The organism is Rhodobacter sp. JA431 (assembly GCF_900217725.1).
GTDB lineage: Bacteria > Pseudomonadota > Alphaproteobacteria > Rhodobacterales > Rhodobacteraceae > Rhodobacter > Rhodobacter aestuarii.
The window spans coordinates 158,792-214,814 of the sequence record NZ_OBMP01000005.1 but is presented as its reverse complement, the minus strand read 5'-3'; the positions used below and the strand labels follow the sequence as shown (position 1 = coordinate 214,814).

The window sequence follows — 56,023 nt, the reverse complement described above, 5'->3', positions numbered from 1 at the left end:
TTTATGGTCTCGGGCGGCGCGCCAAGCGCCTCCAGCACATCTTCCGCACCGCGAATAAGCGTGGCGCCATCGCGGATGAGCATATTGCAGCCAGAGGCGCGTGCATCCATCGGGTGGCCCGGCACCGCCATCACCTCGCGCCCGTAATCAAGCGCCATGCGCGCGGTGAGCAGGCTGCCAGAGCGGGCGGCCGCCTCCACCACCAAAGTGGCGCGGGAAAGCGCGGCAATGATCCGGTTGCGTTGTGGGAAGTGGCGCGCTTGTGGCTCCACCCCCGGCGGCAGTTCGGAAAGCCGCAGGCCCATTTTGGCGATTTTCTCGGCCAAGCCTTTGTTTTCTTGCGGATAGATCACATCAATGCCGCCTGCGGTTACGGCGATGGTGCCGGTGGGCAGGGCGGCTTCATGCGCGGCGGCGTCAATGCCCCGCGCAAGGCCCGAAACGACCGTGAACCCCTCTTTGCCCAATTCTTCGGCAAGCTTGCGCGCCATCCGAAGACCAAGCGATGAGGCGTTACGGGCCCCGACAAGCGCAATCCGGGGGCGGTTGAGTAAAACCGGGTCACCCAGAGCCCATAGGAGCGGGGGCGCGTCAGGGAATTGCAGCAGATCTTCGGGGTAATGTGCGGTGCCTGGCAGCAAAAGGCGCGCGCCTGCGCGATGCCCTGCCGCCCATTCCGCCTCGGCCACGGAACGCGGGCAGGCGCTATAGCCGGTGGCGCCAGCGGCCCGCGCCACATCGGGCAGGGCGTCCAACGCCGCCTGTGCGGAGCCATGTTCTGTCAGCAATCTGTGGAAAGTCGTGGCCCCGACACGACGGGAGCGAGCGAGGCGGAGAAACGAGAGCTCGTCTTCTTCCGTGGTGGGTGGGGTGAAGGGGGTGGGGTAAGAAAACAAACTTGTTTTCATCCGTCCCTCCGCCTCGTCGCACCTTCAATTTGCCCCGTTAATCTTAACAAAATATTACCGGGAAACCCTTTCTCCCCTGAGTTGAGAAAAAATTTCAAAAAAATCGCAAAAAATGAGCTTGGATTACAGACCGTCCCTCCGGCCTTTCTGATTCTGGCGTTTGGGGCGTCGAATCAAGCGGCCGATCCGCCGACCGTCAGGCCCGAAATCAGGAGCGTCGGTTGGCCCACGCCCACCGGCACCCATTGCCCGGCCTTGCCGCAATTGCCGACACCGGGATCAAGCGCCATGTCATTGCCAATCGCGCGGATGCCCTTCATCGCGGCCGGGCCGTCGCCCACCAGCGTTGCGCCCTTGACCGGGGCGCCGATGACACCGTTTTTCACCCGATAGGCCTCGGTGCAGTTGAAGACGAATTTGCCGTTGGTGATATCCACCTGTCCGCCGCCAAAGCCCACCGCATAGATGCCATCTTTCAGATCGGCGAGAATCGCCGCCGGGTCGGTGGTGCCTCCTAGCATATAGGTGTTGGTCATGCGCGGCATCGGCGGATGGGCATGGCCCTCGCGCCGCCCGTTACCGGTGGGGGAAACGCCCATCAGGCGCGCATTTTGCCGGTCCTGCATATAGCCCACCAGCACACCATCTTCGATCAGCACATTGCGCGCCGAAGGGGTGCCTTCGTCATCAATGGAAATTGAGCCGCGCCGGTCGGGGATCGTGCCATCATCCACCACGGTCACGCCTTTCGCGGCGACCTGTGTGCCCATCAACCCGGCGAAGGCAGAGGTTTTCTTGCGGTTGAAATCGCCCTCAAGCCCGTGGCCCACGGCTTCATGCAGCATCACACCGGGCCAGCCGGGGCCAAGCACCACATCAAAGGCCCCCGCGGGGGCGGGTTCGGCGACAAGGTTCACCAGCGCAATCCGCAGCGCCTCGCGCGCCGCGCCTTGCCAATGATGCGGTTCCAAGAGCCCCGCGAGGCCAAACCGCCCGCCGCCCCCGTGGCTGCCGCTTTCGCGCCGCCCGTTTTCTTCGACGATGACCGAAACATTGAGCCGCGCCATTGGGCGAATATCGCTCACCAGCCCGCCTTCGGGGCGCAGAATGAACACCTCTTGCAGGCTTGCGGCCATGCTGGCGGTGACCTGCACCACGCGCTTGTCCAGATCGCGGGTGAAAGCATCAATTTCGCGCAGGAGGTCAATTTTTGTGGCAAAGGGCGCATCCGCCATCGGATCGGCGCTGCCATAAAGCGCGCGATTGGTGCGCGAAGGCGGCGGAGCCATCACGCCCCCGCCATCACCCACGGCCAGACGCGCGGTTTCTGCGGCGCGTTTTAGCGCGGCTTCCGAAATCTCGGTCGAATGGGCAAAGCCCGACACTTCGCCCTTCACGGCGCGCAGTCCAAACCCTTCCGAGGCATCATAAGAGGCGTTCTTGACCCGGCCATCGTCAAAGACCAGCGCTTCTGAACGGCGCCGCTCAAGGAACAATTCACCATCTTCGGCGCCTTCCGTGGCCTCGCGCAGCACGCCCAAAGCTTTGGCCTCGTCGATATGGCTCTCGAAAGGGGCGAACTGGTCTTGGCTCATCGCGGGCTCCTGTGGTGTCATGGTTCAGAAATAGGGGCGAGGGGCCCGAAAGGGAAGCCAATCACGCGAATGCGCGCGGATCGGTCGGATTGTGGCCATTTGCCTTGCATCCTTGGGCGTGACACTCCCGACGATCTCGCGTATCACGCGGCAACGCAAGAAAAGGGCGAACGATGCGCTATATCTCCACCCGGGGTCAGGCCCCGGTTCTGAGCTTTGCCGAGGCGATGTTGACCGGGCTTGCCCGCGATGGCGGCCTTTATGTGCCTGAATGGGTGCCGGCGATGAGCCCCGGAGAAATCGCAGACCTTGCGGGGCGCAGCTATGAAGAGGTGGCGTTCCGGGTGATGTCGCCCTTCGTTGGCGCCGCTTTCACCGAGGCCGAATTGCGCGGCGCGATTGAGCGTGCCTATGCGGGCTTTGGCCATGCCGCCCGCGCGCCCTTGGTGCAATTGGCGCCGGGCCATCACTTGCTGGAACTGTTCCACGGGCCGACGCTTGCGTTCAAAGATTTTGCCATGCAGATCATTGGTCAGCTGTTCCAATTGGCTTTGGCCAAAGAAGGCAAACGCATCACCATCGTTGGTGCGACTTCGGGCGATACTGGCTCGGCGGCGATTGAGGCCTTTAAGGGCCTTGAGAATGTCGATGTCTTCATTCTGTTCCCACATGGCCGGGTGTCGGAAGTGCAGCGCCGCCAGATGACGACGCCTGCGGAGGAAAACGTCCATGCTTTGGCGCTGGATGGCACCTTTGACGATTGCCAAAACCGCCTCAAAGACATGTTCAACGATTTCGCTTTCCGCGACGAGGTCGGCCTTGCAGGCGTGAACTCGATCAACTGGGCGCGGGTTTTGGCGCAGGTTGTCTATTACTTCACCGCCGCTGTCAGCCTTGGCGCGCCGGAGCGTAAGATCAGCTTCACCGTGCCGACGGGCAACTTTGGCGACATTTTCGCGGGCTATATTGCCAAGGAAATGGGCCTGCCGATCGACAAGCTGGTGATCGCCACGAACCAAAACGACATCCTGCACCGTTGCCTGACCACGGGTGACTATCGGATGGATGGGGTGAAACCCTCGATCAGCCCGTCGATGGATATTCAAATCTCGTCGAACTTCGAGCGTGCGTTGTTCTTTGCTTATGGCAAGGATGGCGCGGCCGTGGCGCAACTGATGGAAGAACTGAAAACCCAAAGCGGTTTCAGCGTCTCTCAAGGTGCGCTGCAAACCCTGCGCGAGATTTATGCCTCGGGCAGCGTGTCGGAAGCCGAAACCAGCGCGACGATTGCAGAAGAATTGGCCCGTTCGGGCGAACTGTTGTGCCCGCACTCGGCTGTGGGCGTGCGCGTGGGCCATACCCATGTGCATGCGCCGGTGCCGATGGTGACGCTGGCCACCGCGCATCCCGCGAAATTCCCCGATGCGGTCGAAGCGGCCACCGGCATCCGCCCGCCGCTGCCCGCGCGCATGGCCGATTTGTTTGAGCGTGACGAGCGCGTGACCCGCGTGCCGAATGACCTTGCCGCACTTGAGGCGCTGATCCGGCAGGAGCGCCGCGCATGATCAACCTGACGACGCTGCCCAACGGTTTGCGCATCGTCACCGAGCGGATGCCGAGCCTTGCCTCGGCCTCCATTGGTGTTTGGGTGCAAGCGGGCGGTCGGCATGAGCGGCCCGAGCAAAACGGGATCGCGCATTTCCTTGAACATATGGCGTTCAAGGGCACGAAAACCCGCAATGCGCTGCAAATTGCCGAGGCGATTGAGGATGTGGGCGGCTATATGAACGCCTACACTTCGCGCGAAACCACGGCCTATTACGCGCGGGTGTTGGGCGATGATGTGGCGCTGGCGCTGGATGTGATTTCCGACATCGTGCTCAACCCGGTCTTCGATGCGCGGGAGATTGAGGTTGAGCGTCATGTGATCTTGCAAGAGATCGGCCAAGCGCTCGACACGCCCGACGATATCATTTTTGACTGGCTGCAAGAGGCCGCTTACCCCGATCAGGCGATTGGGCGCACCATTTTGGGCCCGGCAGAGAAAGTCTCTAACTTTGGCCGTGCGGATCTGTCTTGCTTCGTGGGCGAGCATTATGGCCCCGACCAAATGATCCTGTCCGCCGCGGGTGCCGTGGACCATGATGCCGTGGTGAAACAGGCGGAGGCTTTGTTCGGTCACCTCTCTGCCATCGGCAAACGCGATGTGCAAAAGGCTGCGTGGTCGGGCCATGAACGGCGCGAGTTGAAAGACCTCGAGCAGGTGCATTTCGCGCTCGCGTTTGAGGGGCCATCCTACCAAGGCGCCGATCTTTACACCGCGCAGGTTTATTCCACCGCGCTGGGCGGGGGCATGTCTTCGCGCCTGTTCCAAAAAATCCGCGAAGAGCGGGGGCTGTGCTATTCGATCTTCGCGCAAGCGAGCGCTTATGACGATACCGGCATGATCACGATCTATGCCGGTACTTCGGGCGAGGAAGTGGCCGATTTGTGCGGGCTCACGGTGGAGGAACTCAAACGCGCCGCCGAGGATATGACCGAGGCGGAGGTCGCTCGCGCCCGTGCGCAAATGAAGGCGGGGCTGTTGATGGGTCTTGAGAGCCCCTCCAGCCGGGCCGAGCGGATGGCGCGCAATATCGCTATTTGGGGCCGCGTGCCGGGGCTTGATGAAGTGTCGAACCGGATTGATGCGGTAAGCGTGGAAGCCGTGCGCGACTATGCGGGCCGGATGATCTCGCAAGACCGGACTGCGCTTGCGCTTTATGGCCCCGCGCAATTGGCGCCCGATCTTGAGGGGCTGCGGCGGAGGCTCGCAGCCTGATGTTCATGCGTCGTCGGAAGCCATTGGTCGAGACCGAGCGGCTGACGCTGCGCCTGCCAATGCATTCCGACTACCGTGGCTGGGCCACCTTGCGCGCGGAAAGCCGTGATTTTCTTACGCCTTGGGAACCGGCTTGGTCTTCGGATCATCTGGGCCGTAAAGCCTTTGCCAACCGCGTCTATTGGGCCGCGCGGGCAGAGGCTTCGGGGACCGCGCTGCCGTTTTTTCTGATCGAGACCTATTCGGGCACAGTGCTGGGCGCGATCACGCTTGATAACATTCGCCGTGGCCCCGCGCAGGCGGGCACCTTGGGCTATTGGGTGGGGGAACGCTACGCCCGCCAAGGCTACATGCGCGAGGCGATTGCCGCGGTGGTCGACTATGCCTTTGGTCCGCTGGATCTGAGCCGGATTGAGGCCGCTTGCCTGCCCGAAAACGCCGCCTCGCGCGGCGTGCTGGAGAAATCGGGCTTCAAATATGAAGGCGTCGCGCAAAGCTATTTGCAGATCAATGGGCGCTGGCGCAACCATGTGCTTTATTCCAACCTGCGCCTTGACCGGCGCGGGCGCACCGATATTGGCTAGGCGCTGTCGGTCGTAAGCTCAAAAGAAGAGGGCAGGATGCTGAACCCCGCCGATGATGCCTTTGTCCAAAAGCTGGCTGAAGCTGTGCCCGATTTGTGGATGGGCGTGCCCGAGCCGCGCTATCTGGAAGAGCCGCGCGGGCGCTGGAAGGGGCAGGCGGGCGTGCTCGCAAAGCCCGCCAATACCGCGCAAGTCTCTGCCCTGATGGCCTTTTGTCATGCTGCGCGCGTGGGTGTCGTGCCCTATGGTGGCGGCACCGGGCTTGTGGGCGGGCAGGTCTGCTCGGATGGCCCCGCGCCGGTGTTGGTGAGCCTTGAAAAGATGACCGCTTTGCGTGCGATGGATGCGCAAAGCTTGGTGATTGAGGCCGGGGCCACGCTTCAAGCGGTGCAAGACCATGCGGCAAGCGCGGGGCGGCGCTTTCCGCTGACGCTCGCCTCCCAAGGGTCGGCGCAGATCGGCGGGTGTCTCGCCACCAATGCGGGCGGCGTGAATGTGCTGCGCTATGGCAATGCGCGCGCGCTGTGCTTGGGGCTGGAGGTGGTGCTGGCCGATGGCACGATTTGGCACGGGCTGAAGCGGCTTGCGAAAGACAACACAGGCTATGATCTGCGCGATTTGATGATCGGGGCAGAGGGCAGCTTGGGGCTGATCACCGCTGCCAGTTTGCGGCTTTATGAGCCGCCAGCGGTGGAAGGCACCGCTGTCTTTGCCGTGACATCTCCGCAAGCGGCAGTGGAACTATTGGGGTTGGCGCAGGCGCGCTTTGCGGGCTGCGTGAGCGCGTTTGAACTGATCTCTGGCTGGGGGCTTGGCTTCTTACGTGCGGTGGGGCCAGAGGTGCATCTGCCCTTTGCCCAAGACCCAGACTGGTCGGTGCTGATCGACCTTGGCCTGCCTGCGGGGATGGAGGCAGAGGCCGCCTTTGCCGATCTTTATGAGGCGGCGGGGGATCGCGTCACCGATGCCGTTGTCGCGCAATCGGCGGCGCAGGCGGCGCAACTTTGGCAAATGCGTGAGTCGATCCCGCTCGCCAATCGGCGCATTGGGGCGATTTCCAGCCACGACATTGCGGTTCCGGTCGCCGCGATCCCAGACTTTATTGCCGAGGCCACTGTTTTGCTGAACGCGATGGGCGACTTCCGGCTTAATTGCTTTGGCCATGTGGGCGACGGCAATTTGCATTTCAACGTCTTCCCTGCCGAAGGGCGCAGCCGTTCGGACTATGATGCGCCGCCGGTAATGGAAGCGGTGCATAAGCTGGTGGTGGAGCGGTTTGATGGCTCGATCTCGGCCGAGCATGGGATTGGGCGGCTCAAGGTTGGGGAGCTTGCGCGCACCGCGGACCCGGCGAAATTGGCGATGATGCAGGCGGTGAAAACCGCGCTTGATCGGCGCGGAATTTTGAACCCAGGGGTGATTTTGTCTGCGCCACATAAGGCCTGAAATGGGTGCGCCCTGCCGGGGTGGGCAGGGCGCTGCACTTTTGGTTCACGTGTTTGCAAGCAGCAGAACCATCAGGCCCGTTTGGGGTAGCGCGATTCGGGTTACCGGAAGGTTAACCGCATTAACTCTGGCCGGTTTTCTTTTGTAATCGGAGACACTTGCCGTGTTCGAAGAGTGATGTCGCCTATTGTTTGGGCAGGATTTCCCAATGCGTCCCTTTCCAGCCGAACACATATTCTGAGACCGGGTAAGGACGGGCGCGACCGCTTTCTTGCGCGAAGATGGCCAACTCTTGCACTGCCGCCGGATCGCCGCTGGCATCAATCACCACCGCGTCACGACTGGGCACGACCATGATGATCTCGCCTTGGTCTTCGGCCATGCGCCGCCAAAGCTCACTCTCAAGCAAAAGCGAGCTTTCATAATAGCCATCAAGCGCCAGCCCCCACCGCTTGGGGCCAAGCGGCTCGAAGCGCGGGCTAAGGGTGCTCAGATTGGCCAGCGCCTGTTTCTTGGCGGTCTCAAAATCCAACCCTGCCGCCAGCATCCGGTCATCGCGCAGATAGGCGGTGGAGCTTGGCGAATCTTCGACCAGATAGATCGAGAGCCCGGCAAACCACGGCTCAGAAGCCACCGATTTGGCATCGGGGATATGTTCGGCAAAAGTGCTGGGGCGGATGATCGGCATCAGGCTTGCCGGGTCGAGAACGCCCGTATCAAGCTGCAAGATATCGTCGAAAGCGGCGAAATAGGTATCGACCAGCTTTTGCCGCTCCGCATCGCTCGCCGCCTGTTGCATCTCCATGAACAGGTTGTGCGGATCGGCGATCAGCGCAGTGCCCTTCCATGTCAGGTAGAGCTTGTCGTCACGGATCTGCACCTCGGTCGCGTCGCCCGTCGCAAGGGCGGCGTTTTGCAAAACGGCCAGAAGCGTTTCAAGGTCGCGCGGGCGCGCCACATCGGCTGTGGCCGCCCCCGCGGAAAGCAGCAGCGCAAGAAGGAGCGCGGCGCCCCTCATGCCCCTTCGAATTCGCACAGGACGTTCACGTCCATGCCCAAATCGCCCAAAAGCTTGCGCCCGCCGAGTTCGGGCAGGTCCACAATGAAGGAGCAGCCAACAATGTCCCCGCCGAGCCGCTCGATCAGTTGGATCGCCGCGCCGCAGGTGCCGCCGGTGGCCAGAAGGTCGTCAACGATCAACACCTTTTCGCCCGGTTGAATGGCATCGTCATGGATCTCCATGATCGCTTCGCCATATTCGAGCTTATAGGCTTGGCTGAGCGTTTGCCCCGGCAGCTTGCCCTTTTTGCGGATCGGCACGAACCCCTTGGAAAGCTGGTGCGCAATCGCGCCGCCCAAAATGAAGCCGCGCGCCTCAAGCCCGACGATCTTGTCAATCTTTTCGCCCGCCCACGGGTGCAACAGTTGGTCAATCGCCATGCGGAAGCCGCGCGGATCGGCAAAGAGCGTGGTGACATCGCGGAACATGATCCCTTCATGCGGGAAATCGGCGATGGTGCGGATATAGTCTTTGACGGTCTTCATCTCTTAGCCTTTCAGAACCCGGCCCATCACGGGCATCAGACGGGCGATCACTTCAGGGTCGCGTTTCGCAGGCGCGGTCATGATCGCGCCATCCAGCACATGGGTGCAGCCTTTTTCGCAAGCCTCTGCCGGGCCTTTCAACAATGCGGGCAGCGCTGCCACAAGGCTGCGCGCCTTATTGGCATTGGCGGTGGCCGTGGCGATCACTTGGGCCACATCCACCGCATCATGGTCGGGGTGCCAGCAGTCATAATCGGTCACCATGGCGACGCAGGCGTAGCACATCTCGGCTTCGCGGGCGAGTTTCGCCTCGGGCATACCGGTCATGCCGATGATGTCGGCCTTCCAACTGCGGTAGAGTTCGCTTTCGGCTTCGGTGGAAAATTGCGGCCCTTCCATTGCGACATAGGTGCCACCGTCATGCACCTTCACGCCCACCGCGCGGGCGGCCTCGGCGCAATGGGCCGACAGGCGGCTACAGGTCGGATGCGCGACCGAAACATGGCCGACGAGCCCGGTGTCAAAAAAGGTCTTATCGCGTGCGAAGGTGCGGTCGATATATTGGTCGACCACGACAAAATCGCCCGGCGCATAGTCTTCGCGCAGCGAACCTACGGCGGAAACGGCAACAAGATCCGTCACGCCCATCATCTTCATCGCGGCAATATTGGCGCGATAGGGCACGGTCGAGGGCGTGTACCGATGGCCGCGCCCGTGGCGCGGCAAGAACACCATTTTCACACCGTCATAGCTGCCCACCAATAGCTCATCCGAGGGCGCGCCAAAGGTGGTTTCGACCGCCTGCCATGTTGCGCCTTCCAGCCCGTCGATGTCATAGACACCCGAGCCCCCGATCACCCCGATCACCCGTTCTGCAGTCATGGCCTTCCTCTCGCGCTTGCTTATGCGGCAGGGCGAGATTAGGCCGGGGGAGCGGGTGTGGAAAGGGCGTAGGGCCTTTGCTTCCCGCGTCATATTTTCACCCGCTTGGGAGAGCGGCAGGGAGAGCCAATGGAAAATCTGCGCGGCGCAGTGCTGATGGTGGTCGCCATGGCGCTTTTTGCGCTTGAAGACATGTTCGTCAAACGCGCGGCGGGGCATTTGCCCGTGGGTGAAGTGCTGATGCTGTTTGGCGCGGGGGGCATGGCGGTCTTTACGGCGTTGGCTTTAGGGGCGGGGCAGCCGCTGTGGCATCGCGCGGTGGCGAGCCGATTGATGCTGGTGAAGGCAGGGTTCGAGATTGTCGGGCGGCTGGGCTATACACTCGGCATTGCGCTGACGCCGCTTTCCAACGCCTCGGCAATTTTGCAGGCCACGCCTTTGGTCGTGGTGGCGGGGGCTGCGCTTTTCTTCCGTGAACGGGTCGATGCGCGGCGCTGGGGGGCGATTGCAGTGGGCTTTCTGGGCGTGTTGGTGATTTTGCGCCCCGGTTTGGAGGGGTTTGTGCCCGCCGCACTTTGGACCGTGCTGGGGCTCTTGGGCTTTGCTGGGCGCGATCTTTCCACGCGGGCTGCGCCCAAAGTGCTGACAAATTTCCAGCTTGGGGTTTACGGCTTTGCCGCGTTGATCCCGGCGGGGGCGATTATCTTGGCCGTTACCGGTGGAGCCACGACCCCGCGCCCGATGGAGTTGTTGCCGATTGCGGGGGCAGTGGCTTTTGGCGTGGCCGCCTATTGGGCGCTCACGGCGGCGATGCGCACGGGCGAGGTCTCTGTCGTCACCCCGTTCCGCTACACGCGGCTGATTTTTGCGCTGATCTTGGGTGTTTTGGTCTTTGGCGAAGAGCCGGATCTGGCCACGCTTCTGGGCGCGGCGCTGGTGGTGGCTTCAGGTGTTTATACGCTTTTGCACAGCGCGCGGCGCTAAACGCAGGAAGGCACCCGCTTTGATTTGAACCTGTCTTCTCCGCGTGTTAGGCGCGGGCCAAGATAAGACCTGGGGGCGGCATGTATCAGCTCGAGGAAGAGACAGAGGCGGATTGGTGGGAGGTAGAGGCGCTTTATGACCTCTGCTTTGCGCCGGGTCGTACGGCGCTCTCTTCCTACCGACTGCGCGAAGATGTGCTCCCGGTGAGGGCCTTGTGCCTGACGCTGCGTGAAGATGGCGTCTTGGCCGCGGTGATCCGCTATTGGCCGGTTCTGGTGGGCGGGCAAAGGGTGTTGCTGCTCGGCCCCGTGGCGGTGCACCCCACCCGCCAAGGCGAGGGGGTGGGCGGGCTTTTGATGCGCGAAAGCCTGTCTGAGGCGCGCAAGCTTGGCTGGGAGCGGGTGCTTTTGGTGGGCGATGCGCCCTATTACCAGCGCTTTGGTTTTGAGCGGCTTGACGATGTGGAAATGCCACCGCCGACGAACCCGGAACGTGTTTTGGGGCTGGAATTGCAACCCGGCGCTTGGGCGGGGGTGCGCGGCGCGGTTGAGAAATTCACGCCCTGATCTTTCGATGCCCGGTCTGGCTTCCCATATTTGGGAAAACAGGGGGAGCCGATGCAGCCTGAAATCCTTCTACCCGTGACCGATCCGGGTCTGACTTCGCAGTTAGAAGACTTGGCCAAGCGCCACCGCGCCGCCTCTGGCCCGATGATGCAGGTGATCACCTTTGTCGGTGGCACGACGGAAAGCCTGCTGGGGCGCTTGCCGCCACCGGTGCGCGATGGGCTACAATCTGCGACCGAGCGCGGGCTTGATGCCGCGCTAGAGGCCGCAAGCCGCTCGCGTGGCGTGGTGTCTGACCGACCCGACTGGGTCAACAAGGTGCTGACAACGGCTTTGGGCGCGGCAGGGGGCGCGGGCGGGCTGCCAAGCGCCTTGGCGGAATTGCCTTTCACCATCACCATGCTGTTGCGCGCGATCCAAGGGATTGCCGCCGAACATGGTTTTGATCCCGAAAGCGATGAGGTGAAGCTGGAATGCCTGCGCGTCTTTGCCTCTGCGGGTCCGCTTGAGGCCGATGACGGCGCGGATATGGGCTTTTTGACCGCGCGGATGACCATTACCGGGGCGGGGCTGCATGGGTTGGTGGCCAAGGTCGCACCGCGTTTGGCCGCAGCTTTGGGGCAAAAGCTCGCCACGCAAACGGTGCCGGTTTTGGGGGCTGTAGCCGGGGCGGCGGTGAATTACGCGTTCACCAGCTACTACCAAGAAATTGCCCGTGTGCATTTTGGGCTTAAGCGGTTGGCACGCGATAGCGGCGAGGATGAAGGGCTTTTGCGTGAAGAATTGGTGATGCGGCTGAGTGGGGCCGCGCCGCGATAAGGCGGCGCTGGCCCAAAGCTTACGCGCTCAACCAGCCTTCGATCTTCGCGGCTTCGGGCAGACCGCCCGTGTGAACAAGCTTGCCATCAATCGCAATGCCGGGGGTCGACATCACCCCCGCCAGCGCAATGGCTTTGGGATCGGTGACTTTCTCCACATCAACAGCGATGCCCAGTTTCTCGGCGGCCTCTTTCACCATGGTTGCAGTGGTTTCGCAGCGCTTGCAGCCCGGACCATAGACTTTGACGGATTTCATGGAGCGTCCTTTCAGAAAAGCAGGTTGAACAAAAAGCCGACAGCGAGGATGCCGCTGGCCACCACGCCAATGAAAACGGCGATCAGGCGCAGGGTCAGCACCTGCCGCAAGATGATCATTTCGGGCAGGCTGAGCGCGATCACGCTCATCATGAACGCGAGCACGGTGCCAAGCGCAGCGCCCTTGCCCAAAAGCGCTTCGACAATTGGGATCACGCCAGCGGCATTTGTATACATCGGAATGCCCATCACGACTGCGGCAGGCACCGACCACCACGCATCGGCGCCCATGATCCGGGCCATCAGCTCCTGCGGCACATAACCATGGATCACCGCTCCCATGCCGATGCCCAAAATGACCCACAGCCAGACCTTTGCCAGAATGTCCCGCACCGCTGTGATGCCTTGGCGGTAACGGTCCACCAAAGTCAGGGGCGTGTCTGTAACGGTGGCGGGGGTGCTGGCCCCCGAATGCAGATCCCGCACCCAATCTTGCAGCCAACCTTCCAGCCGCAGCTTGCCAATGACCCAGCCCGCCACAACGGCGATGGCGAGCCCGAAGCCAAGATAGGTGAGCGCGACCGGCCAGCCCACAAGACCAAAGAGCAGCACCAAGGCCACCTCGTTCACCATTGGCGCGGCGATCAGGAAGGAAAAGGTGACGCCAAGCGGCACCCCGGCCGACACAAAGCCCAAAAACAGTGGCACCGCCGAGCAAGAGCAAAACGGCGTCAGCACCCCGAGCCCCGCCGCCATGATATTCCCAACACCTTCGCGTCGGCCCGAAAGCGCAGCGCGGGTTTTCTCGGGCGAGAAGAAGCTGCGCACCACCCCCATCGCGAAAACGATCAGGGTGAGCAGGAACAGCACTTTCGGCACGTCATACAGAAAGAAGGCAATCGCCTCGCCTGTATGGCTGTGCCGCTCCACGGGCAGGAGGCTTGTAAGAACCTCAGAGAGTGGCTGCAATTGTTGGTAGATGAGGGCCCAAAGGATCAGGAAGGCGACCACGCCCAGATGCCAGCTCCAGCCATGACGCGGGGTGGAGAGGGGGAGTTCGGTGCTCATGCGGCAACCTCCCGCATGCGTGGCGCGGCCTCGACCACAGCGGCGAGAACACGCGCGATTTCGGGTGGCATCGCGGGGTTCAGGGAATAGCGCACCCATTGCGCATCGCGCCGATCCACCACAAGCCCAGCTTGCTTGAGCACCTGCATATGCCGCGACATCCGGCTTTGCGTTGCCCCAAGCTTGCGCATCAATTCACAGACGCAATGTTCCGAGCCATCAGAGAGCAGTTGCATCGCTTGCAGCCGGGTGGGCTCGGCAAGCGCGGAGAGGGTGATCAGGATCATCGGTGCGTGCCTCCTTATGCGCATTTGCGCATAAGCGGTGGTGCTTGCCTTGATCTGCATCAGTTTGGGCGGGACGGGGCGCGTGAAGCCAAGGTTTTATCGCGCAGGAGCGTGGGGCGAGCCCCTTCGCCCGGCCTATTGTGTCTGCCCTCGGGGGATCAAATCTCTTCTTGCGCGAGTTTTACGGCCAGCATCCGGCGGCGGATTTTTCCAAAGCCGTCGCGCGGCAAGGTCTCGCACAGACGAAAGACCTTGGGGGTCTCTGCCCGGCTGAGATGTTCCGCGCAAAAATCATGTAAGGCATCGACAGAGGGGCACGCGCCGGGTTTTGCAACCAAGACGGCGACGACCTTCTGGCCCCATTCGCGGTCTTCAATCCCGAAGGCCACCGCGTCGGCGATTTGCGGATGGGTCAAAAGTACCGCCTCGATCGTTTCGGGGTGAACTTTGACGCCACCGGTGTTGATCACATCGTCGCGCCGCCCGCTGAGGTAGAGATACCCTTCCGCGTCCAGCCAACCCAGATCGCCGATGCTTTGAAACCCGTCCCCATCGCGGCGCGGTTGGGGCGCGTCGGAGCCAAAGTAATTGCTGCGCCCATCGGGATCGCCAGGCCGCATGAAAATCTCACCCACCTCCCCGGGGGGGAGGATCTCGCCTGCCTCGCCATAGATGCGAATTTCGGTCTCAAATCCGCAACCGACCGAACCGGGATGGCGCAGCCATTCTGCGCCCGAAATCACTGTCTGGCCGGTGTTTTCGCCCGAGCCATACATCTCTGTCACCCGCTCTGGGCCAAGCCGATCAATCCAAGCCTGTTTGAGCCAGCGCGCGCAGGGGGCGCCGGTGTGATAGAGCGCATGCAAGCTTTCGAGCGTTGCACCGCTTTCTTCGAAATGGTCGATCATCCGGACCATCATCGTCGGCACGACCATCGCAAAGCCAATTTCGAAACGGTCAATGGCCTGCAACACCGCCACCGCATCAAAATGCTCCATCAGCACCAAGCGGTTCCCTTCGAAAAGGCCATTTTGCGCCCAAGTGAACGGCGCGTTATGGGACATCGCGGCACAAACGAGTTGGGTTTGCTCACACCGAAAGCCAAGGCTTGGTGCCACGCGCCCCCAACTTTGGCCGGGGATGCGCGCGAAGGGGCGGGTGTCGCACATCATCTTGGGCAGGCCGGTCGAGCCGCCCGAAAGTACGATTTTACCAGGAACCGAAATCTTGTCTTCCACAGGCGTGCGCGGAAGGCCATCGGCCAAGGTGATGAACTCCGCGAGGGTGATATCGCCTTGCCCTGCCTCCCGCCCAATCACGAGTGCTGCGCCACTGCGCGCCTTCATGGCTTGGGCGGTCTCGGGATGAATGCCGGGGTCGAGCACCATCGTGGTGGCGCCCACGCGCCAGATCGCCAGCGCCAAGGCCAGATGCGCGGGGATGTTGGGCAGCGCGAAGCCAACAATAGCCCCTTGCCCCACCCCGCGCGCCGCCAGCGCGCGGGCGAAACGGTCAGTCATTGCGTCAAGCTCCGCCCAGCTTAGGCTCTGCTCCTCGCCGCGAGCGGGCAGGAAGCGCACGGCCTCTGCGGTGCCGCGCTCGGCGGCCAACTGGCGCAGCCGTGCACCGTAACTGATCGGATCTTGGGTCAATGGATGGCTCCGGCGTTCAGTAGCGGCTCAGACTTCCTCAAAGAGGATTTCTTGCGCGCCTTCCCACAGGACCGTTGGCCCGATTTCGGCAAGCTTGTCCAGATTGGAGGTCAGCGTGATAAAGTGGTTGCCCGCCAGTTGCCCCATCTTCGATTTGAAATGCACCCCGCCATAGGCGAGCAGGATTTCCGTCTCTGAGATGCCACCGGGATAAAGCACAAATTGGCCGGGGGCGGGGAAGCTGGTGTGGTTTTCGTAGTCGACGCCGAAATCGGTCTCGCCGAGCGGAATCCAGACACCTTCGCCACTCCAGCGCACATGCACCACTTGGCTTTTGTAGGGCAGTTGGGCGCGGAAAGCGGCGACGGTTTTGGGGGCGGCCTCTTCTTCGAAACGCGCGTCGAATTCGATGCCGGAGATTGTCACTTTGAGTTTGGTCATGGGCTTTGCCTTTGAAGTTTTAGTCGATGAGCCCGAAAAGTCGCGGCAAGAACAGCGACAAATCGGGAATGAAGGTCACCGCAATCAGCATCAGGAACAGCCCCGCCAGCGGTAGGCCGAGACGGCGCGATACCTGCATGACGGAGCGGTTGGCAACGCTGGAAGCGACGAAAAGCGAAACGCCATAGGGCGGCGTCACCGTGCCGATGGCGCAATTGACGATCACCAGCAAAGACAAGTGGATTGGGTCCACCCCCATCTGTGCCGCAATCGGAGAGAGCACCGGCACGATGATCAGAATCGCGGCGATGGTCTCCAGGAACATGCCAACGAACAGGAAGAGCAAGTTGGCGATGATCAGGAACACGAACTTGTTTGTGGAGACGGCGGCGATCCATTCGCCCAGCATTTGCGGCACATTGGCATTGGCGATGAGCCAGGCAAAAACGCTGGCGGTGCCAATGATCAACATCACCGCCGAGGAAAGCGAGACCGTGCGCAGCACAAGTTGCGGCAAGTCAGAGAGTTTGAGTTCGCCATAGACAAACAGACCGACGAGAAGGCCGTAAAAGCCGGAGACGGCGGCCGCTTCGGTCGGCGTGAAGACGCCCCCAAGAATGCCGCCAAGAATGAGGAACGGCATGCCTGCAGCGGGCAGCGCGGCCCATCCGGTGCTCCCGAGGCGGGAAATTGAGAAAGGCTCGGTTTCGCGGTAGACATGGCCGCCCTTGCTGGCGCGCCAATAGGCGACGCCCATCAGCATCAAGATGCACATAAGGCCCGGCAGGACGCCGGAAATGAAGAGCGCTCCGATGGAGACGTTGGAGATCACGGCCAAAACGACCATGGTCAGGCTTGGTGGGATGACCTGCGCAATAGAGCCCGCGCAGGCGATCAGCGCGGCGCCAAATTCCACATCATACCCCTTTCGGCGTAGCTGGGGTTGCATGATGGCGGAAATCGCCGCGGTGTCCGCAGAACCCGAACCCGAGATTGCCGCAAGCCCCGCCGCCGCCACGCAACAGACTTGATACAGGCTCCCAACAACCCAGCCGATCAGCGCCGAGGCGAATTCGACGATCCGCTTGGAGATGCCGCCTGCATCCATGATCACGCCCGCAAAGACGAAAAACGGGATCGCGGCGAGAGTGAAGGAGTTCAGCCCGGCAAAGACGCGCTGGCTGACAATCGCGACCGGCACATCGGTCGTGGTGACCAGCGCGGTCACCGCCGAAACGCCAAGGACGAAGACCACCGGAACGCCCAGCGTCAGCAAAATGATGAAAGCGAAAGCAATAACCAGCATGTCAGATGGCCTCCTCATGCGGGTCAACTTGTTCGCTGGGGAAAGGGTTGTGCCAGCGCTGGATCACGGCAAGCACCATTTCGAGCGCCATATAGGCGGCCCCGGCAGGCAAGCAGAAATACATGTATTTCATTGGGATACGCAAAGTCGGCGAGGTCTGAAACGCGCCCATCTTGATCAGCGGCAGGCTGCCATAGGCAAGCACGGCCAGAAACGCGATGGAGATGCCAGAAATGGCCAAAAGCGCAAGGCGCGCCTGCGCGCGCGGCAACATCGCGGGCACCACATCAATAGCGACATGCTGACTGCGCGAGACCGCGATGCCTGCGCCAAGCAAAACCAGCCAAATCTGCGAAAAGGTCGCGATCTCGGAGGCCTGCGCGATGGAAAAGTTAAAGATGTAGCGACCAGCGACCTGCACGAGGACAGAGGTCATCATCACTGCAAATAGCAAGATGACCACGCCCGATATGACGCGGCGCAGCAGCAGGCAGAGGAGTTCCAGAAGGCGGACCATTCGCAAGCTCGGACAGGGAGGGAGAAGAACCCGGCCACGTGAGGGGGGCGTGGCCGGGCAGATCGGATAGGGTGAGAGATTACTCGACCGCTTTCAGCAGGTCGAAAATCGCCTTTTGGGTATCCGTTTCGAGGTATTTTTGCTGCACGGCGGCGGCGGCCTCGCGGAAGGGAGCGGCATCCGGATGGGTGATCGTCACGCCAACCGCCTCAAGATCGGCAAAACGCGCATTGTCGGAGGCCAGATAGGCGGCACGTTCGGCTTTGCCTGCTTCCAGCCCGGCTTGGTCGAGCGCGACTTTCACGTCATCGGGGAGCGCTTCATAGGCGGCTTTGCCCATTACCACCGGAGCCACCAGTTCCAGCCAGCCAAGCACCGCCCAGTCGGGGGCGACTTCATAGAACTTTTTGGCGTAGAAGTTGGTGTTGGCGGCTTCTGCGCCATCCACCACGCCGGTTTCCAGCGCGCCGTACAGCTCAGCATAGGCGATCGGGGTCGCATTGGCGCCGAAGGCGTTGAACGTATCGACATGCGCCGGGGTTTGCATGGTGCGGATTTTCAGCCCCGCCATATCTTCCAGCCCGTTGATCGGCTTTTTCGTCATGATGTGGCGCGTGCCCGCCGAGAAGACCGCGAGCAGGTGGAAGCCTTTCGCATCCAGCGCGGTTTCGATCTCGGCCAGAACCGCCGGGTCGCTCAGCGCGCGGTCCATCTGCTCGGCCCCGTCGAAGAGGAAGGGCAGCGAGAAGACCGACAGATCCGGCACGAAGTTCGCCAGCGTCGAGTTTGCCGTGACCGCGATATCCACGGTGCCCATCTGGGTGCCTTGGATGCTCTCCATTTCGTCGCCAAGCGTGGCGTTGTCATAGACCTCGATGGTGGCTTTGCCGCCGGTTTGCTCTTCGAGGATCTCGGCCATCTTGCGCATACCAACGCCATAGGGCTCCTCGGCATTGGCGTTGTGGCTGGCTTTGAGCGTGATCTCTTGCGCATAGGCCTGCGGCGCAAAGAGGGCCGCGCCAAGGGCGAGGGGGAGGGCAAATTTGGTGAATTTCATTTAGCGTTCCTGTTGGCTCTGTTGTGGGGAGGAGAGAGATGGCCCGGCGCGGGCCGGTTTCAGGCTTCCACTGGCAGCCCGAGATCCTTGAGAATGGTTTGGAGTTCAGCCGCCTTGGCCGCTGGCAGCGGCAGGCGCGGCGGGCGCGGCGCACCAACGGGGCGGCCGATCATCGCCATCGCGGCTTTCGTCGCTGAGACATAAAGATCACCGGCCAAGGCGTTGATAAGCGGCAGGCTCTTTATATAGAGCGCGCGGCCCTCGTTTGAGCCGTCCACCGTGCGATCAAAGGTCTGGGCCGAAAGCTTCGGCATGATATTGGACATCACCGAGCTATAGCCCTCGGCCCCCGCCAGATAGCTTTCCCACGGGTAGTAACCGGCAAAGACGGTCATCCGGCCTTGGCAGGCCTCCAGCAGCTCGGTGACGCGATGGACGTTCTTTGAGGTGTCCTTGATGTAGGAGATGTTATCGACCTCCGACAACCGGCCCACCAGCGCTGCCGAAAGGTCGACATTGGCGGTGAAGGGGTTGTTGTAGAGCATCACCGGGATCGAAAGCGCCTCGGCCACGCGGGTAAAGTGCACGATGAGTTCCGCATCGGTCGGCGAGGAATAATAGGGCGGCACCAGCATCACGCCATCGGCGCCAAGCGCTTCGGCTTCCCGGCTGATGGCGATCGCCTCGTCGGTCCATTCTGCGGCGGTGCCGATCAACACCGGAACCCGGCCCGCGGCTTGGGTGATCACCGTCTCGGCCACGGCGGCGCGTTCTTCGCGGCTCAGCGAGAGGAATTCGCCTGTGGAGCCCAGCGGAATGAGCCCGTGGACGCCCTCGTCAATCTGCCAATCGACATAGTCGCGCAGGGTAGGAAGGTCGACGCCGCCTTCGGCGTCAAAGGGGGTGATGCAGACTGTGTAGCTGCCGCGGAAGGTCATGGCTGTTGCGCTCATCTCTGATCCAAGTTCGTTGTATTGAGAATTTTTGAGATCAGATTATGAGTCAACTCGAACGGCGCCAGCAGGCAAAGCCCTGCCCAAAGCGAAAGGACCCAGCATATGCCCTTCATCGAAATCATCGACTGCGTATCAGACGAAGAAAAACGGGAGGTTGCGACCCGCAGCATGACCGAAGCGCTCTGCGGCGCTTACGAGATCAAGCCCGAAATCGTGACCTGCTATTATTTTTGCCTACCTGACTATTCCTATGGTCATGCTGGAAAACATGGCAAAAATGCTGAAAAATTCCGCGTATTCGTAAAAGTGCACGCCTTTCCGAGACCACAGGCATTGAAGCAAAAAGCCGCAACCGCCCTTACCGAGGCGCTTGTTGCGGCCTATGGGGCCGCCCCGAAGGACGTGATTGTCTACTTCATCGACCGCGACCCGTCCGACGCGTTCCACGGCGGGACTGCCTCGGCTTGACCCGTTTGCGAAGCCGTGTGTAGAAGTTGATCAGATAACACCAACATGAGCCAAATGGAGATCACATTGGATCACTTCTTCACCGAGGAGCAGCGCATGGTGCGCGAAACCGCGCGGCGGCTCTCTGATGACGTGGTCGCCCCGGCGGCGGCGGCCATCGACCGAGACGACGTTTTTCCCCGCGCGATCTACGAAGCGCTTGCGGAACAGGGGCTTTTCGGGGTCGCGCTTGCGGAAGAAGCGGGTGGTGTGGGGCTTGATGCCGTCGCCGCCTGCATCGTCATGGAAGAGATTGCCCGGGGCTCCGGTTCGGTCGGCAATGCCTTCGCGATTCCGGTCGAGGCGGCGCTCTTTCTTCACCACCACGGCAGCGCGGTGCATCACGCGCTGATTCCCGGCATTTTGGATGGCAGCGTGATTCCCGCCACCGCCGTCACCGAGCCCGATTACGGCTCGGATGTTGCGGCGATGAAAACCACCGCGCGCCGCGACGGCGACGACTATGTCATCAAAGGCACCAAGGCTTGGGTCACCTTTGGCCAGGTGGCCGATGTGATCTTGGTCTTTGCCAAGACCGATCCGGAGGCAGGCCATCGCGGGATTTCGTGCATCATGGTCGAAACCAACCGCCCCGGTGTGATCCGCGGGAAGTCCGAAGATTTGATGGGGATGCACGGCTTGGCCGAATGCATGGTCACCTTTGACGAGGTGCGCGTTCCGGTGACCAACCGCCTTGGGCCGGAACACGGGGCCTTCAAAATGGCGATGGAGAATTTCAACTTCTCGCGGCTGATGATGTCTTCTATGGCGCTCGGCATGGCGCAAGCTGCGATGGAAGATGCGCTTGCCTACGCGCAGGAACGTAAGCAGTTCGGCAAAGCGATCTTTGAGCATCAAGCGGTGCAATTCATGATCGCCGATATGTCGAAGGATATTGCCGCCGCCCGGCTGCTGATCCACCATGCGGCGAAGCTCTATGACATCGGCCAGCCGATCGCGATGGAGGCGGCGCATGCCAAGCTCTTCACCACCGATATGGCGCAGGTGCATATTTCCAATGCGCTGCAAATTCATGGCGGCAACGGCTACTCGCGCGAATATCGCCTTGAGCGGCTTTTCCGTGACGTACGGCTGAGCCAGATCTATGAGGGCACCAACCAAATTCAGCGCATGATCATCGCGCGCCAAGTGCAAAAGGCCTACGGATGAACCTGTTTTTCGAAGACGTAGAGGTTGGTGCGCATTATGTGACCGACTCGCATGAGATCACCTCTGCCGATATTGCGGATTTCTGTCGGCTCACGCGCGACCACCACCCGCTGCACACCGATGAAGCCTATGCCAAAGCGGCGGGGTTCGGCGGTATCATCGCGCATGGGCTTTACGGTCTGTCGCTGATGGAAGGGTTGAAGACCGAGTTGAAGCTCTACGAGGAAACCTCGATCGCCTCGCTGGGGTGGAACAATGTGCGCTTTGTAAAGCCGATCTTGGCGGGTGATACCGTCCGGGTGGAAATGGAGTTTACCGCCAAACGCGCGAGCGCCTCGCGCCCGGCGGGGGTGATCACCGAGGCGGTGCGGCTGATGCGCGGCGATGAGGTGGTGATCGACGCCGAGCATATCTCCTTGATCCGGCAAAAGGGCTAAGGGAAGCGCCGCGCATGACAAATGATGACCTCTCTTTCGAGACCGCTCTCAATTCTACCGAACAGGCCACACGCCAAATTCGCGAAGATATCCTCTCCGGGCGGCTCGCGCCGGGGGAGCGTTTGAAAACGGCAGAACTGGCCAAACGGCTGGGGCTTTCAACCATGCCGCTGCGCGAGGCGCTTCGGAAGCTTGAGGGCGAAGGGTTGGTGGAGATCGAGCCGCATCGCGGCGCGACGGTCCGCCAACTCGACCGCGCCTATATCACCGATCTTTTTGATCTGAATACCGAGTTGCGCATCTTTGCGCTGCGCCGCTGCATAACCACAATGACGTTGGAGCGGCTGCGCGCTTTGGAGGCTTTGGCGACAGAATATGCCGAGAAGCTTGCCGCCGGGGAGGACCTTGCCGCCTTGGATGCGAACCGGCGTTTCAGTGCGCTGCTGGTGGAATATGGTGGCAACCGTGAGGCGCTCCGGGTCTTTCAGCGCGGCTGGGACACGATCTTCGCTTTTCGCCGCAGCTACGGTTACGGGCCGGGGCGCCGCAGCGTTATGGCCGAAGAGATGCAACTGCTGATCCAAGCTTTGTGGCGGCAGGATATGACTGCCGCCGAGGCGATCTTGCGGATGCAGAACGCGGCGATGATGGAAGACCTTGTCCAACGCATCGCGCCCGAGGGCTGATTAGCCCCCGAACGCTTGGCTGGTGCCACGCTCCAGATAGGCGCCAGTGCCGGGGGCACCAATGACGTCCCCTTCGCAAAAGATCGTCTGCCCGCGCAAGATCGTGCGCACGGGCCAGCCCGTCACCTCAAACCCTTCGTAGGGGGTGTAATCGCAATCGTGGTGCATCAGCGCTTGCGAGATCACAACCTCACGGCTCGGGTCCCAAAGCGTGATATCGGCATCCGCCCCGACCGCGATGGAGCCCTTGCGCGGATAAAGGCCGAACAGCTTGGCCGGGTTGGTCGCGGTCAGCGCCACAAAGCGTTCCAGCGAAATCCGCCCTTTCGAAACCCCTTCCGAAAACAGGATTGGCAGCCGGGTCTCAATACCGGGGATGCCATTTGGCACCCAGCGGAAGGAACTGCGCGCGCCCTTCACATTCTTGCCCTTCGGATCGTCGAAGCGGAACGGGCAATGGTCCGAAGAGAAAATATCGAAGGTGCCGTCGCGCAGCCCTTCCCAAATCGCCTTTTGACTATCGAGGTCGCGCGGCGGTGGGGAGCAGACATATTTCGCCCCCTCAAAATCCATATCGAGCCCTTTCAGATCTTCGGCTGTCAGTGCGATATATTGCGGGCAGGTTTCGGCGAAGATGTTCAGGCCATGTTTCTTGGCCCATTGGATTTGCTCCATCGGCTCGCGGCCCGAGACATGGACGATGGTGATCGGCACATTGGTCAATTCGGCGTGGCTGATCGCGCGATGCGTCGCCTCACGCTCCACGCTCTGCGGGCGGCTTTCGGCATGGTAATAGGGCGCGGTCTTGCCTGCCTCTTCTAAGCGGCGTGCCATGTAGCGGATCGCGTCATAGCCCTCGGCATGGACCATCACCATGGCCTTCTCGCGCCGCGCCAGATCGAAGACCTCGATCAGTTGCGCGTCGTTCAGCACCATATCGTCATAGGTCATGAAGACCTTGAACGAGGTGTAGCCCGCCTTGACCAAGGCCGGTAATTCTTGGCCGAGAACCTGCGGCGTCGGGTCGGTGATGATCAGGTGAAAAGAGGTGTCGACGTAGCATTTGCCTTTGGCGGCAGCATGATAGGCTTCCACGGCTTCGCGCAAAGACTGGCCGCGCTGTTGCAGCGCAAAGGGCAAAACGGTCGTATTGCCCCCCGCCGCAGCCGAGCGCGTCCCGCTTTCAAAGCCATCGGCCATGACCACGCCGCCACCTTGCGGCTGCTCAAGATGGACATGGGCGTCAATCCCACCCGGAAGCGCCAAAAGGCCCGTGGCGTCGATATCATCGCGGGCAGGGCCGACATCCTCGGCAATGGCGATGATGCGCCCATCCTTGATGCCGATCTCGGCCTTTGTCCGGTCGGCGGCGGTGACGATGGTGGCATTGCGAATGGCGGTATCAAGCATGACCGACGGGTCTCCGAGAGGGGGAAGATGGCCCGCGCCACCAAAATGGGCGCCGCGGGCCTGCGGGTATAACCGTGAGTGGGTTATTTCGCGGTCAGCGCGTCAAAGAGCGCCTTTTGACCATCGGTGGTCAGTTGGCTTTCATAGAGCGGCTGCGAGGCTTCGATGAAGGGCGCGGTGTCGGGCGTGGTGATCGTCACGCCATGCGCCGCAAAGCTGTCGAGAAGCGGCTGCTCCATATCGACAACATATTGGCGCTGCCAGGTGGCGGCTTCGGCACCGGCTTCCATCAGCGCGGTCTGGATCTCTGCGGGCAGGGCGTCGAACGTGTCTTTTTTCATCGTGATCGGCGCGGTCATGTTGAGCCAGCCAACCAGCGCGAAATCGGGGGCGACTTCGTAGAACTTCATCCCGTCATAGCCGGTCGAGGCACCCTCGGCCCCATCGACCACGCCCGCTTGCAGCGCGCCGTAAAGCTCCGAATAGGACATCGGGGTCGGGTTGGCGCCATAGGCGCGGAAGGCCTCGACATGGATCGGGTTTTGCATGGTGCGGATCTTCATGCCCGCCAGATCTTCCATGCCGTTGATCGGTTTCGAGGTCATCAGGTGGCGGATGCCCGAGGAAAAGATGCCGATCAGTTGGAAGCCAGACTTGTTGGCAGAAGCTTCCATCATGTCCCAATTGGCATCAACTTTCTCGCCAAGGGCCGGGATCGACGGGAAGAGAAACGGCAGATCGAAGACTTTGTAATCTTCGACATAGTTCGACAGCATCGCGTTCGAGGTCATGCCCATGTCGAGCGAACCGAGCATCACGCCTTCCACCGTTTGCTGTTCGTCCCCGAGTTGGCCGCCGGCATAGATTTCAAGCGTAGCCGCGCCATCGGTTTTGGCTTCGAGCAACTCCTTCATCTTCTGCAGGCCCATGTCCTGAACCTCGTTTGCCGCATTGGTATGGGCAACTTTGAAGGTGTAGTCGGCGGCGAGTGCCGGGCCGGTAGCGGTGGCAAAAGCTGCGAGGGTCGCAAGGGTGGTAAGAAGTCTGTTGGACACGTGAGTTTCTCTTTCTTGTGGTTGAGGGAGGGGAGAAAGGGGGAGGTGCGGCTCTTTAGAGAAGCACCGAAGGAAGCCAGAGCGAAATCGCCGGCACGAAGGTGACAAGCATCAGCACCACCAACATGCACAGCAGGGGCAGCCATACTCGGCGCGAGACCTGCTCGATCCGCCGCCCGGCGACTGTGGCAGAGACGTAGAGGCAAATCCCGTAGGGCGGCGTCACGAGGCCGATGGACAGGTTGAGCGCGGTGATGATGCCGAACTGGACCGGGTTGATCCCGTAGCTTTGCGCGATGGGCAGCAGGATCGGCAGCAAGATCAGCACCGCCGAGATGCTTTCCATGAACATGCCGACGACCAGCAGCAAAACGTTCACCAAGAGCAGAAAGACGACCGCGCTGTCTGTGACGCCGGTGAGCCAGTCACGCAGCATCGCCGGGAAGCCTTGGGTGGCGATGATCCATGTAAAGACCGAGGCGGTCGAGACGATGATCAGCACCGTCGCAGAAAGCGAGATGGCGCGCAGGAAAATACGCGGAAGGTCTTTCAGGCGGAGTTCTTTATAAACGAAGATGGTGATGACCAGCGTCGTGAAAAGCGCCACGCAAGCGGCTTCGGTTGCCGTGAAGATACCGCCGACGATACCGCCAACGATGACAACGGGAACAAGAAGGCCCGGCGCAGCATCGACAAAGCTGACCCAGAGGCGGCGCAGGGTGAAGGCTTCATGCTCGCGGTAAGCATCGCCGCCACGCCGCGCAAAGAGCCAGCAACCGAGCATCAGGCCCACCATGACCAAGAGGCCCGGCCCGATCCCACCGAGGAACATGGCACCGATCGACTGGTTCGCGGTGATCGCGATGATGATCATGATGATCGACGGCGGGATGATTGCGGCGAGCGCGCCAGAAGCGGCAATGACAGAGGCGGCAAGGTCAATGTCGTAGCGGCGTTTGCGCATCTCGGGGGTCATCACCGCGCTAATGGCGGCCGTATCGGCAGAGCCAGAGCCCGAAATGGCGGCCAGCCCGGTGCCCGTGACAATAGAGACGAGATAGAGGCTGCCGGTGATCCAGCCGACCAGCGCAGAGGCAAGATTGACGAAGCGCCGCGCAATGCCTCCCGCTTCCATCAAGAGGCCCGCGGCCACGAAGAAGGGGATCGCCATCAGCGTGAAGGAACTGATCCCGCCGTAGATACGCTGTGCCACGATAGAGATCGGGGCATTCGTGGTGAGTTCAATCGCCAAGAGGGCCGCGATGCCAAGGGCCAGAACGATCGGCGTGCCCGAGACAAGAAGAATGAGAAATCCGCCAGCCGCCCAGATCATGCTTCGGCCTCCGCGATCTCTGCGCGCACTCGGCCAGGGTGCAATACGCGGGGCAGGGTCGCCACGGCGAATTCCAGAAGGAAGTAGCTAAAGCCCACAGGCAAGGCCATGTAAGGCACCGCCATCGGGATTTGCAGCGCCGGGGATTTGACGATGAAGCCAATGGCGAGCAGCGACAGCGAGCCCGTAACCACGACGCCGAGGAACCAGATCCCGAGCAGGAAGCCCGCACCATTGCAAAGCCGTTGGATCGGCCGAGATGCCCGGAGGAGCAAAAAATCGACCGCGACATGCTGGTTGAAACGCATGGCGATGCCCGCGCCAAGGAGCGTGAGCCAGACCTGTGCGAAGGTCGCGGTTTCCTCGCTCCAAGCGATGGAATAGTTGAAGAAGTAACGCCCGATGATCTGCGCGAGGATCGCACAGGCCATATAGGCGATGAGCAGAAGCGCGATGACATCGACCACCCGGCGCAATACGACCAGAGCGATTTTCAAAAAGGCCGCCGGGGCAATTAGCCAACGAGGCATGCCAGAGCCCTTCGCTCCGGTTTCATCGGTGGTCTGCCTACTCATCGCGGTCTCTCCATTCTTCCTTTTTCGTGCGATCTGCCTGAGCGGCGCCCGCAACGGTGCTTTTGGGAAAGGTTATCGGCAAAGGCGCGTGTAGGAAGGCGAGGAGCTATAAATTTCTTTATAGGAAGTATTCGATGCGCCGTTTTCGCGAATATTCCCAGAGTGTCCGCTTGCCTTTGAGGGGGCACCGTTCGCATGGCGAACAAGAAGCAGGCATATTTTGGATCAGCGACCAAAATCAGGTCAGAATGTTAACGCCCACATTTGGGAAAATCGACCCCAAACCCGCCTTTCGACGGTGTGTTGGTAAGAATCGCTTCTGGGAATTTTAGGAAAGGCGCCGCTTTACGCGCTGCTCAGACGGTGCCGGAGCGTTGGCTGGCCAGCCTGACTTCGGCAATGCGCTCCACCACGCGCTTGCCAAAAGCATTGATGAAGCGCTGGGTCTGGCGTGACGGGGGGCGCGACTTCGGCGTCGCGGCCAGCAGGTCAAAGCGCAACTCTGGTGCATAGGGGCGCACGACGAGGCCGGGGCGCATCGCCGTGAAGGCCGATAGTTCATCGACCAGCGCGACCCCCCATCCCTCGCTTACGATCCGCGCAGCGGTGTTCATGAAACGGGTTTCGATGTTGGGTCGGTAGTCGTAACCAGCGGCTTGAAAACTGTCAGCCAGTGTCAGCCCGACCCGGTTGGCAACCTGCGGCCCAACCAAGGGGCGATCAACAAGGTCACGCGGCGTGACCACGTCCAGCTTCGCCAGCGGGTCTTGGGCATCGCAAAGACAAACGGTGCGCAATTCATCGACGGTTTCGAATTGCAATCCTTGCCGTTCATAGGCGGAGATCATGAAGGCAACGTCGGCGACGCCGTTTTCAACCACCTGAAGCACACTGTCTAGCGGGCGTGTCTCGACCGAGATTTGCACGCGCGGAAATTCGCGCCCGTAATCGGCAATCAGGCTTGGCAGCACCGCTTCGCTGAGTTCTGCGGTTGTGGCCACGCGCAAACGGCCGATTTTGCCCATCCGCAGGTCTGCCGCGCGCTGGTTCACCGCGTCGCGGAGCAAGAAAAGCGGCTCGGATTCCTCAAGCAGGATAAGCGCCTCTTCGGTCGGGGTGAGCCGGTTGCTCACCCGTTCAAAAAGCGCGAAGCCAAGAAGGGTTTCGACATGACGGATGGTGTTGGAAATCGTCGGTTGCGACATGCCCAGCGTTTCCGCTGCCCCCACGGTGGTCCGATATTGCACCACGGCTCGAAGGATTTCGAGCTGCCTGAGATTCAGCATGTCGCCTTTGTCGTCCCCATTTGCAACGACCGTATCAGCTGCGTGTCAGACGAATTCGCCGGAAATTGCGCACCTTGTCAGTGAACGGCCCAAAGCCTTTGATAGCATTGAATTCGGGCGTTTCATAGGCCTCTGGACCGGTGATCGTGTAGATCGCCACATGGCGCGGACCACCTTCAAGGCATTTCTCGCGCCGCGCATCCAGCCAGCCCGGGCAGGCAAGGATATCGGGCAGATGTTGCTCTTCGTACCATGCGTCGAAGGCGGCCTCGTGTTCGGGGTCGATGTCGACGAAGACGATATGTGTCTGGCTCATTCTGGGGCCTCCAAGCAGGGGCGCAACGCGGCCATCAAGGCGTCGAGTTCTGCGGGCAAAATGCGCGGTGTGGGCGCGCGACAGGCTGGGGATTCAATGCGGCCAAGTTCCGCAAGGCAGGCCTTAAGACGCGCGGCGGCAAGGTGCCCCGGCGCCGCGTAAACCAAACGCGCAAGGCCAAAGAGGTTTTCGTGAATGGCACGGGCCGCCTCAATCCGCCCGGCTCGGACATGGGCATCCAGCGCGGTGATCTGTTTGGGCACAAGCGCCGAGAGGCTGACCGCCGAGCCATCGCTGCCGATCATGAAACAGGGGAAAAGATGCTCGTCACCCGAGGCCATCACCGCCACATCGGGGCGCATTTCGCGCGCAATGCGCCGGGTCACCTCGTAGGATTTGGTTTCCCAGCTGCCCTCTTTGATGCCAACAACCGCTTCGATTTCAAGCAATTGGCGCAAAACATCGGGCGTATAGGCAAGCTTGCCGGAGCCAACCGAGCCTTGGAAAAGATAAATCTCCGCCCCCGTGGCTTCGGCGATCCCGGCATGATGGGCCACAATCGCGCGCGGATCGGCGCCAAGCGCCCAAGAAAAGGGCGCAAAGACCATGATCGCATCCGCCCCCGCCCTCAGCGCGGCTTGCGCATCGGCGGCGGCCGTGGCGGTGGTTTCGGAACTGACGGCGGCCAGAATACGGCGCGGGCCAGCCACAGTGCGGGCGATGCGGACCACCTCGGCCTGCTCGTCGCGCGTCATGTGGATGCCCTCGCCCGCATGGCCGTTGAGCAAGAGCCCCGCTTGACCGGGGTCGGCCAGAACGGTCTCAAAGTGCCGCTCAAGGCTGGCGCGATCAAGCGCGCCAGTCTCGGTCATTGGGCAGATAGTCGCCGCGTAAAGCCCACCGCGCGCAGCAAGGGGCATCAGAGAACCTCCGCAGCGATCAGCGCTTTGCGGACGCCTTCGCGGACCGTTTCGGATTGCGGCAGAAGCGGAAGGCGCGGCGTGGCATTTTTGATCACGCCCATCATCTGCAGCCCGTCTTTCATGCGGGTGTGCATGTCGACCACTGGCGCGGGGCCATAGATCGCCCGGACTACCGGGTAGAGCCGGTCATTCGCGGCGCGCATCTTGGCAAGGTCCATCTCTTCCGAGGCTTGCCAAAGATCGGCCAAAAGCCCGGGCACAAGGCTTGCCAGCCCCGACAGGATGCCGTCGCCGCCAAGCGCCACTTGCGAAAAGAACCAATGAAAGTTCGAGGGCAGGATCGCGGTCTCGGGAGAGGCGGCTTTCACCGCGCGGCGGTTTTCATCATAGGCGAGCAGCGTTGCCGAGCCTTCCTTGATCGCGACAACCTCGGGGATTTTCGCGATTTCGGCCAAGACCTCGGTCGAAAGGCCGAAGCCAGACGCGATCGGGAATTGGAAATGCGACAGCGGCATTTGCAATTCGCGGGCGAGCTTTTCAAAAAGCTTCACCGCCGCAGCCGTATTGGCATTGCCGCCGCCAAGCGCCTCGACCGGGAAGATCACCGCCACATCGGCGCCCGCTTCGCGCACCATCTCGGCTTGGCGCAGCGCATCGGGAATACCCGTGGCAACAACACCAGACAGAAGCGGCTGGCTCGGCGCGATTTGCGCACGGGTGCGTTTGATCACCTCGATCTTTTCGTCATCGGTAAGCGCGGTGGCTTCGCCCGCATGGCCATTGACGAAGACGCAATCGGTGGTTTCGGGCTTGGCGCAATGGTCAAGCACGGCGGCATAGCCGTCCCAGTCGATCGCGCCCGCCTCATCAAAGGGAAGCACAGTGGCAACGGTAATGCCGCGCAGGTCTTTGCCGGTCAGGGTCATGATGTCACTTTCTTTCGCGGGAATTTCAGCGTCGCATCGGCTTTGAGCACTTCAACGCCGTCTTCGTTTTTCGCCGAGGCTTGCCAGTCCACGGTGCGGTTTTCTTCGTCTTTGGCGGAGATCCAAATTTCGAAGGTAATCGTGTCGCCGTAGCGCACCGCCCCGGTGAACCAAAAACTGTCACGGATCGAGACACCAAGCGTGCCAACCAGTTCGGCGGTCAGCACCGAGGTGCAGATGCCCGCGACCAAAATTCCGGGCGCGAGCCGCTCGCCAAAGCGGGTGTCGGCGGCATATTCCTCGTCTACATGCACCGGGCCAAAATCGCCCGTTGCGGCGATATACATGCCGCCATCAACCTCGGTCACCGTTTTGGAGACAGTGACCCGGTCGCCGACATTCAGCGCGTCGATGGGGCGAATATCATACATCGGCACAAACGCGCGCCATGCGCGCCGCGCCCTCGATCACGGTTTCATCGCCAGCCGTCCCGGTGAGGGTGAAGGCGAGGCTCTCACCGACCTCGGTGACGGTTGCGGTCGCGGCCAGCGTTTCTGCCAGAACCATCGGCCGCAAGAAGCGGAAGGAAATCTCGGCGATTCGCCATTCCGGCCCCGCTAGCCGCGCGAGCGCGGTGGTGAAAAGCGCACCTGCGGCGAGTTCAAACACCGCCATATCGGCCAGACCTTGAGCCTTGGCCTTGGTCCTATCGACATAAAGACCGCCAAGATTGCCAGAGATTCCGGTGAAGAAGCCTTGTTCGGCAACGCTGAGCGTTTTGCGGAAGGTGATGGATTGGCCTTGTGTGGGAAGGGTCATGTCTAGCGCTCCGCTCACAGGGTCAGGCCGCGCTTGATCACCGAACGGGCGATCAGCATGCGGTGAATCTCAGAGGTGCCGTCGTAAATCCGCGTCACGCGGGCGTCGCGGTAGATCCGCTCCAGCGGCAGTTCTTTGGTGAAGCCATAGCCGCCAAAGACCTGAATGCCGCGGTCCGCCACCCGGCCCAACATCTCCGAGGCCTGCACCTTGACCATCGAGACCTTGTCGCGCGGGTCCATCCCTCGATCGACTTCCCAAGCGGTGTTGAGCACCATCATCCGCGTGGCAAAGATTTCCATCGCGCTGTCAGCGATCATCTGCTGCACCATCTGAAAATCGCCAATCGGTTGGCCGAATTGCTTGCGCGTGGCGGCGTGCTCGCGCATCAATTCCAACACGCGGCTCGCCATGCCCACGGCGCGCGCACCGATATGGCCGAGCCGGATGCCGCTCACATTGCCCATCATCACCCGGAAGCCGTCGCCGACCGTGCCAAGCACATTGCCTTTGGGCACGCGCACATCGTCGAAGACCATCTCCGCATGCCCGTAACCGCGATGCCCCATCATCGGCTGGCTGCGCAGGACCTTGAAGCCCGGCATATCTTTATCGACGATCAAGAGAGAGATACCGCCGCGCGCGCCTTTTTCGGGGTCGGTCAGCGCCATGACGATGACGTAATCGGCAATATCGCCATCCGAAATGAAGTGTTTGGTGCCATTGAGCACCCATGCGTCGCCATCCAGCCGCGCATTGGTTTTGATCGCCGCCGCATCCGATCCGGCCCCCGGCTCGGTGATCGCCATCGCGCAGATTTTCTCCCCCCGCACGGTCGGGAAGAGGTATTTCTCGCGCAGCTCGCCCTCGAACAACTCTAGCATTGGGTAGACTTGGCCAAAGATGCGCCGGATCAGCGCGTCCGACGTTTGGCCGAGTTGCTCTTCGACCAAGCACATGTCCAGAACGCCCAGCCCGCCGCCGCCGACCTCTTCGGACATGTTGAGCGCATAGAAGCCAAGCGCCTGCGCTTCGGCCTTCACGGCGGCGAGCTTTTCCGGCGGGATCTTTGCCGCCTCTTCGGTCGCCTGCTCAAGCGGTTGGACCTTCTCGCGCACGAAGCGTCCGACCGCTTCGGTGACCATTCTCATTTCGTCTGAAACGGTGAAATCCATTGGGGTTCGGCTCCTGTTGTCTCGGGGATGCGCTCAGTTGCGCATCTTGTCGGTTTGGGCGACCACGCCTTCGGCGATCAGTCGCGCGATCTCCTCCTCCCCGAGGCCCGCATCTGCCAAAATCTCCCGGCTTTGCGCGCCAAGAGCGGGCGGCGTCAGCCGCACCGGTAGCGTTTCCCCGTCGTAGCGCACGGGGCTTGCCAGCATCGTCATCTTCGTCCCGCTGGGCGAGGTGACATCCAGGAAGGCGCCCAGATGCTTGACCTGCGGGTTTTCGCGCAGCGCATCGTAATCTTGCACAACCTCATGCCAGACCCCGGCGGCGGTTAGCTTTTCTACGGCTTCGGCCGTGCTGAGGGCCGCCATGCCGGCGCGCACCCCAGAGGAAATCTCGCCACGCCGGTCGAACCCGTCTTTGGCGGTGAAGTCGAGGAATTCGGGCAGATCAAGCGCGCGCGCCAAATCGGCGGGCGTGGACATGGAAATCATCACATGACCATCGGTCGTGGCATAAACGCCATAGGGGGCCGGGCTGAACCAGTTGGCCATGCCATTCGCGCCGCGCGGACCCGCACGATCGGCCCCGTTCATCCAAGCGGTGATCGACTCGCCTTGCATATCCATCGCCGCTTGCAACATGTTCACGTCAACGCGGCGGCCTTTCCCGGTGCGGGTCCGTTCAAAGAGCGCCGAAACAATGCCAAAAGCGGTTAGCGCGGCTGCGTGGTGGTCAATCGGCACAGAGCCGATGGCGACCGGGCCGCTTTCCATGCTGCCAGTGTGGGCGGCGAGGCCGGACATCGCCTGCAGCAAGATGTCTTGCCCGGGGCGTTTCATATAGGGGCCATCGACGCCGTATCCGGTGGTCGTGGCATAAATGATCGTCGGGTTGACCGCGCGCATCTCGGCTTCCGAAAGGCCCAGCTTATCAAGCGTGCCGGGACGGAAATTTTCCATCACCACATCCGAAACCGCGATCAGCTTCTTCACCGTGGCGATCCCCTCAGGCGATTTCAGGTCAATCGCGATCGAGCGCTTGTTGCGCCCGGTGGTGATGTGATTGACCGAGGTGTCATCGACGAAATGGTTCGCCACGGCCCAATTGCGCTGGAACGCGCCGGTCAGCGGCTCCACCGAAATCACATCGGCGCCAAGGTCGCCCAGATGCTGGGCGGCCGCAGGGCCCGAAAGGAAGTGGTTGAGGCTCAGTACCCGAATTCCGTCAAGCGCGCCCATGTGCCGTCCCGTCTTTGTCAATGAGAAGGTGAGCCTAGGTCAGAGCGGGATTCTTTGGAATATAGCTTACTATGCTATTGTCGGCGCCATGAATTCGTTTTTTAAATAGTTGTGACGTCTTGAAGGCGGTCACATCAGCCGGTGCGAGGAGTCACTGAATTTATAGACGCTGCGCTTGAGTGGGGGGCCCAATGGCGCTTGGTGTTGCGCGGGTTCGGTTGGTGAGATGGCCAAGCGCTCCCAGGTCGCCCTTGAAACAATCCGGGCAGCGGTGAAAAGAGGAAGTGACGCGGAAGTCTTTTCGGACTTCTTGCTTGCATCGCTTGAATTTATTGGAAAAGTGGCAGCCCGTAGGGGAGTCGAACCCCTCTTTTCAGGTTGAAAACCTGACGTCCTAACCGATAGACGAACGGGCCACCGTTGCCGCTTTGTTGCGTTGCCGCGCGGCGTGGAGCGGTGTTTAGGCCAGCCGCGCGTGACTCGCAAGAGGGTTTTTGCAGTTTTTCCAAACTTTCTTTCAGATCGCGCAAGTTTCTGAAAAAATGTTTTGCGGCAATGGGTTGTGCGGGGGCTTAGGCGCGGGCCGCATCGTCAAGGCGCAGTTGCACCTTGTTGCGCCCGCCCCAACTGTTGATTTCAAGCTTTCCGGCAAGGTGAAACCGCCCCGCGCCGCCTGCCGAGAGGATGTCGCCAAGCGCTCCGTCAAAGGCGCCAAAGGCGATGGCGTCGATTTTGGCACCAAGCCCGTCCCCGAAGGAAAACCGCAGATGCGTTTCGCCGATCCGCCGCGCGCCAGAGATCGCCATATCGGCAAAGGCAAAGCGCGGTGCGGGCGCGCCTTGCCCGAACGGGCCAGCGCGGTCGAGGTCTTCCACAAGCGCATTGCTGGCGGCTCCGGGCATCAAAAGCCCGTCGAGCCGCAGATCGGTTGGGCCCCCTGCGCCCGCACCTTGCCGTTCCAAAAGTTCGGCCAAGCGCGCCATCGCGGGGTCCAGCTTTTCCGCCTCAACGGTCAGGCCCGCCGCCATTCGGTGGCCGCCGCCCTTGAGCAAAAGTCCCTCGGCGGCAACGCGCTGCACAGCGGCCCCAAGGTCGACGCCCGCCACGGAACGGGCCGAGCCTTTGCCAATGCCGTTTTCAAGCCCAATCACCACCGCCGGGCGGTTCGTGGCTTCCTTCAGGCGTGCGGCGACAATGCCCACCACGCCGGGATGCCAGCCCTCGCCTGCGGCCCAAACCAAGGGGCCATCAAGGCCACGGCTTTCCGCCTGTGCGAGCGCGGCTTCGCGGACGCGGTTTTCAATATCGCGGCGTTCAGAATTGAGCCGGTCGAGCCGTTCGGCCAGCGCTTCGGCCTCTGCCTGTTGATCGGTGGCCAGAAGCCGTGCGCCAAGGTCTGCGGCGCCGATGCGCCCGCCTGCGTTCACGCGCGGGCCCAAGAGGAAGCCCAGATGATAGGCAGTGGGTGGGCGGTCGATGCGCGCCACATCCGACAGCGCCACAAGCCCGGGGCGTTCGCGCCGCGCCATCACCTTGAGCCCTTGGCGCACCAGCGCCCGGTTCACGCCGATAAGCGGGGCGACATCGGCCACGGTGGCAAGCGCAACAAGATCCAAAAGCGCCATCAGGTCAGGGCCTTTGATACCCTCTGCCCGCAATTGGCGATTTGCTTCCACGAGCATCAAGAACACGACCGAAGCCGCGCAAAGATGCCCCAGATCGCCGCTTTCATCTTGGCGGTTGGGGTTCACGCAGGCCACGGCGGGGGGCAATGTCTCGCCGCCCAAGTGGTGGTCCAAAATTACCACATCGGCGGGTTTGGCGGCCGCCACAGGCTCGTGGCTGAGCGTGCCGCAATCCACGCAGACGATCAGCCCATGATTGCGCCCGAGTTCCTGCATTGCGGGGACGTTCGGGCCATAGCCCTCGTCGATCCGGTCGGGAATATAAAGCGTGGCAGAGGCGTTGAACTGGCGCAGCCATGTAAGCAGGAGCGCGGCAGAGGCGCCGCCATCCACGTCGTAATCGGCAAAGACTGCGATTTTCTCGCGCGCTTTGATTGCGCGCAGGAACCGCGCAGCGGCGGTCTCCATGTCTTTGAGGTTATGCGGATCGGGCAGCAGGTCACGCAATGTCGGTTCAAGGAAGCCTGCGGCCTCGTCTGGCGCGACACCCCGCGCCACCAGCACACGAGCGAGCGGCAAGGGCAGGCGGGTGGTTTGCGCCATCGCCTCGGCCAGCCGGTCCGCCTCAATCGTGGGGCCGACCCAGCGCCGCCCGGTCAACGACATCTCGACATTCAGGAACGCATTCATGGCTTTCGCATAGCGAAAATCGCAAACGCCCGCCAGTGGCGGGCGCAGCGAGATATGAAACTTTGCAGATCCAAGATCAGCGGATCGGGTTACGGTAGATCATGTGGCGCACCGAGCCGGTTTTCGAGCGCATCAGGATCGTTTCCGTTTCCAAGAATTTCGGGTTGCGCTTCACACCGCGCAGGATCGAGCCATTGGTCACCCCGGTGGCCGCAAAAATCACATCGGCGCGGACCATGTCGTCGCGGCCATAGATTTTGTCGAGATCGGTGATGCCCGCCTTGCGCGCCCGGCCGCGTTCGTCATCGTTGCGGAACAAGAGTTTGCCCCACATTTGCCCGCCCATGCATTTGAGCGCGGAGGCAGCAAGCACGCCTTCCGGCGCGCCGCCCGAGCCCATATACATGTCGATGCCGGTCACATCGGGTTCGGCGCAGTGGATGATGCCAGCCACATCGCCATCGGTGATCAGGCGGATCGCAGCACCGGTGGCGCGCACTTCCTCGATCAGGTCTTCGTGGCGCGGACGCTCCAGAATGCAGCAGGTGATGTCGCGATTGGTGCAGCCTTTGGCTTTGGCCAGCGCGTTCACGCGCTCGGTCGGCGTCATATCGAGGCTCACCACGTCTTTGGGGTAACCCGGGCCGATGGCGAGTTTGTCCATGTAAACATCGGGCGCGTGCAGCATGGTGCCGCGCGGAGCCATGGCGATAACGGTGAGCGCGTTGGGCATGTCTTTCGCGGTCAGCGTCGTACCTTCAAGCGGGTCAAGAGCGATGTCCACCGCCGGGCCTTCGCCGGTGCCGACTTCTTCGCCAATGTAAAGCATGGGTGCTTCGTCGCGTTCGCCTTCGCCGATCACCACCACGCCGCGAATGTCGAGCGCGTTGAGCTGCTCGCGCATCGCGTTCACGGCGGCTTGGTCGGCGGCTTTCTCGTCGCCGTGACCGATCAGCTGAGCCGAGGCATGGGCCGCGGCTTCCGAGACGCGGGCGAGGCCAAGGGAAAGCAGACGGTCATTGAAATCGGTGGGGACACTCATGGCGTTTCCTGTGCATGAAGATGGGTTGGGCACAGCTAATCCGTCGCACCACCGGGTGACAACCCTGTGAACGCTAACGCGAAATTCTGTGTCAGATGGCTTCGGCGGGAGGCCGCTGCACGCGCAGGTAGAGTTGCAAGATCATTCCGATCATCGCGCCATTGAGCAGGTGCCACAGGAAATGCGTGCCTTGGGGCAGGCTGGTGCAGATGTCGCGATCCAGCGTGCGGAAGGTGAGCGAGAGTAAAAACGTCCCAACTGCCGCCGCGAGCCACCAGCGCTGCGGATGACGGCGACGAAACATGATGATGCCGAACACCGCCATCGCGATGACCGCAGGCGCATATTGGCCAGAGCCGTTGAGCGGGTCGGGCTTGGTGGGGGCGGCGGGCAGGGTTTCAGGCGGTGTACCTTCGCCCATCGCCAGAAAAATTAGTGTGGCGACGGCAGCCAAAGCGATCGCGGCGACAACCGCGGGAGGCGGCGGCTTTGCGCGGAGTTTTGCCGTGAGCGCAATGATATAGACGGCGACGAAGCTCCAGATCGGCAGCACATCGGCCAGTTCAGACCAGCGGTTGGCAAAGGTGTGAAACAGGAAAGACCCGACCCCAATGAGCGCCGCCATCACAATCAGCACCCAGCCCATAAGGTCGGTGCCCCGCGTTCGTGCGGTGAGCGCGGCAAGGGCCGCGAACAGCGGGAAAGACAGGTTAGAGATCGCGTTCAACGGCTCGGCCCAAAAGCCCGGGCCAAGCCGTTCGCAATAGATATCGACGGGGGTAAACCAGTCCATGCGCTTCTCCCGAGGGTCGGGAAAAGCCTGCCTTAGACCTCTTCGATACGCAAGGCGACGGGCGCACCATCCACCACGCCGGTGCCGGGCAGCGCGGCAATCGCCACATCAATCGCATCGCGGGTGGTTTTATGGGTGACGATCAGCACCGGGGCGGTGGTGTCGGCGTGGCCATATTGCCGCATCCGCGAAATGGAGACGCCCGCATCGCCCAAAGCGGAGGCGATTTTTGCCAGCGCGCCGGGTTTGTCGACCAGTTGCAGGCGCAAATAGAAGGGCGCCGGGGCGGAGACCGCCGCCGGAATCGGATCGGCCAAGCTGGTCGCAGGTTGGCCAAAGGTCGGCAACCGCAGCCCGCGCGCGATATCGAGCACATCGCCCATCACCGCGCTGGCGGTCGGGCCTTCGCCCGCGCCTGCACCACGCAACACGATTTGGCCAACCGAGTCGCCCTCGATCACCACCATATTCGTGCCGCCTTGCAGTTGGCCCAAGGGCGAGGCCGCAGGCACAAGGCAGGGGGTCATGCGCTGTTCCAAGCCGCGCCCGGTCATTTGCGCGACGCCCAGCAGTTTGATCTTATAGCCCATATCGGCGGCGCGGCGGATGTCGTCAATCGAGATGCAGCCGATGCCTTCCAGCACCACATTGTCAAAGCTGACCTTGGTGCCAAAAGCGATCGCGGCGAGGATCGAAAGCTTATGCCCGGCATCAATGCCGCCGACGTCTAGGTTCGGGTCAGCTTCCAGATAGCCCAATTGCCGGGCCTCTTCGAAGACCGTGTCATAGGGCAGGCCCGCGGTTTCCATCCGCGTCAGGATGTAGTTGCAGGTGCCGTTCATCACGCCCATGACACGGCGGATCGCGTTGCCCGCCAAGCCTTCGGTCAGGGATTTGATCACCGGAATGCCACCGGCCACGGCGGCTTCATAACGGATCACGCGGCCTGCGCCTTCGGCCAATTCCGCAAGCTCTTGGCCGTGATGCGCCAAAAGCGCTTTGTTTGCGGTGACCACATCTTTGCCCGCGTTGAGCGCGGCAATGGTCGCGTCTTTGGCCGCGCCGTCATGCCCGCCCATCAATTCCACGAACACATCGACATCGTCACGCGTGGCCAGCGCCACTGGATCGGTTTCCCACGCATAGGCAGAAAGATCCGCATCGCGGTTCTTCGTGCGGTCACGCGCCGAAACGGCCGTGATCGTGACGGGGCGACCGGTGCGCGCGGTCAGCATTTCTGCGTGGCGCTGCACAATCTTCACCACGCCGATGCCGACGGTGCCAAGTCCCGCGATGCCGAGGCGGAGCGGTTGGGCGGGGGCAGACATGGGAACCTCGTGCGATTGACGGACTGTTGCGCTCTGTTAGCCGTTTGCCGTGGCGCTTGCAACGCGCCCGTGCGGTGTGGCCGCGCGTAGAGTTATGGCGTCGCCGTGCGCAGGGCAGCCGCGCGGGCTTTCAGCGCGGCGGCCCGCGCTTCGAGCTCCGGTGCGGGCGAGGGGGAAAGTGGCTCTTCGATCAGCAGCGTTTCTGAGGGCACGAGGGCAGGATAGGGGCTGCTTTGCGGGCTGCCGCAGGCAGCGAGTGCCAGCAAGAGCGCGGTCAGAAACAGCGGGAACGTGGGGGTGTTGCAGGGCATGCGGCATCGCTCTGGTTCGGATCGGCCCACCATAGGCGGGCCGGGCAGGCGGCGCCAGAGTGCTTTGCAGTTGAATTATGAACGGGTGTTCAGTTACCTTGGGCTATGGCACGCAAGACTGGCTCTCATGCAGAAATCACCGGCCCGCGGATTCGTGCGGAGGCCAGCCGCCTGTTTGCGCGCCACGGCTTTGCCGCCGTTTCAATGCGCCAGATTGCGGCAGCCGTGGGCGTGCAGGCCGGGGCGCTTTATCTTTACACCCCCGATAAAGAGGCGCTGCTCTTTGATCTGCTCAAAGGGCACATGGATGAATTGCTTGCCGCTTGGGCGCAAGAACCGCGCGGCACAGACCCGCTTGCGGCACTTGAGCGTTTCGTGCGCTTTCACATCCGCTTCAACCTTGAACGCGCTGAGGCGGTGTTTCTGAGCTATATGGAATTGCGCAACCTCTCAGAGCCGAATTTCTCGGTGATCGAGGGGCTGCGGAAGCGTTATGAAACCGAGCTTGAGGAAATTTTAAAGGCGGGGCAGGCGGCGGGTGCCGTTTCTGTGCCCGATACCAAGCTCGCAACTATGGCGATCATCGCGATGCTGACGGGGGTGAACACCTGGTATCGCGAAGGCGGGCGGCTCAGCCGCGCCACCGTCGAAACGATCTACTGGGATATGGTGCGAAAGGCGGTTGGGGCCTGATCGGCCGGCCCAAACCTATTTCGTGTCGTTCCAGACGGTGCGCGGGCCGCGTGGGCGCGTGACAACAAAATTCGACATCCTGATCCGGCTACTTAGGCCCTGTCGGGTCCAGTTTTGACCGTCGAGCTTCAAGGCCTTGTCACCAATCGAGAAGATCGGGAAGAAGGTATAGGAGGTCTCGAGGACCACCGCTGTGTCGCCTGCGGCCATCATCGGAATCCGGTCGGCCTCGGCATTGATCGAGGATTGGGTATGGATCGCGACCCCGCTCGCGGCGGTGTAGGACTTTTCAAGCGTGAATTGCTTGTTGGTGCCGTCGCAGGCGCGCAGATCGGACGTCGTTGCGCCGCAAGTAATGATCGAGAGCCGCAGCCAAGTGTAGTTTTCATTTGGCGCAAAGCTGATGAAATCGAAGATCTGCTTCAGGCCAGAAACATAGTTCGGCCCAATCGAATCGCGCTCGCGCGAGACCATATCGGCAATCGTGTAGCTTGCGCGCAGCGCCTGCGAGCGCATGCGGAAAGCTTCGTAAAATTGGAAGGCAATCACGAACCAGCCCAGAACGAGCAGCCCGCCAAAGAGCCCCTCAATTGCGACTGAGCCCTCCTCACGTTGCCGGAATTTTCTGAAAAATTTAATCATTTTACGACCCGGGGCGAGGTTCGTTAATGAATACGCTGCGGGCGATCAGCGGGAAGGTCCCGTTCGGGCCGCTGCCCAAGACCATGCCAAGCGGGTTTGCCTTCATCATCGGTTCCATTTCAAGGCAGGCACGCACCAGCATCGGTTGGTTGGTGGCCCCCCGCAGAACCTGCGGGGTTGGATAGTTCGCGATGTCTTTTGGGCAGAGCGCGGGAACTTGTTGCGGGGCGGTCCAAGGGGTGCCGGTCGTGATGATCGGCACCACCTCGACCGAGAGCGTTTCCATGCAATCGGGAATGAAGGCGATATTTTCGCAAATCGAGCGCTTAAGCTGTTCGCGTGTTGGCAGATCGGCGATGCCAAGGCGCAAGATGCGCACGCTCATGTCAACGCCCCGGTCAAACAGGGTTTGTTTGATCGTCGTCACCCCCAATTCAACCCCAGCTGCCATGATCATCAAAAACAGCGGCAGCCAGAAAAGGGTGGGGATCGTCACCGCACCCTCTTCGGAGCGGCGCAACCGGCGCGGCAGATTGATGTGAAGCCCCCTGATTTTCATTTTTCTGCTCAGTTCGTTAGTCGCAGCGAGTTGATGGCCGAAGCAATCGAGGCGAAGGCCTCTGTTAGATCGAGCGCATCAACCTCATAGGCATAGGTTTCTGCCGTCGCGCATTCGCTCAGAACTTCTTTGCCCGCATCCGGAGCGTCCACCGCGACGGTAAAGATCACGATATTGCGGTCTTCGTCCTTCGCCGCTTCACACAGGCTGATAAGCGCGGAGTCTTTGGTCGAAAATTCCGATTGTTCTGCCATCGTGTCATAGATCGCAGTTTTGCTCATGCCATAGGCTGCCCCGGCTGCGCGGCCCCCGAACTGGTCGATGAACCCTTGCAGCGTGTAGCCTTTGCCCCAGATCGTTTGCCATGTGATGTTGTATTTCTGGCTCGGCATTTGCCAAGAATAGAGCCACGCGCCATCACGCATCCGGTAGTAGGGTTTATAGTAGGACGGCACGTAGTAATAGAGGTTGTCCCAATCGGTGCTGTTGGTCGAGAAGGCAGACGAGTTGCGCGTCGAGACAAAGCCCGAGTCCCCGGTGCGATAGGCGGTCTTGGTGGAGTAGGACCGGGTGTTTTGACCGTCCGTCATCAGCACCATGACTTTCATCGCGGTGTCGTCGACATCCTTCGTACCGTCATCGTAATCGAGCGGGCGCCCCGCAAGATCGTTCGATGCCCAGCCTTGCGAGATCATCGAGGCCAGGGCCGGACGCGCTGCCGGGTCCAGAAGTGCAAGCCCCCAGCGGGCGCCGACGTCAATTGCGGTGTCGCCACCGGGGGTCAACCCAGAAATCTTGTCCTTGATCGTTTGCTCATCGTTGCCGTAGGCCAGAACCGTAGCGAAGCTTTCGTTCGGGCAGTTCATGATCCCACTAGAGGTCGTGCGCGCGAGGCTGAAGTTGTTGCCCCAATAGTCGAAGCTATCGCCATACATGGTGCGTTGAAGCGTCGTAGAGGGGGAGATGGCAATCTGGCTCGTCGGCAGTTTGAAAACATCGGCGCAGGTGTTTTGCGTGTGCTCCGTCGACAGGCTGAACACCGAACCAACGCGCGAGCCGAGCGTCACTTGCTGGTTGTAAGGCACCACCGAAATCGACAAGCGCCCGGCGGGTGCGCTGGCCGGTTGCACGGTATCGAACATCTGCTCAACAAAATTCAATGCGGCTGGGCGCAACTGGTCCATGCGCGTCGGGTAGACGCCGTTCCAGCGCGAGTCATCGTCATGATAAATGTTGAAGTTCATCGAGCCAGAAATGTCGAGCACGAGCGAGATTTCGACGTTGCCGATGGACTCTGTCGCTTGGCTGTTGCCAGCGGTGTAAAGCTCATTAATGCCCATCAGCGGGCCAAACAGGGTGGGCATCCGATCCGTCGCGCGGATCGTGACACGGCGCCACTCTTTGAAATTGCCCTCTTCAACCGTGGTGTCCACATCAAGATAGTCGAGCCCGGCCTTCGCCAGATAGTCGTCAATCACAGCCTCAGGCTCGAGGTCTTGGGAGAGGGAGGCTGCTGCAAGCGCCGCGCGGTCCAGCGTGTTTTGGATAATGGCGCGTCGATCCTCGACCCGCACGAAGTCGATGGCGATGCCAGTGCAAACCATCATCAGAATGAAGATTTGCAGAGACAGGATGATGAGTGCGCCATCTTCGTCGCGTATGAACTTCGCAAGCCAGCGCTTTGCGCAGCTTTGTGAGGCATCCGTTCTGTGCCGCTTCTGTTGCATTCCACCACTCCGCATCGGTTTGCCCCCGGGGTGTGAGGGCAACCGGAATATAATTTCCCGTCCCTCTTATCCGGGGGGATAGGGGCGGAAATGAGGCGTCACGAGGGCAGCGGGGCTGTATTGTCTTAGGATTTGCAACGGTTTGAGGCTGCGCAGCAGCTTGGTTTCTATGAAATTAACAGTGTGACACGAAAATTCCGTGGAGCTTATGCATTTGGATATGGGCGTTAAGTCTTTGGGCGTAGCGATTCGCGGAAGGGTGCGGCGTGTCGGCTTGTATTTGGGGCTCTCGACTCCGGCGTGGCGAAGCCCGATATTAGCGCCATGTCGCTGCCCCCCGGATTCCTTGATGACCTGCGCTCGCGCGTGACCTTGTCTGACGTTGTCGGGCGCAAAGTCATGTGGGATCAGCGAAAGTCGAACCGGGCGAAGGGCGATTACTGGGCGCCGTGCCCGTTTCACCATGAAAAAACCGCCTCTTTCCACGTCGATGACCGCAAGGGCTTTTACTATTGTTTCGGCTGTCACGCGAAGGGCGATGCGCTGGGCTTCATCAAGGAAACCGAGAACGTCTCCTTTATGGAAGCGGTAGAGATTTTGGCGCGGGAGGCGGGCATGCCGATGCCCGAGCGCGACCCAAGGGCGGTAGAGCGGGCCGACCGGCGCACCGAACTGGCCAATGTGATGGAAGAGGCGGTGAAATATTTCCGCCTGCAGTTGAACACGCAAGCAGGGGCGGGCGCGCGGGATTATTTGGCGCGGCGCCGCTTTCCTGCAGCGGCACTGGAGCACTTTGAAATTGGCTTCGCGCCCGACAGCCGCCAGGGGCTGTTTCAGGCGCTGACCGGCAAGGGGATTGCGCCCGACCTGATTGTGGATGCCGGGCTTTGCATTCGCCCAGATGATGGCGGCGCGCCTTATGATCGGTTTCGCGGGCGGATCATCTTCCCTATTCGCGACGCGCGCGGGCGGGCGATTTCGCTGGGTGGCCGGGCAATGGACCCCAATGCCCGCGCCAAATACCTCAACGGGCCGGAGACCGAGCTTTTTGATAAGGGGCGCAACCTCTATAACGTCGGCCCCGCACGCCAAGCCTGCGGCAAGGGGCAGCCGCTGATCGTGGCCGAGGGTTATGTCGATGTGATTGCGCTGGTGGAGGCGGGGTTCACCGGGGCCGTGGCGCCTTTGGGCACGGCGATCACCGAAGATCAGTTGCGGTTGATGTGGCGTATTTCTGACGAGCCGATCATCGCGCTGGATGGCGATGCGGCAGGCCTGCGCGCGGGGATGCGGCTTGTGGATGTGGCCTTGCCGATGCTGGAAGCGGGCAAAGGGCTGCGCTTTGCCATTTTGCCCGGCGGGCAAGACCCCGATGATTTGATCCGTGCCGAAGGGCGCGAGGCGATGGAAAAGGTGATCTTGGGCGCGCGCCCGATGGTCGATCTTTTGTGGCGGCGCGAGACTGAGGGGAAGGTGTTTGACAGCCCCGAACGCCGCGCCGCGCTGGATAAAACCCTGCGCACCACCTTACAGCGGATCGTTGACCCATCGCTGCGCAGCCATTACGGCGCCGAAATTAAGCGCCTGCGCGAAGAGTTGTTCGGCCTTGGTCCCGTCGCCAATGCGGGCTGGCAGCCGCGGCCGCGGATGCCATGGAAACCGGGTAAGGGGCCGGTGCTGCCACTGAGTTCAACGCGCTCCACGCTGCTCGCCGCTGCCGCAGGCGATGCGGTGGCCGAGCAATTGCGCGAAACGATGTGCCTTGCGATCTTGATCACCCATCCCGCGCTGGTGGCCGAGTTTGAAAGCCAGATGGAGCGCCTGCATCTGTCAGATGCCGAACTGGATGCGCTTTTGACGCTGATGTTGACCCATGCCCAAGATACGCCCGAGGCGCTGGGTGAAACCCTTGCGCGTGAAGCGCCCGCTGCGCTTGAAAAGCTGCTGAACCACCCCCATGTGAAGACCGCCCCCCCCGTGTTGCGCCGGACCGATACCGACTTTGCTCGCATGTGCTTGGCAGAGGAATTGGCAAAACTAACAGCAGCCCGCGCGGTGAAGGCAGAAACGGAAGAAGCCATCGAAGCGCTCGAAGGTCTGGCAGACGAGGGCGTGACGTGGCGAATCACTCAAGCGACGAAGGCCTATCACCATGCGGAAAAGTCGAAAATCAACGACACATCCGACCTTGGCGAGGATCGCGCGGCGATGTCGCAATTCCTGCAATCCCTCCTAGATAAGCATTCTGGGGGCTAAACGCGTCAAAACCGATTCGCCCTCTGTGATTCGCCGTTCTGATTCGATAAAACGGCGGGAAACGATTCGATTCCGTTGCGCACGGCCCCGCGTAACGAAGTCCAGCCCGATGAAGCCCGAGCAAGGAGCGCCCATGGCCGCCAAGGACATCGACGACAGCAAACCCGATACCGCCGCTGACGAGGAGACCTCCTTCGACATGAGCCAAGCCGCTGTAAAGCGGATGATCGCTGAGGCGAAGGAACGTGGTTACATCACCATCGATCAGCTTAATGCGGTGATGCCGCCCGAACAGGTTTCGGGCGATCAGATCGAAGATGTCATGTCGATGCTTTCGGAAATGGGCATCAACGTCGTCGAAGGCGAAGAGGCTGAGGAACCCGAAGGCGGGCAGGTTGTCGAGACCGGCTCCGGCTCGCGTGAGGTTGCGGTTGCAGGCTCCACCTCGGAAACGCTTGATCGCACCGATGATCCGGTGCGGATGTATCTGCGCGAAATGGGCTCGGTGGAGCTGTTGTCGCGTGAGGGCGAGATCGCTATCGCCAAGCGCATAGAGGCTGGCCGCAACACGATGATTGCGGGGCTGTGCGAAAGCCCGCTGACCTTCCAAGCGATCACCATCTGGCGCGACGAACTTCTGTCGGAAGAAATTCTTCTGCGCGACGTGATCGACCTTGATGCCACCTTTGGCCGCTCGATCGACGGCGAGGATGACGAGGAAATGGAAGGCCCGGTCGAAGGCATGACGATGGAGGGCGGGGACAACACCAATGCCCAACCGCGTCCTGCTTCCGACGAGCCCGAATACGATGCCGATGGCAACCCGATCGCCCGCAATGACGACGATGACGACGATGATGACTCGTCGAACATGTCGCTTGCCGCGATGGAAGCCGCGCTCAAGCCCAAGGTGCTCGAAACGCTTGATCTGATCGCGCGCGACTATGCCAAGCTCGCTGAGATGCAAGATCAGCGGATGTCGGCCACGTTGAATGAAGACGGCACCTTCTCGGTTGCCGAAGAAGCCGCCTATCAAAAGCTGCGCTCTGAGATTGTTCTGCTGGTGAATGAACTGCACCTGCACAACAACCGGATTGAAGCGCTGATCGACCAGCTTTACGGGATCAACCGTAAGATCATGTCGATCGACAGCGGCATGGTGAAACTGGCCGATGCGGCCCGCATTCCGCGGCGCGAATTCATCGACGAATATCGTGGCTATGAACTCGATCCGACGTGGATGGACCGGATGGCTGCGAAATCGGGCCGTGCTTGGGCCACGCTGATGGAAAAAAGCGGCGACAAGCTGGAAGATTTGCGCGGGCAAATGGCGCAGGTTGGGCAATATGTCGGCGTCGATATTTCCGAATTCCGCCGCATCGTGAACCAAGTGCAAAAGGGCGAAAAAGAAGCCCGTCAGGCGAAGAAAGAGATGGTCGAGGCGAACCTCCGGCTCGTGATCTCCATCGCCAAGAAATACACCAACCGTGGTCTGCAGTTCCTCGACCTTATTCAAGAAGGCAACATCGGCCTGATGAAAGCGGTCGATAAATTCGAATATCGCCGCGGTTACAAATTCTCGACCTACGCGACGTGGTGGATCCGTCAGGCGATCACCCGCTCGATCGCCGACCAAGCGCGCACGATCCGTATTCCGGTGCATATGATCGAAACGATCAACAAGCTGGTGCGGACCGGGCGGCAGATGCTGCATGAAATCGGCCGTGAGCCGACGCCGGAAGAACTGGCCGAAAAGCTGCAAATGCCGCTTGAGAAGGTTCGTAAGGTGATGAAAATCGCCAAAGAGCCGATCTCGCTCGAAACGCCGATTGGCGACGAGGAAGACAGCCAACTGGGCGATTTCATCGAGGATAAGAACGCTGTTCTGCCGCTCGATAGCGCGATTCAGGAAAACCTGAAGGAAACGACGACGCGGGTTCTGGCCTCGCTCACACCGCGTGAAGAACGCGTGCTGCGGATGCGCTTTGGCATTGGCATGAACACCGACCACACGCTGGAAGAAGTCGGCCAACAGTTCAGCGTGACCCGTGAACGGATCCGGCAGATCGAGGCGAAAGCGCTACGCAAGCTCAAGCATCCGTCGCGCTCGCGCAAGCTGCGCTCCTTCCTTGATCAGTAAGATTTAAACAGATCGCCGCAAACGCCCCCGCAAGGGGGCGTTTTGCTTTGGCTTATACCATCAGCAAGCGGCGCGCTGAAATCCAACTGGTCGCTGCCATCACTCCGGCAGTGGCAAGGCACAGCGCCAGCCCGCCGATTTGGTAGCTAAGCCCCGAAAGCAGCGTGCCCATCAGCCGCCCCGCCGCATTCGCCATATAGTAAAAGCCCACATCACGGGTGATCCGCTCTGCCGATCCAAAAGCCAAAATCAGATAGGAATGGATCGAGGAATTCAGCGCGAAAACCGCCCCGAAAAGTAAAAGTCCCGCCACGAGCGTTACGGTCAGCCAAGGCGCAGGGGCTCCCGCCAGCGCAACCGCCAAGGCGAGACCAAAGGGGATCGGCACCAACCGCCCGGCCCAAGTGATCGCTTTGCGGGTGATGGCGGCTTCGGGCTGCGCTTTGGCCCCCAAAAGTCGGGGCGCAAAGCCTTGCACTGCGCCATAGCCAATGATCCACAGCGCCATGAAGCCGCCTGTTAGGAAAAAGGCTTCGCGGTTCCCTTCAGCAGTACCATCGGCCAACACCGCGTGGAAATAGACCGGGATGCCGACCACAAACCAAACATCGCGCGCACCAAAGAGGAACATCCGCGCAAGGCTGAGCCGGTTCACGCGCGGGTCTTGCGACCGCCAACCGCCCCAACTTTCGGCTGATTTCATCCGCCCCGGCAGACCTTTGGGCAAAAACAGCACCACGGCAGCCAAGATCAGCGTCAGCACGCCTGCCATGCCCCAAACGGCGGGTTTGAATCCGGCGAGCGCCAAAAGCGCCGCGCCAAGGAAGAAGCCAAGCCCCTTCACCGCGTTCTTAGAACCCGTCAGCGCAGCCACCCAACGGAAAAGCGCGCCATCGGCACTGGGCGCCAGCAGTTTGACGGCGGATTTAGAGGACATTTTGGCCAAGTCTTTCGCCACGCCCGAAACGCCCTGCACCGCCATCACAAAGATCACCGAGGCGGTCAGGCTCCATGCCGGGTCGAGCTGCGCCAGCGCCACAAGTGCCCCGATTTGCAAGCCAAGCCCGCCATAAAGCGTTGCCGCCAAGCCAAAGCGCGCAGCAAGCCAACCCGCACCAAGGTTGGTGACAATGCCCGCGACCTCGTAGAGCAAAAAGAGCCACGCCAGATCGACGGGGCTGAACCCCAGCCCGTTGAAATGCAACAGCACCAGCATCCGCAACGCGCCGTCGGAGAGCATGAAGGCCCAATAGGCGGCGGTCACGGCGGCATAGGCGCGGATCGGGTTTTGGCTCATGGCGTGTCCTGTGGTCAAAGACTGTGCGCAACCATGCGGACAATATCTGCCAAGCGGCAGGCATAGCCCCATTCATTATCATACCAAGCATAGAGCTTCAGTTGCGTCCCGTTGATGACCATGGTCGAGGGCGCATCAAGGATCGCTGAGCGCGGATCATTGGTGAAATCGCTCGAGACCAAGGGCCGCGTTTCCACCCCCAAAATCCCTTTCAGAGGGCCTTCGGCCGCGGCGGTGAAAAGCGCGTTGACCTCCTCTGCTGTGGTGGGGCGTTCCAGTTCAAACACGCAATCGGTGAGCGAAGCGTTGAGCAGCGGCACCCGCACCGCATGGCCATTGAGCCGGCCCTTTAGCTCCGGATAAATCAGCGTAATCGCCGTGGCCGAGCCGGTGGTGGTGGGGATCAGGTTTCTCAGAGCGGATCGCGCACGGCGTGTATCTTTCGCCGGGCGATCCACAATGGTTTGGGTGTTCGTGACATCATGCAACGTGGTAATCGACCCGTGGCGAATGCCAAGCGCTTCATGCACCACTTTTACCACTGGGGCGAGGCAGTTCGTGGTGCAAGACGCCGCCGTGATCAGCCGTTGGCTGCCATCGTAAAGCTTGTGGTTGATGCCATAGACAAGGTTCAGCGCATCGCCATCCTTGACGGGCGCGCTTACGACGACCTTTTTAACCCCGGCGGCGAAATAGGGCGCAATCTTCGCGGCGGTCTTGAAGACCCCAGTGCAGTCGATCACCAGATCAATGCCCATCTCGCGCAGCGGCAGGTCTTCAATCTTTTTGGCCTGCGTCAGGCGGATCAACTGGCCATTGAGTTCCAGCGCATTCGCAACTGCGCGCGCCGGGGTGGGCCAGCGGCCATGCACGGAATCAAATTCCATCAACAGCGCGAGTTGGTCTGCATCCCCCGCCGGTTCGTTGATCAGCACAATCTCGCCGCCCGCGCCGGCATCCATCAGGTTGCGCAGGGCGAGCTTTCCCATTCGTCCAAGACCATTCAGGGCGATGCGTGGCATGGGTTACTCCGTCTTCGTTTGTTGGGGGAGGGTATCTAGGCGCTTTTGCAAGGTGCGCCGATCGAGGCTTTCCAGCGGGAGCGCGACAAAGGCTTCGATCCGGCGGCGCAGCTGCGCGTAGCATTCGGCAAAGGCGAGGGCTTTTTGCGCGCCTGTGCCCTCTGCTCGCGCGGGGTCTGGCAAGCCCCAATGCGCGCTGATCGGTTGGCCGGGCCAAGGCGGGCAGTCTTCGGTTGCGGCCAAATCGCACAGCGTGAAGACAAACTGCATTTTTGGGGCCGCAGCCCGCTGGAAGCCGTCAAGCGGCTTTGAAAACAGGTTCTCGGTTGCGTGCTCGTTGCGCGCCAATACCTCTAGGGCGAAGGGATTGGGGGCCGGGCCGGGGCGCGTGCCAGCGGAATGGGCGATGAACCGCTCCGCGCCAAGGTCGCGCAGCAGTGCCTCTGCCATAATCGAACGGGCCGAATTGCCGGTGCACAGAAACAGCACATGAAAGGGGGCGCTGACTTGGGGCGGCTTGCGCAAAACTTCTGGCAAGAGATCGGCGCGGGCATGACCCAGATCGAGCGCCAGATAGCCAATCAAGCCCTCGGTCATGGTTAAATCTGCCGCGTAAAAAAGCGAGCGGCCTTGTCGGGTAACCGTCACCAGCCCCGCGGCGGCCAGATCGGCCAAGTGATGGGATAGCGTGTTGGGCTTGATATGGAGCGCATCCGCAATCTCGGTCGGGCGCACGCCTTTGGGCGCAAAACGCAAAATAAGTCGTAGCGCCGCAAGGCGGTCCGGATGGCCAAGGGTGGCAAAAGCGCGGGCAGCGGCATCATGTTCCATAGTTCATGATTTATCGAAATATAATGGCGCGCGCTAATGAAGCTTTTGTTGCAGTTTCGTGACGGGCGGCGCCCCTGTCGTGAAATCGTCATGCCTTTCCGGCATAAGATGCCATCCACCCAGAAATGCGTCTTGAACCATGCTACCCCGCTTTGCTGCCTTTTTTGCCCTCTCTGCCATCTGGCTCGTGGTCAGTTTTGGCCCCGCTACGGCCTTCCCTTTGCCAAAGGGCGAGGGGCTCAAGACCTTGCGCAAAGAATGCACCCGTTGCCATTCGTTGATGCAAATCTCCAATGCCGATGGCCGCTCGCGCCCCGAATGGGAAAAGCATGTGGTCGATATGACCGATATCGAGCGCCGCCCCGAGGCGATGCGGGAAGTGGTGGATTATCTGACCGAGCATTTCCCGCCCGGCTACTAAGCTTTGCCTAGACGAAGCGTCGCCTGTTATCAGCGTCAAAATGCGCTAGAAGAGCGCAGACGGCCTTTCGGCGATTTGCAGCGGGAGTGGACTGGTGAGCGAAGAAACACAGCGCTTGGCCCTGACATGGGCGACGATCCTTGGCATGGCGGCTGCGGCGCTGTGTCATTGGGTGCTGCCGGGCTATGCGGAAAGCTGGACCGAGGCAGCGGCTTTGGGGCTGGTTTTCCTCACCGGGGGCGTGCCTGCGGCTTCGCGTGCGCTAGAAGCGCTGATCAAGGAACGCACGCTCGATATTGATCTGTTGATGGTCATTGCGGCCGTGGCCGCTGCCGCCGTGGGCGCAGCGCTGGAAGGCGCGGTTTTGCTGACGCTGTTCAGCTTGTCCACCACGCTCGAACATCGCGCGATGGGGCGCACGCGCCGCGCGATTGAGGCGCTGATGGAACTGCGGCCCGACCGCGCACTGAAGCGCGTGGGGGAGACCACGCAAGAGGTTCCGGTGGACAGCCTGATCCCCGGCGATGTGGTGATGCTGCGCCCCGGTGCGCGGGTGCCGGTGGATGGGGTGATTGTTGAGGGCGAGGGCTCGGTCGATGAATCCACCATCACGGGCGAGTCTGTTCCGGTACACAAAGCCCCCGGCGCGCAGGTGTTCGAGGCGACGGTGAACCTGCATGGCGTGCTCGCGGTTGAGGTGCGCAAGCCTTTGTCTGAAAGCACCGTTGCGCGGATGATCGCACTGGTGACCGAGGCGCAGGCCGCCCGCGCGCCCTCGGAGCGGTTCTCGGATTGGTTCGGGCAGCGCTACACGATTGCCGTGCTGGCGGGGGCGATTTTGGCGTTTATCGCCTTTGTCGTGCTGGGCCATGGTTGGCACCAAGCGCTGTATAAAGCGGCGACGCTTTTGGTGGCCGCCAGCCCCTGTGCCATTGTGATTTCTGTGCCGGCGGCGATTTTGTCTGCGCTTGCGGTGTCTGCGCGTGGGGGGGTGCTGTTCAAAGGCGGCGCGGCGCTTGAAACGCTCGCCTCTGTCTCGACCTTTGCCTTTGATAAAACCGGCACGCTGACCACCGGGCGGCAGGAATTGGTCGAGATCCATTGCGCGGGCGATGAAAACGATTTTCTCGCCCGTCTTGCCGGGCTTGAGGCGCATTCCGAACACCCGATTGCCGAGGCGATCCGCCGGGCTGCTGAGGCGCGGGGGCTTAGCCCCGTGACCGTGCGCGAGGCGCGCGCCGTGCCGGGCGAGGGAATGGTTGGCGTCGATGAGGCGGGCGTTTTGTGGGCGGGCAATGCCCGTTTGGCCGCGCGCATGGGCGCGAAAGCCGAGGTCGATGCCGCGCAAGCCTTGCCCGAGGCGGTGCAAGAGGCCCCGCGCACGCTCGTTTTGCTCGGGCGCGGCGCGCATTACATCGGCTCTGCCACCTTTGAAGACCAAGCGCGCAGCTCTACCCCTTATGGCTTGGCGGCTTTGCGCGCCGGGGGCGTGCAACACATCGCCATGCTCACGGGCGACCGCCGCGCCGTGGCCGAGCGGGTGGGGGCAGAATTGCATATCGCTCCCAAAGCCATTCACGCCGATCTGCGTCCCGAGGATAAGGTCGCCCTCGTGGCCGATATGGCGGGGAAAGGACGCGTCGCCTTTGTCGGCGATGGGGTGAATGATGCGGCTGCGCTGGCCCGTGCTGATGTGGGTATTGCGATGGGCGCGGCGGGCTCTGAGGTTGCGCTTCAGGCGGCCGATGTCGCACTGCTCTCTGATGATATCGCGCGACTGGCCGAGGCGCATCGGTTGGCCAAACGCACGGCGACGATCATCCGGCAAAACCTGATCTTTGCGATGGGCGCGATGGTGGTGCTGGTGACCTCGGGCCTCTTCTTCTCGCTGCCGTTGCCAATTGCGGTTGTGGGCCATGAAGGCGGCACGGTGCTGGTGGTGCTGAACGGTTTGCGCTTGCTGACCGACCCGATCCGCAAGCCTACCGCTTAAACCGCCAAAAGCGGCAAGATAACGCCAAGCACCCAAGCAAGGCTCAGCCCCGCGCCGAGCCCGGCGGCCGGGGCCCCCGCGCGCCGCGCCACCCAGCGTGCGAGCAGCCCGTGCACGAGCCAAAACGCCAAAAGCACCGGTAGCGCCATAATCACAAACATCCGGTCGTCATCGCCCAGTGCGACGGTGGCGCCAAGCGAGGCAAGCACCGCAAAACGCGCCAGCACCCGGCGCCAAAGCGCACCGCGCCCGGCCTCTGTCACCAAAGCATCCCCCAGCATGAAGGGCAGGGTGCCAAGCGCCAAAACGGCAATCAGCAAAGCACGCTCCGGCGAGGGCCAAAAATTGGTGAAATAGCGGTCAATCGCAAAGCCAAAGACACCGATGCCCCAAAGCACAAGCGCCCCTGCCGCTGCCCAATGCAACCGATCGCGCAGCCCCACGCCGTGCAACAGCGCGATTTGCAGCACGCCATAAAGCGCCAGATGCGCGGTCAACGCGCTGATCGCGGTCACAGGCAGGGGGTTGGTATGGAAGGCAAGCAGCGCCAGCGGCGTGACACTCGCAGGCACAAAAACGGCGAGGAGGAACCGTTTTAGCGGCACCTCACGCGGCCCTGGCCCCTTTTTCAAAAGCGCGACCATCGGGTGGAACAAAAGCACAAGCCCGGTCAAAAGCGTGCCGATCCAAACGCCCATCGCGTCAATGGCGCCCGTGCTCGTGCGCCCGAAGGCACGGTCGAGCCAGTCGCGCGCGGCGGTGATCGCTGTGGGGCTGTAAAGCACGCCCACATGGCCCACATGCGGGGCTACCACGGCGCGGCGCTCCACATCGCCCGCCACCGCCAGATCGCCCTCTTGCGCGGCGGGGTCCACCTGCGCCACAGCCTTGCGCGCGAAGTCGCGCAGCATCCCCTCCCACGCCCCCGAAATGAGCAAAAGTCGGGGCGGCGCGCTGGGTGTAATCGCCTCGGAAAAGCTTGAAATTGCGATCACAGCGGTGATCGGCGTGCCTGCCGCGGCCTCTTCCTCGGCGGCGCGGATGATGATGTCGGTCGCCATCGAATGGCCCAAAAGCGCGACGCCCTCTACCCCCGGCAGCGCCCGCGCGGCGGCGACCACCGCGCGCGTCTCGGCCATAAGGTAAACCGTTGTGCCCTCGATCTTCGTCACATCGCCGCGCATCGGCGTGGGGTTGCGCCCTTGCCCCTCGTAATCGAAGGCCAAGACCCGATAGCCCGCCTGCGCCAGCCGCAAAGAATAGCCGAGCATGATCTGGCGCGAGCCCGCGAACCCATGCGCCACCACCACCGCAGGCCCATCGGCCCCCGGCATCTGGTATAGCGTCACCGGCGTTGTGCCCACCGCAAGCGGCGTCATTTCTACGCCCATCCGCTCGCGTTCCAGCATCAAAGCCGAAACAACAACAAGGATCAGGGCAAAGAGGCCAAGGGCGGCATGGCGGATCGGATGAGTCATCGGGCTCTTTCGGCGGGCGTTTTGCTGGAATGCGGCTAGGGTCGCGTGAAACCTGCGCGGGTGCAATGGCGGCGGCAACAGGTCGCGCCGGAGCTGTGCAAGAAACGGCCCCCGCGCGCAATATTCCGAATGTTGATGGCAAATTTGCCGCAATCATTTCGCAAATGGGGGTGGGGCAGAATGTCAACCTTCGAAAGAGTTGAGTTAATGCGCGGCTTCTGGATTATTAAGTACAAAGTATAACGCATCGGCGCGCGTGGCCGGGCTGTCTGTTTTGGTGCCCATTTTGAACCGGGCAGGCGGTCGCTGTCGGTCCGCACGGTGGCGATTCAGCCACTGGCCGATCCATTTGGATATCGGGGACCAAGCCATGGCGCTGCAGACTGTGAATTTTATTGACGGCCACCAAACCCGCCGGGCGCAATTCGCGGCGCCCAAGCGGTTGCTGCATAGCACCGCACTGGCGCTGGTGATGGCCGCGATGCCAATGAGCCTCTCTGCACAAGTTATTTGGGATGGGAGTTCCGACACAAACTGGGACGATGGTACGAACTGGGTTGGGGATGCAGCGCCCGGAGGGGGGGACACGGCCGAGTTTAGTGATAACACAGCGGTAAACCAGCCCACGTTGAACAGCGATCAATCCGTTGCCGCGACGACGATTTCAACGGGCATTCTCACCATTCCCAACCACCTGACGTCGCCCACCGTCGCAATTTCGGGAACGGGGACCGTGACGGTGGATACGGCGAGCGGCATCCTGACCTCCGCCACCGGTGTTACCATCACGGATTCGGGCACGTTCAATCTCGTCAACTCTAGCACCTTGCAAGGAAGCGCCACTTTGAGTGCGGGAAGCTCTGCGACCTTCACGCTCAACGGTGGCTTGGTCACGAACGATCTTACGATCAATGGTGGCACGGCGAACCTGACCAGCGGTGTTGTGAGTGGCACGACCTCCGTGGCCGCACCTGTCAGCGTCACGAACAATGCAACGCTTTCTGCAGTGTCGAATGCGGGGACGTTCGTCAATGCGAGTACAGCGGGGGCCGTGACGAACTCTGGCGACGGTACGAACGACGGAACGATTGCAAGCCTGTCGAACACGGGGGGTACCTTCCTCAACAATGATACGATCACTGGCGGGGTGGATGTTTCCGCAGGCACGGTCACGAACGCGGCGACGGGCGCGATGAATGGCGGGGCGCTCGTTTCGGGCGGGGCGCTCGAAAACGCGGGGCAGATTGCAGGCGATGTGTCTGTGACGGGGGGGGCTTTCACCCTGAGCGACGGGTCGTCGGTGACTGTGGGCGCGGCCTCTGGTGATGTGACAATTGGGAATGACAGCGGTGCCGCGACGTTCGTTGCGACGGGGACGAGCAGCATTGCCGGGGCTTTTTCGGTGGGAGCGCAGGGCACGGCGACGGTTGGAGATAGCGTGACCCCCGTGGCCACTGCGCTGACGGTTTCTGGGACGACGGATGTGACTGGGGCTGGCGGCAATGCTGCGGCGCTGTCGGTTGTTGGCGGCGCGACGTTCAACACCGGCAATGTGACGGTTGGCTCCGATGGCACGCTGACGGTTGGGGATGCGGATGCGCTGACGCTTGAGAACATGAATGTTGGCGGTGG

General features: G+C 61.5%; 55 protein-coding genes and 1 tRNA gene (1 of these 56 only partly in view). 17 read left to right on the top strand and 39 right to left on the bottom strand.

Translation table 11 applies throughout. The features are described from left to right. Together dprA and tldD are read right to left on the bottom strand one after the other, a co-directional pair. Window positions 1-908, bottom strand: partial view of a DNA-processing protein DprA gene (dprA, locus tag CRO18_RS12170; protein WP_097082312.1) — the 5' portion only. It extends 253 nt beyond the left edge of the window; 908 of the gene's 1,161 nt are visible here — the first part of the coding sequence; its start codon is at window positions 906-908; its stop codon lies beyond the left edge, outside the window. A gap of 173 nt (window positions 909-1,081) precedes the next feature. Continuing rightward, on the bottom strand, window positions 1,082-2,503 hold the full coding sequence (gene tldD / locus CRO18_RS12165) for a metalloprotease TldD (protein ID WP_097082311.1): 1,422 nt from the start codon (window positions 2,501-2,503) through the stop codon (window positions 1,082-1,084). A 173-nt stretch (window positions 2,504-2,676) separates the two neighbouring features. On the opposite strand from tldD, the gene thrC reads away from it, so the two are divergent. Genes thrC through CRO18_RS12145 form a run of 4 tightly spaced genes read left to right on the top strand, consistent with a single transcriptional unit; the run spans window position 2,677 to window position 7,354 of the window. Then, the gene (gene thrC / locus CRO18_RS12160; protein WP_076483803.1) at window positions 2,677-4,068 is read left to right on the top strand and encodes a threonine synthase; all 1,392 of its coding nucleotides are present in this window, start codon (window positions 2,677-2,679) and stop codon (window positions 4,066-4,068) included. Continuing rightward, window positions 4,065-5,324 carry a pitrilysin family protein gene (locus CRO18_RS12155; RefSeq protein WP_097082310.1) on the top strand — a complete coding sequence of 420 codons (1,260 nt, stop codon included), beginning with the start codon at window positions 4,065-4,067 and terminating at the stop codon, window positions 5,322-5,324. The genes thrC and CRO18_RS12155 overlap by 4 nt, the downstream gene beginning before the upstream one ends. Further along, window positions 5,324-5,908 (top strand): GNAT family N-acetyltransferase, encoded by a 585-nt coding sequence (locus CRO18_RS12150; protein WP_076483801.1) that lies wholly within the window; start codon window positions 5,324-5,326, stop codon window positions 5,906-5,908. The genes CRO18_RS12155 and CRO18_RS12150 overlap by 1 nt, the downstream gene beginning before the upstream one ends. Window positions 5,909-5,944: 36 nt before the next feature. Beyond that, window positions 5,945-7,354 (top strand): FAD-binding oxidoreductase, encoded by a 1,410-nt coding sequence (locus CRO18_RS12145; RefSeq protein ID WP_097082309.1) that lies wholly within the window; start codon window positions 5,945-5,947, stop codon window positions 7,352-7,354. A gap of 184 nt (window positions 7,355-7,538) precedes the next feature. On the opposite strand, the gene CRO18_RS12140 is transcribed toward CRO18_RS12145, so the two are convergent. The 3 genes from CRO18_RS12140 to CRO18_RS12130 are packed head-to-tail and all read right to left on the bottom strand — an operon-like array spanning window position 7,539 to window position 9,781. Then, window positions 7,539-8,372, bottom strand: coding sequence for a DUF1444 family protein (locus CRO18_RS12140; RefSeq protein WP_097082308.1), 834 nt, complete (start codon window positions 8,370-8,372; stop codon window positions 7,539-7,541). Then, window positions 8,369-8,899: an adenine phosphoribosyltransferase gene (locus tag CRO18_RS12135; protein ID WP_076483798.1), complete on the bottom strand. Its 531-nt coding sequence runs from the start codon at window positions 8,897-8,899 to the stop codon at window positions 8,369-8,371. Before CRO18_RS12135 ends, CRO18_RS12140 begins: the two co-directional genes overlap by 4 nt. A gap of 3 nt (window positions 8,900-8,902) precedes the next feature. After that, window positions 8,903-9,781, bottom strand: coding sequence for an S-methyl-5'-thioadenosine phosphorylase (locus CRO18_RS12130; RefSeq protein WP_097082307.1), 879 nt, complete (start codon window positions 9,779-9,781; stop codon window positions 8,903-8,905). Window positions 9,782-9,910: 129 nt separating this feature from the next. On the opposite strand from CRO18_RS12130, the gene CRO18_RS12125 reads away from it, so the two are divergent. The 3 genes from CRO18_RS12125 to CRO18_RS12115 all read left to right on the top strand — a co-directional run bounded on the left by CRO18_RS12125 (window position 9,911) and on the right by CRO18_RS12115 (window position 12,150). Continuing rightward, window positions 9,911-10,765, top strand: coding sequence for a DMT family transporter (locus CRO18_RS12125; RefSeq protein WP_097082306.1), 855 nt, complete (start codon window positions 9,911-9,913; stop codon window positions 10,763-10,765). A gap of 80 nt (window positions 10,766-10,845) precedes the next feature. Then, window positions 10,846-11,331 carry a GNAT family N-acetyltransferase gene (locus tag CRO18_RS12120; RefSeq protein WP_097082305.1) on the top strand — a complete coding sequence of 162 codons (486 nt, stop codon included), beginning with the start codon at window positions 10,846-10,848 and terminating at the stop codon, window positions 11,329-11,331. Window positions 11,332-11,382: 51 nt separating this feature from the next. Next, complete coding sequence (locus CRO18_RS12115; protein WP_076483794.1) at window positions 11,383-12,150, top strand: EcsC family protein; 768 nt, start codon at window positions 11,383-11,385, stop codon at window positions 12,148-12,150. A gap of 19 nt (window positions 12,151-12,169) precedes the next feature. Here the strand turns inward: CRO18_RS12115 and CRO18_RS12110 are convergent, their stop codons facing one another. From CRO18_RS12110 to CRO18_RS12070, 9 genes are all read right to left on the bottom strand, one after another. Then, the gene (locus CRO18_RS12110; protein ID WP_097082304.1) at window positions 12,170-12,406 is read right to left on the bottom strand and encodes a thioredoxin family protein; all 237 of its coding nucleotides are present in this window, start codon (window positions 12,404-12,406) and stop codon (window positions 12,170-12,172) included. Window positions 12,407-12,417: 11 nt separating this feature from the next. After that, window positions 12,418-13,473: a permease gene (locus CRO18_RS12105; protein WP_097082303.1), complete on the bottom strand. Its 1,056-nt coding sequence runs from the start codon at window positions 13,471-13,473 to the stop codon at window positions 12,418-12,420. Beyond that, entirely contained in the window at window positions 13,470-13,760 is a 291-nt protein-coding gene (locus tag CRO18_RS12100) for a metalloregulator ArsR/SmtB family transcription factor (protein ID WP_097082302.1), read from the bottom strand. The genes CRO18_RS12105 and CRO18_RS12100 overlap by 4 nt, the downstream gene beginning before the upstream one ends. A 158-nt stretch (window positions 13,761-13,918) precedes the next feature. Further along, window positions 13,919-15,412 carry an AMP-binding protein gene (locus CRO18_RS12095; protein WP_097082301.1) on the bottom strand — a complete coding sequence of 498 codons (1,494 nt, stop codon included), beginning with the start codon at window positions 15,410-15,412 and terminating at the stop codon, window positions 13,919-13,921. 27 nt (window positions 15,413-15,439) lie between these two features. Beyond that, a complete protein-coding gene (locus CRO18_RS12090) occupies window positions 15,440-15,853 on the bottom strand; it encodes a DUF3830 family protein (RefSeq protein ID WP_097082300.1) in 414 nt (137 codons plus the stop codon). Window positions 15,854-15,872: 19 nt separating this feature from the next. Further along, on the bottom strand, window positions 15,873-17,159 hold the full coding sequence (locus CRO18_RS12085) for a TRAP transporter large permease (RefSeq protein WP_097082299.1): 1,287 nt from the start codon (window positions 17,157-17,159) through the stop codon (window positions 15,873-15,875). 1 nt (window position 17,160) lies between these two features. Further along, on the bottom strand, window positions 17,161-17,676 hold the full coding sequence (locus CRO18_RS12080; protein WP_097082298.1) for a TRAP transporter small permease: 516 nt from the start codon (window positions 17,674-17,676) through the stop codon (window positions 17,161-17,163). A gap of 79 nt (window positions 17,677-17,755) precedes the next feature. Beyond that, the gene (locus CRO18_RS12075; RefSeq protein WP_076483787.1) at window positions 17,756-18,733 is read right to left on the bottom strand and encodes a TRAP transporter substrate-binding protein; all 978 of its coding nucleotides are present in this window, start codon (window positions 18,731-18,733) and stop codon (window positions 17,756-17,758) included. 59 nt (window positions 18,734-18,792) lie between these two features. Next, entirely contained in the window at window positions 18,793-19,686 is an 894-nt protein-coding gene (locus tag CRO18_RS12070; protein ID WP_249276060.1) for a dihydrodipicolinate synthase family protein, read from the bottom strand. Window positions 19,687-19,791: 105 nt separating this feature from the next. Here CRO18_RS12070 and CRO18_RS12065 point away from each other — a divergent pair, with 105 nt between their 5' ends. From CRO18_RS12065 to CRO18_RS12050, 4 genes are read left to right on the top strand one after another with little or no spacing between them, the layout of a single operon-like run. Continuing rightward, complete coding sequence (locus tag CRO18_RS12065) at window positions 19,792-20,157, top strand: tautomerase family protein (protein ID WP_097082296.1); 366 nt, start codon at window positions 19,792-19,794, stop codon at window positions 20,155-20,157. Window positions 20,158-20,202: 45 nt separating this feature from the next. Beyond that, window positions 20,203-21,366, top strand: a complete 1,164-nt coding sequence (locus CRO18_RS12060) for an acyl-CoA dehydrogenase family protein (RefSeq protein ID WP_249276059.1) — start codon at window positions 20,203-20,205, stop codon at window positions 21,364-21,366. Further along, on the top strand, window positions 21,363-21,803 hold the full coding sequence (locus CRO18_RS12055; protein ID WP_097082295.1) for a MaoC family dehydratase: 441 nt from the start codon (window positions 21,363-21,365) through the stop codon (window positions 21,801-21,803). The genes CRO18_RS12060 and CRO18_RS12055 overlap by 4 nt, the downstream gene beginning before the upstream one ends. Window positions 21,804-21,817: 14 nt before the next feature. Next, window positions 21,818-22,489: a GntR family transcriptional regulator gene (locus CRO18_RS12050; protein ID WP_076483783.1), complete on the top strand. Its 672-nt coding sequence runs from the start codon at window positions 21,818-21,820 to the stop codon at window positions 22,487-22,489. Here CRO18_RS12050 and hydA read toward each other — a convergent pair whose 3' ends face one another. The 18 genes from hydA to CRO18_RS11960 all read right to left on the bottom strand — a co-directional run bounded on the left by hydA (window position 22,490) and on the right by CRO18_RS11960 (window position 39,332). Further along, window positions 22,490-23,899 (bottom strand): dihydropyrimidinase, encoded by a 1,410-nt coding sequence (hydA, locus tag CRO18_RS12045; RefSeq protein WP_097082294.1) that lies wholly within the window; start codon window positions 23,897-23,899, stop codon window positions 22,490-22,492. Between the two features lie 83 nt (window positions 23,900-23,982). Then, window positions 23,983-24,954, bottom strand: coding sequence for a TRAP transporter substrate-binding protein (locus CRO18_RS12040; RefSeq protein ID WP_076483781.1), 972 nt, complete (start codon window positions 24,952-24,954; stop codon window positions 23,983-23,985). A 55-nt stretch (window positions 24,955-25,009) separates the two neighbouring features. Further along, window positions 25,010-26,287, bottom strand: a complete 1,278-nt coding sequence (locus tag CRO18_RS12035) for a TRAP transporter large permease (protein ID WP_097082293.1) — start codon at window positions 26,285-26,287, stop codon at window positions 25,010-25,012. Continuing rightward, on the bottom strand, window positions 26,284-26,862 hold the full coding sequence (locus CRO18_RS12030; protein ID WP_249276058.1) for a TRAP transporter small permease: 579 nt from the start codon (window positions 26,860-26,862) through the stop codon (window positions 26,284-26,286). The genes CRO18_RS12035 and CRO18_RS12030 overlap by 4 nt, the downstream gene beginning before the upstream one ends. Before the next feature lie 356 nt (window positions 26,863-27,218). Further along, complete coding sequence (locus CRO18_RS12025; RefSeq protein ID WP_249276057.1) at window positions 27,219-28,148, bottom strand: LysR substrate-binding domain-containing protein; 930 nt, start codon at window positions 28,146-28,148, stop codon at window positions 27,219-27,221. 34 nt (window positions 28,149-28,182) lie between these two features. Next, window positions 28,183-28,464 (bottom strand): DUF4286 family protein, encoded by a 282-nt coding sequence (locus CRO18_RS12020; RefSeq protein WP_097082291.1) that lies wholly within the window; start codon window positions 28,462-28,464, stop codon window positions 28,183-28,185. Next, entirely contained in the window at window positions 28,461-29,384 is a 924-nt protein-coding gene (locus CRO18_RS12015) for a dihydrodipicolinate synthase family protein (RefSeq protein ID WP_097082290.1), read from the bottom strand. The genes CRO18_RS12020 and CRO18_RS12015 overlap by 4 nt, the downstream gene beginning before the upstream one ends. Next, the gene (locus CRO18_RS12010) at window positions 29,384-30,313 is read right to left on the bottom strand and encodes a dihydrodipicolinate synthase family protein (protein WP_097082289.1); all 930 of its coding nucleotides are present in this window, start codon (window positions 30,311-30,313) and stop codon (window positions 29,384-29,386) included. The genes CRO18_RS12015 and CRO18_RS12010 overlap by 1 nt, the downstream gene beginning before the upstream one ends. Continuing rightward, complete coding sequence (locus CRO18_RS12005) at window positions 30,310-30,744, bottom strand: MaoC/PaaZ C-terminal domain-containing protein (RefSeq protein WP_076483775.1); 435 nt, start codon at window positions 30,742-30,744, stop codon at window positions 30,310-30,312. Before CRO18_RS12005 ends, CRO18_RS12010 begins: the two co-directional genes overlap by 4 nt. Continuing rightward, a complete protein-coding gene (locus tag CRO18_RS12000) occupies window positions 30,737-31,132 on the bottom strand; it encodes a hotdog domain-containing protein (protein WP_097082288.1) in 396 nt (131 codons plus the stop codon). The genes CRO18_RS12005 and CRO18_RS12000 overlap by 8 nt, the downstream gene beginning before the upstream one ends. Window positions 31,133-31,146: 14 nt before the next feature. Beyond that, complete coding sequence (locus tag CRO18_RS11995; protein ID WP_097082287.1) at window positions 31,147-32,307, bottom strand: acyl-CoA dehydrogenase family protein; 1,161 nt, start codon at window positions 32,305-32,307, stop codon at window positions 31,147-31,149. Window positions 32,308-32,340: 33 nt separating this feature from the next. Further along, window positions 32,341-33,543, bottom strand: coding sequence for a CaiB/BaiF CoA-transferase family protein (locus CRO18_RS11990; protein ID WP_097082286.1), 1,203 nt, complete (start codon window positions 33,541-33,543; stop codon window positions 32,341-32,343). Between the two features lie 341 nt (window positions 33,544-33,884). Then, window positions 33,885-33,959, bottom strand: a tRNA-Glu gene (locus CRO18_RS11985). Between the two features lie 156 nt (window positions 33,960-34,115). Next, a complete protein-coding gene (gene recJ, locus CRO18_RS11980) occupies window positions 34,116-35,858 on the bottom strand; it encodes a single-stranded-DNA-specific exonuclease RecJ (protein WP_097082285.1) in 1,743 nt (580 codons plus the stop codon). A gap of 76 nt (window positions 35,859-35,934) precedes the next feature. Beyond that, entirely contained in the window at window positions 35,935-36,900 is a 966-nt protein-coding gene (gene glpX, locus CRO18_RS11975) for a class II fructose-bisphosphatase (RefSeq protein WP_076483763.1), read from the bottom strand. A 91-nt stretch (window positions 36,901-36,991) separates the two neighbouring features. Beyond that, window positions 36,992-37,693, bottom strand: a complete 702-nt coding sequence (locus CRO18_RS11970) for a ceramidase domain-containing protein (protein ID WP_097082284.1) — start codon at window positions 37,691-37,693, stop codon at window positions 36,992-36,994. Window positions 37,694-37,725: 32 nt separating this feature from the next. Beyond that, window positions 37,726-39,021 (bottom strand): homoserine dehydrogenase, encoded by a 1,296-nt coding sequence (locus CRO18_RS11965; protein WP_097082283.1) that lies wholly within the window; start codon window positions 39,019-39,021, stop codon window positions 37,726-37,728. A gap of 92 nt (window positions 39,022-39,113) precedes the next feature. Further along, window positions 39,114-39,332, bottom strand: coding sequence for a hypothetical protein (locus CRO18_RS11960; protein WP_097082282.1), 219 nt, complete (start codon window positions 39,330-39,332; stop codon window positions 39,114-39,116). Between the two features lie 105 nt (window positions 39,333-39,437). On the opposite strand from CRO18_RS11960, the gene CRO18_RS11955 reads away from it, so the two are divergent. Then, entirely contained in the window at window positions 39,438-40,025 is a 588-nt protein-coding gene (locus CRO18_RS11955; protein WP_097082281.1) for a TetR family transcriptional regulator, read from the top strand. Window positions 40,026-40,040: 15 nt separating this feature from the next. On the opposite strand, the gene CRO18_RS11950 is transcribed toward CRO18_RS11955, so the two are convergent. The 3 genes from CRO18_RS11950 to CRO18_RS11940 form a co-directional block, all read right to left on the bottom strand. Then, window positions 40,041-40,667, bottom strand: coding sequence for a hypothetical protein (locus CRO18_RS11950; protein ID WP_097082280.1), 627 nt, complete (start codon window positions 40,665-40,667; stop codon window positions 40,041-40,043). Window position 40,668: 1 nt separating this feature from the next. After that, complete coding sequence (locus CRO18_RS11945; protein ID WP_143128637.1) at window positions 40,669-41,163, bottom strand: hypothetical protein; 495 nt, start codon at window positions 41,161-41,163, stop codon at window positions 40,669-40,671. Window positions 41,164-41,234: 71 nt separating this feature from the next. After that, on the bottom strand, window positions 41,235-42,953 hold the full coding sequence (locus tag CRO18_RS11940; protein WP_097082278.1) for a TadE/TadG family type IV pilus assembly protein: 1,719 nt from the start codon (window positions 42,951-42,953) through the stop codon (window positions 41,235-41,237). A 324-nt stretch (window positions 42,954-43,277) separates the two neighbouring features. Here CRO18_RS11940 and dnaG point away from each other — a divergent pair, with 324 nt between their 5' ends. Together dnaG and rpoD are read left to right on the top strand one after the other, a co-directional pair. Next, window positions 43,278-45,209 carry a DNA primase gene (dnaG, locus tag CRO18_RS11935; RefSeq protein WP_097082277.1) on the top strand — a complete coding sequence of 644 codons (1,932 nt, stop codon included), beginning with the start codon at window positions 43,278-43,280 and terminating at the stop codon, window positions 45,207-45,209. Between the two features lie 133 nt (window positions 45,210-45,342). Then, complete coding sequence (gene rpoD / locus CRO18_RS11930) at window positions 45,343-47,349, top strand: RNA polymerase sigma factor RpoD (RefSeq protein ID WP_076483754.1); 2,007 nt, start codon at window positions 45,343-45,345, stop codon at window positions 47,347-47,349. A 52-nt stretch (window positions 47,350-47,401) separates the two neighbouring features. On the opposite strand, the gene arsJ is transcribed toward rpoD, so the two are convergent. Genes arsJ through CRO18_RS11915 form a run of 3 tightly spaced genes read right to left on the bottom strand, consistent with a single transcriptional unit; the run spans window position 47,402 to window position 50,499 of the window. After that, a complete protein-coding gene (gene arsJ / locus CRO18_RS11925; protein WP_097082276.1) occupies window positions 47,402-48,646 on the bottom strand; it encodes an organoarsenical effux MFS transporter ArsJ in 1,245 nt (414 codons plus the stop codon). Window positions 48,647-48,660: 14 nt separating this feature from the next. Continuing rightward, window positions 48,661-49,668: an ArsJ-associated glyceraldehyde-3-phosphate dehydrogenase gene (locus CRO18_RS11920; RefSeq protein ID WP_097082275.1), complete on the bottom strand. Its 1,008-nt coding sequence runs from the start codon at window positions 49,666-49,668 to the stop codon at window positions 48,661-48,663. 3 nt (window positions 49,669-49,671) lie between these two features. Further along, window positions 49,672-50,499, bottom strand: a complete 828-nt coding sequence (locus tag CRO18_RS11915; RefSeq protein ID WP_097082274.1) for a helix-turn-helix domain-containing protein — start codon at window positions 50,497-50,499, stop codon at window positions 49,672-49,674. 280 nt (window positions 50,500-50,779) lie between these two features. Here CRO18_RS11915 and CRO18_RS18840 point away from each other — a divergent pair, with 280 nt between their 5' ends. Both CRO18_RS18840 and CRO18_RS11905 read left to right on the top strand, forming a co-directional pair. Next, window positions 50,780-50,920 (top strand): hypothetical protein, encoded by a 141-nt coding sequence (locus CRO18_RS18840; protein ID WP_170952652.1) that lies wholly within the window; start codon window positions 50,780-50,782, stop codon window positions 50,918-50,920. 145 nt (window positions 50,921-51,065) lie between these two features. Continuing rightward, entirely contained in the window at window positions 51,066-52,913 is a 1,848-nt protein-coding gene (locus CRO18_RS11905; protein WP_170952662.1) for a cation-translocating P-type ATPase, read from the top strand. On the opposite strand, the gene CRO18_RS11900 is transcribed toward CRO18_RS11905, so the two are convergent. After that, window positions 52,910-54,391, bottom strand: a complete 1,482-nt coding sequence (locus tag CRO18_RS11900; protein WP_097082271.1) for an alpha/beta fold hydrolase — start codon at window positions 54,389-54,391, stop codon at window positions 52,910-52,912. The genes CRO18_RS11905 and CRO18_RS11900 overlap by 4 nt on opposite strands. A 370-nt stretch (window positions 54,392-54,761) precedes the next feature. Here CRO18_RS11900 and CRO18_RS18835 point away from each other — a divergent pair. Beyond that, a partial coding sequence (locus CRO18_RS18835; RefSeq protein ID WP_394341449.1) for a beta strand repeat-containing protein occupies window positions 54,762-56,023 on the top strand: 1,262 nt, incomplete at its 3' end.

Bases quoted from the DNA above. Each gene is read 5' to 3' on its own strand.
- tldD (WP_097082311.1), bottom strand. From the start codon at position 2,503: ATGAGCCAAGACCAGTTCGCCCCTTTCGAGAGCCATATCGACGAGGCC.
- thrC (WP_076483803.1), top strand. From the start codon at position 2,677: ATGCGCTATATCTCCACCCGGGGTCAGGCCCCGGTTCTGAGCTTTGCC.
- CRO18_RS12155 (WP_097082310.1), top strand. From the start codon at position 4,065: ATGATCAACCTGACGACGCTGCCCAACGGTTTGCGCATCGTCACCGAG.
- CRO18_RS12150 (WP_076483801.1), top strand. From the start codon at position 5,324: ATGTTCATGCGTCGTCGGAAGCCATTGGTCGAGACCGAGCGGCTGACG.
- CRO18_RS12145 (WP_097082309.1), top strand. From the start codon at position 5,945: ATGCTGAACCCCGCCGATGATGCCTTTGTCCAAAAGCTGGCTGAAGCT.
- CRO18_RS12140 (WP_097082308.1), bottom strand. From the start codon at position 8,372: ATGAGGGGCGCCGCGCTCCTTCTTGCGCTGCTGCTTTCCGCGGGGGCG.
- CRO18_RS12135 (WP_076483798.1), bottom strand. From the start codon at position 8,899: ATGAAGACCGTCAAAGACTATATCCGCACCATCGCCGATTTCCCGCAT.
- CRO18_RS12130 (WP_097082307.1), bottom strand. From the start codon at position 9,781: ATGACTGCAGAACGGGTGATCGGGGTGATCGGGGGCTCGGGTGTCTAT.
- CRO18_RS12125 (WP_097082306.1), top strand. From the start codon at position 9,911: ATGGAAAATCTGCGCGGCGCAGTGCTGATGGTGGTCGCCATGGCGCTT.
- CRO18_RS12120 (WP_097082305.1), top strand. From the start codon at position 10,846: ATGTATCAGCTCGAGGAAGAGACAGAGGCGGATTGGTGGGAGGTAGAG.
- CRO18_RS12115 (WP_076483794.1), top strand. From the start codon at position 11,383: ATGCAGCCTGAAATCCTTCTACCCGTGACCGATCCGGGTCTGACTTCG.
- CRO18_RS12110 (WP_097082304.1), bottom strand. From the start codon at position 12,406: ATGAAATCCGTCAAAGTCTATGGTCCGGGCTGCAAGCGCTGCGAAACC.
- CRO18_RS12105 (WP_097082303.1), bottom strand. From the start codon at position 13,473: ATGAGCACCGAACTCCCCCTCTCCACCCCGCGTCATGGCTGGAGCTGG.
- CRO18_RS12100 (WP_097082302.1), bottom strand. From the start codon at position 13,760: ATGATCCTGATCACCCTCTCCGCGCTTGCCGAGCCCACCCGGCTGCAA.
- CRO18_RS12090 (WP_097082300.1), bottom strand. From the start codon at position 15,853: ATGACCAAACTCAAAGTGACAATCTCCGGCATCGAATTCGACGCGCGT.
- CRO18_RS12085 (WP_097082299.1), bottom strand. From the start codon at position 17,159: ATGCTGGTTATTGCTTTCGCTTTCATCATTTTGCTGACGCTGGGCGTT.
- CRO18_RS12080 (WP_097082298.1), bottom strand. From the start codon at position 17,676: ATGGTCCGCCTTCTGGAACTCCTCTGCCTGCTGCTGCGCCGCGTCATA.
- CRO18_RS12075 (WP_076483787.1), bottom strand. From the start codon at position 18,733: ATGAAATTCACCAAATTTGCCCTCCCCCTCGCCCTTGGCGCGGCCCTC.
- CRO18_RS12070 (WP_249276060.1), bottom strand. From the start codon at position 19,686: ATGAGCGCAACAGCCATGACCTTCCGCGGCAGCTACACAGTCTGCATC.
- CRO18_RS12065 (WP_097082296.1), top strand. From the start codon at position 19,792: ATGCCCTTCATCGAAATCATCGACTGCGTATCAGACGAAGAAAAACGG.
- CRO18_RS12060 (WP_249276059.1), top strand. From the start codon at position 20,203: ATGAGCCAAATGGAGATCACATTGGATCACTTCTTCACCGAGGAGCAG.
- CRO18_RS12055 (WP_097082295.1), top strand. From the start codon at position 21,363: ATGAACCTGTTTTTCGAAGACGTAGAGGTTGGTGCGCATTATGTGACC.
- CRO18_RS12050 (WP_076483783.1), top strand. From the start codon at position 21,818: ATGACAAATGATGACCTCTCTTTCGAGACCGCTCTCAATTCTACCGAA.
- hydA (WP_097082294.1), bottom strand. From the start codon at position 23,899: ATGCTTGATACCGCCATTCGCAATGCCACCATCGTCACCGCCGCCGAC.
- CRO18_RS12035 (WP_097082293.1), bottom strand. From the start codon at position 26,287: ATGATCTGGGCGGCTGGCGGATTTCTCATTCTTCTTGTCTCGGGCACG.
- CRO18_RS12030 (WP_249276058.1), bottom strand. From the start codon at position 26,862: ATGAGTAGGCAGACCACCGATGAAACCGGAGCGAAGGGCTCTGGCATG.
- CRO18_RS12025 (WP_249276057.1), bottom strand. From the start codon at position 28,148: ATGCTGAATCTCAGGCAGCTCGAAATCCTTCGAGCCGTGGTGCAATAT.
- CRO18_RS12020 (WP_097082291.1), bottom strand. From the start codon at position 28,464: ATGAGCCAGACACATATCGTCTTCGTCGACATCGACCCCGAACACGAG.
- CRO18_RS12015 (WP_097082290.1), bottom strand. From the start codon at position 29,384: ATGCCCCTTGCTGCGCGCGGTGGGCTTTACGCGGCGACTATCTGCCCA.
- CRO18_RS12010 (WP_097082289.1), bottom strand. From the start codon at position 30,313: ATGACCCTGACCGGCAAAGACCTGCGCGGCATTACCGTTGCCACTGTG.
- CRO18_RS12005 (WP_076483775.1), bottom strand. From the start codon at position 30,744: ATGTATGATATTCGCCCCATCGACGCGCTGAATGTCGGCGACCGGGTC.
- CRO18_RS12000 (WP_097082288.1), bottom strand. From the start codon at position 31,132: ATGACCCTTCCCACACAAGGCCAATCCATCACCTTCCGCAAAACGCTC.
- CRO18_RS11995 (WP_097082287.1), bottom strand. From the start codon at position 32,307: ATGGATTTCACCGTTTCAGACGAAATGAGAATGGTCACCGAAGCGGTC.
- CRO18_RS11990 (WP_097082286.1), bottom strand. From the start codon at position 33,543: ATGGGCGCGCTTGACGGAATTCGGGTACTGAGCCTCAACCACTTCCTT.
- recJ (WP_097082285.1), bottom strand. From the start codon at position 35,858: ATGAATGCGTTCCTGAATGTCGAGATGTCGTTGACCGGGCGGCGCTGG.
- glpX (WP_076483763.1), bottom strand. From the start codon at position 36,900: ATGAGTGTCCCCACCGATTTCAATGACCGTCTGCTTTCCCTTGGCCTC.
- CRO18_RS11970 (WP_097082284.1), bottom strand. From the start codon at position 37,693: ATGGACTGGTTTACCCCCGTCGATATCTATTGCGAACGGCTTGGCCCG.
- CRO18_RS11965 (WP_097082283.1), bottom strand. From the start codon at position 39,021: ATGTCTGCCCCCGCCCAACCGCTCCGCCTCGGCATCGCGGGACTTGGC.
- CRO18_RS11960 (WP_097082282.1), bottom strand. From the start codon at position 39,332: ATGCCCTGCAACACCCCCACGTTCCCGCTGTTTCTGACCGCGCTCTTG.
- CRO18_RS11955 (WP_097082281.1), top strand. From the start codon at position 39,438: ATGGCACGCAAGACTGGCTCTCATGCAGAAATCACCGGCCCGCGGATT.
- CRO18_RS11950 (WP_097082280.1), bottom strand. From the start codon at position 40,667: ATGATTAAATTTTTCAGAAAATTCCGGCAACGTGAGGAGGGCTCAGTC.
- CRO18_RS11940 (WP_097082278.1), bottom strand. From the start codon at position 42,953: ATGCAACAGAAGCGGCACAGAACGGATGCCTCACAAAGCTGCGCAAAG.
- dnaG (WP_097082277.1), top strand. From the start codon at position 43,278: ATGTCGCTGCCCCCCGGATTCCTTGATGACCTGCGCTCGCGCGTGACC.
- rpoD (WP_076483754.1), top strand. From the start codon at position 45,343: ATGGCCGCCAAGGACATCGACGACAGCAAACCCGATACCGCCGCTGAC.
- arsJ (WP_097082276.1), bottom strand. From the start codon at position 48,646: ATGAGCCAAAACCCGATCCGCGCCTATGCCGCCGTGACCGCCGCCTAT.
- CRO18_RS11920 (WP_097082275.1), bottom strand. From the start codon at position 49,668: ATGCCACGCATCGCCCTGAATGGTCTTGGACGAATGGGAAAGCTCGCC.
- CRO18_RS11915 (WP_097082274.1), bottom strand. From the start codon at position 50,499: ATGGAACATGATGCCGCTGCCCGCGCTTTTGCCACCCTTGGCCATCCG.
- CRO18_RS18840 (WP_170952652.1), top strand. From the start codon at position 50,780: ATGCAAATCTCCAATGCCGATGGCCGCTCGCGCCCCGAATGGGAAAAG.
- CRO18_RS11905 (WP_170952662.1), top strand. From the start codon at position 51,066: ATGGCGGCTGCGGCGCTGTGTCATTGGGTGCTGCCGGGCTATGCGGAA.
- CRO18_RS11900 (WP_097082271.1), bottom strand. From the start codon at position 54,391: ATGACTCATCCGATCCGCCATGCCGCCCTTGGCCTCTTTGCCCTGATC.